This is a genomic window from Nostoc sp., assembly GCF_036917235.1.
In the GTDB taxonomy this organism is placed as follows: Bacteria; Cyanobacteriota; Cyanobacteriia; order Cyanobacteriales; family Nostocaceae; genus Nostoc.
On sequence record NZ_JBALDU010000106.1, the window covers coordinates 1 to 43,177 of the forward strand.

At 40.8% G+C, this 43,177-nt stretch carries 39 protein-coding genes; 14 read left to right on the plus strand and 25 right to left on the minus strand.

Annotation, left to right across the window (positions count from 1 at the left end; all coding sequences use genetic code 11):
• Window positions 1–844: leucine-rich repeat domain-containing protein (locus tag V7K44_RS30710; RefSeq protein WP_334937479.1), on the minus strand; the 844-nt coding region annotated here is incomplete at its 3' end.
• A gap of 218 nt (window positions 845–1,062) precedes the next feature.
• On the opposite strand from V7K44_RS30710, the gene V7K44_RS30715 reads away from it, so the two are divergent.
• Window positions 1,063–1,590 (plus strand): hypothetical protein, encoded by a 528-nt coding sequence (locus V7K44_RS30715; RefSeq protein WP_334937481.1) that lies wholly within the window; start codon window positions 1,063–1,065, stop codon window positions 1,588–1,590.
• A 327-nt stretch (window positions 1,591–1,917) separates the two neighbouring features.
• On the opposite strand, the gene V7K44_RS30720 is transcribed toward V7K44_RS30715, so the two are convergent.
• Window positions 1,918–2,283, minus strand: coding sequence for a hypothetical protein (locus V7K44_RS30720; protein WP_334937483.1), 366 nt, complete (start codon window positions 2,281–2,283; stop codon window positions 1,918–1,920).
• Window positions 2,284–2,529: 246 nt separating this feature from the next.
• On the minus strand, window positions 2,530–3,027 hold the full coding sequence (locus V7K44_RS30725) for a DUF6174 domain-containing protein (RefSeq protein ID WP_334937485.1): 498 nt from the start codon (window positions 3,025–3,027) through the stop codon (window positions 2,530–2,532).
• 321 nt (window positions 3,028–3,348) lie between these two features.
• Between V7K44_RS30725 and V7K44_RS30730 the strand changes: the two genes are divergently transcribed.
• Both V7K44_RS30730 and V7K44_RS30735 read left to right on the plus strand, forming a co-directional pair.
• Complete coding sequence (locus tag V7K44_RS30730; protein ID WP_334937487.1) at window positions 3,349–4,701, plus strand: MATE family efflux transporter; 1,353 nt, start codon at window positions 3,349–3,351, stop codon at window positions 4,699–4,701.
• A 95-nt stretch (window positions 4,702–4,796) separates the two neighbouring features.
• The gene (locus V7K44_RS30735; RefSeq protein ID WP_334937489.1) at window positions 4,797–5,990 is read left to right on the plus strand and encodes an MFS transporter; all 1,194 of its coding nucleotides are present in this window, start codon (window positions 4,797–4,799) and stop codon (window positions 5,988–5,990) included.
• A gap of 145 nt (window positions 5,991–6,135) precedes the next feature.
• Here V7K44_RS30735 and V7K44_RS30740 read toward each other — a convergent pair whose 3' ends face one another.
• Entirely contained in the window at window positions 6,136–7,476 is a 1,341-nt protein-coding gene (locus V7K44_RS30740) for an IS4 family transposase (RefSeq protein WP_334937491.1), read from the minus strand.
• A gap of 200 nt (window positions 7,477–7,676) precedes the next feature.
• Window positions 7,677–8,159 (minus strand): hypothetical protein, encoded by a 483-nt coding sequence (locus V7K44_RS30745; protein ID WP_334937493.1) that lies wholly within the window; start codon window positions 8,157–8,159, stop codon window positions 7,677–7,679.
• Between the two features lie 951 nt (window positions 8,160–9,110).
• Here V7K44_RS30745 and V7K44_RS30750 point away from each other — a divergent pair.
• From V7K44_RS30750 to V7K44_RS30760, 3 genes are all read left to right on the plus strand, one after another.
• Window positions 9,111–11,240 (plus strand): hypothetical protein, encoded by a 2,130-nt coding sequence (locus V7K44_RS30750; RefSeq protein WP_334937495.1) that lies wholly within the window; start codon window positions 9,111–9,113, stop codon window positions 11,238–11,240.
• A gap of 128 nt (window positions 11,241–11,368) precedes the next feature.
• Window positions 11,369–11,557, plus strand: a complete 189-nt coding sequence (locus V7K44_RS30755; protein WP_334937497.1) for a DUF4089 domain-containing protein — start codon at window positions 11,369–11,371, stop codon at window positions 11,555–11,557.
• 99 nt (window positions 11,558–11,656) lie between these two features.
• Window positions 11,657–13,060, plus strand: coding sequence for an AtzE family amidohydrolase (locus tag V7K44_RS30760; protein ID WP_334937499.1), 1,404 nt, complete (start codon window positions 11,657–11,659; stop codon window positions 13,058–13,060).
• Here the strand turns inward: V7K44_RS30760 and V7K44_RS30765 are convergent.
• From V7K44_RS30765 to V7K44_RS30800, 8 genes are all read right to left on the minus strand, one after another.
• Window positions 13,052–14,170: an ABC transporter permease gene (locus V7K44_RS30765; protein ID WP_334937501.1), complete on the minus strand. Its 1,119-nt coding sequence runs from the start codon at window positions 14,168–14,170 to the stop codon at window positions 13,052–13,054. The genes V7K44_RS30760 and V7K44_RS30765 overlap by 9 nt on opposite strands.
• A gap of 289 nt (window positions 14,171–14,459) precedes the next feature.
• A complete protein-coding gene (locus tag V7K44_RS30770) occupies window positions 14,460–15,566 on the minus strand; it encodes an ABC transporter permease (protein WP_334937503.1) in 1,107 nt (368 codons plus the stop codon).
• Between the two features lie 23 nt (window positions 15,567–15,589).
• Window positions 15,590–17,596 (minus strand): ATP-binding cassette domain-containing protein, encoded by a 2,007-nt coding sequence (locus V7K44_RS30775; protein WP_334937505.1) that lies wholly within the window; start codon window positions 17,594–17,596, stop codon window positions 15,590–15,592.
• A gap of 6 nt (window positions 17,597–17,602) precedes the next feature.
• The gene (locus V7K44_RS30780) at window positions 17,603–18,967 is read right to left on the minus strand and encodes an HlyD family secretion protein (protein ID WP_334937507.1); all 1,365 of its coding nucleotides are present in this window, start codon (window positions 18,965–18,967) and stop codon (window positions 17,603–17,605) included.
• A 117-nt stretch (window positions 18,968–19,084) separates the two neighbouring features.
• Window positions 19,085–19,723, minus strand: a complete 639-nt coding sequence (locus tag V7K44_RS30785) for a hypothetical protein (protein WP_334937509.1) — start codon at window positions 19,721–19,723, stop codon at window positions 19,085–19,087.
• Between the two features lie 847 nt (window positions 19,724–20,570).
• Window positions 20,571–20,822, minus strand: coding sequence for a hypothetical protein (locus V7K44_RS30790; RefSeq protein ID WP_334937511.1), 252 nt, complete (start codon window positions 20,820–20,822; stop codon window positions 20,571–20,573).
• A 78-nt stretch (window positions 20,823–20,900) separates the two neighbouring features.
• The gene (locus V7K44_RS30795; RefSeq protein WP_334937513.1) at window positions 20,901–21,164 is read right to left on the minus strand and encodes a hypothetical protein; all 264 of its coding nucleotides are present in this window, start codon (window positions 21,162–21,164) and stop codon (window positions 20,901–20,903) included.
• 818 nt (window positions 21,165–21,982) lie between these two features.
• Window positions 21,983–22,246: a hypothetical protein gene (locus V7K44_RS30800; RefSeq protein WP_334937515.1), complete on the minus strand. Its 264-nt coding sequence runs from the start codon at window positions 22,244–22,246 to the stop codon at window positions 21,983–21,985.
• Between the two features lie 1,069 nt (window positions 22,247–23,315).
• Between V7K44_RS30800 and V7K44_RS30805 the strand changes: the two genes are divergently transcribed.
• On the plus strand, window positions 23,316–23,720 hold the full coding sequence (locus V7K44_RS30805; RefSeq protein WP_334937517.1) for a hypothetical protein: 405 nt from the start codon (window positions 23,316–23,318) through the stop codon (window positions 23,718–23,720).
• A gap of 181 nt (window positions 23,721–23,901) precedes the next feature.
• Here V7K44_RS30805 and V7K44_RS30810 read toward each other — a convergent pair whose 3' ends face one another.
• On the minus strand, window positions 23,902–25,227 hold the full coding sequence (locus V7K44_RS30810; RefSeq protein ID WP_334937520.1) for a DUF58 domain-containing protein: 1,326 nt from the start codon (window positions 25,225–25,227) through the stop codon (window positions 23,902–23,904).
• Window positions 25,228–25,385: 158 nt separating this feature from the next.
• Between V7K44_RS30810 and V7K44_RS30815 the strand changes: the two genes are divergently transcribed.
• Both V7K44_RS30815 and V7K44_RS30820 read left to right on the plus strand, forming a co-directional pair.
• Entirely contained in the window at window positions 25,386–25,574 is a 189-nt protein-coding gene (locus V7K44_RS30815) for a response regulator (protein WP_334937522.1), read from the plus strand.
• A gap of 8 nt (window positions 25,575–25,582) precedes the next feature.
• Entirely contained in the window at window positions 25,583–26,014 is a 432-nt protein-coding gene (locus V7K44_RS30820; RefSeq protein WP_334937524.1) for a PAS domain-containing protein, read from the plus strand.
• Between the two features lie 99 nt (window positions 26,015–26,113).
• Here V7K44_RS30820 and V7K44_RS30825 read toward each other — a convergent pair whose 3' ends face one another.
• A complete protein-coding gene (locus tag V7K44_RS30825) occupies window positions 26,114–26,278 on the minus strand; it encodes a hypothetical protein (protein WP_334937526.1) in 165 nt (54 codons plus the stop codon).
• A gap of 251 nt (window positions 26,279–26,529) precedes the next feature.
• Here V7K44_RS30825 and V7K44_RS30830 point away from each other — a divergent pair, with 251 nt between their 5' ends.
• Window positions 26,530–27,159 (plus strand): hypothetical protein, encoded by a 630-nt coding sequence (locus tag V7K44_RS30830; protein WP_334937528.1) that lies wholly within the window; start codon window positions 26,530–26,532, stop codon window positions 27,157–27,159.
• A gap of 272 nt (window positions 27,160–27,431) precedes the next feature.
• Here V7K44_RS30830 and V7K44_RS30835 read toward each other — a convergent pair whose 3' ends face one another.
• The 3 genes from V7K44_RS30835 to V7K44_RS30845 all read right to left on the minus strand — a co-directional run bounded on the left by V7K44_RS30835 (window position 27,432) and on the right by V7K44_RS30845 (window position 30,564).
• Window positions 27,432–28,133 carry a hypothetical protein gene (locus V7K44_RS30835; RefSeq protein WP_334937530.1) on the minus strand — a complete coding sequence of 234 codons (702 nt, stop codon included), beginning with the start codon at window positions 28,131–28,133 and terminating at the stop codon, window positions 27,432–27,434.
• 386 nt (window positions 28,134–28,519) lie between these two features.
• Window positions 28,520–29,287, minus strand: coding sequence for a phosphatase PAP2 family protein (locus V7K44_RS30840; protein WP_334937531.1), 768 nt, complete (start codon window positions 29,285–29,287; stop codon window positions 28,520–28,522).
• A gap of 35 nt (window positions 29,288–29,322) precedes the next feature.
• Window positions 29,323–30,564 carry a hypothetical protein gene (locus tag V7K44_RS30845; RefSeq protein WP_334937533.1) on the minus strand — a complete coding sequence of 414 codons (1,242 nt, stop codon included), beginning with the start codon at window positions 30,562–30,564 and terminating at the stop codon, window positions 29,323–29,325.
• 94 nt (window positions 30,565–30,658) lie between these two features.
• Here V7K44_RS30845 and V7K44_RS30850 point away from each other — a divergent pair, with 94 nt between their 5' ends.
• Window positions 30,659–30,853, plus strand: a complete 195-nt coding sequence (locus V7K44_RS30850; protein ID WP_334937535.1) for a hypothetical protein — start codon at window positions 30,659–30,661, stop codon at window positions 30,851–30,853.
• Window positions 30,854–31,159: 306 nt separating this feature from the next.
• On the opposite strand, the gene V7K44_RS30855 is transcribed toward V7K44_RS30850, so the two are convergent.
• The 4 genes from V7K44_RS30855 to V7K44_RS30870 form a co-directional block, all read right to left on the minus strand.
• On the minus strand, window positions 31,160–31,894 hold the full coding sequence (locus V7K44_RS30855) for a glutathione peroxidase (RefSeq protein WP_334937537.1): 735 nt from the start codon (window positions 31,892–31,894) through the stop codon (window positions 31,160–31,162).
• Between the two features lie 77 nt (window positions 31,895–31,971).
• Window positions 31,972–32,901 carry an alpha/beta fold hydrolase gene (locus V7K44_RS30860; RefSeq protein WP_334937539.1) on the minus strand — a complete coding sequence of 310 codons (930 nt, stop codon included), beginning with the start codon at window positions 32,899–32,901 and terminating at the stop codon, window positions 31,972–31,974.
• 22 nt (window positions 32,902–32,923) lie between these two features.
• On the minus strand, window positions 32,924–33,748 hold the full coding sequence (locus V7K44_RS30865) for an SDR family oxidoreductase (protein WP_334937541.1): 825 nt from the start codon (window positions 33,746–33,748) through the stop codon (window positions 32,924–32,926).
• Window positions 33,749–33,880: 132 nt separating this feature from the next.
• Window positions 33,881–34,366 (minus strand): glutathione peroxidase, encoded by a 486-nt coding sequence (locus V7K44_RS30870; protein ID WP_334937543.1) that lies wholly within the window; start codon window positions 34,364–34,366, stop codon window positions 33,881–33,883.
• 789 nt (window positions 34,367–35,155) lie between these two features.
• On the opposite strand from V7K44_RS30870, the gene V7K44_RS30875 reads away from it, so the two are divergent.
• Both V7K44_RS30875 and V7K44_RS30880 read left to right on the plus strand, forming a co-directional pair.
• Window positions 35,156–36,709 (plus strand): ammonium transporter, encoded by a 1,554-nt coding sequence (locus V7K44_RS30875; protein WP_334937544.1) that lies wholly within the window; start codon window positions 35,156–35,158, stop codon window positions 36,707–36,709.
• A gap of 302 nt (window positions 36,710–37,011) precedes the next feature.
• Window positions 37,012–37,467: a DUF2141 domain-containing protein gene (locus V7K44_RS30880; RefSeq protein WP_334937546.1), complete on the plus strand. Its 456-nt coding sequence runs from the start codon at window positions 37,012–37,014 to the stop codon at window positions 37,465–37,467.
• Between the two features lie 157 nt (window positions 37,468–37,624).
• On the opposite strand, the gene V7K44_RS30885 is transcribed toward V7K44_RS30880, so the two are convergent.
• Together V7K44_RS30885 and V7K44_RS30890 are read right to left on the minus strand one after the other, a co-directional pair.
• Window positions 37,625–38,794, minus strand: a complete 1,170-nt coding sequence (locus V7K44_RS30885; protein ID WP_334937548.1) for a peptidoglycan-binding protein — start codon at window positions 38,792–38,794, stop codon at window positions 37,625–37,627.
• 240 nt (window positions 38,795–39,034) lie between these two features.
• The gene (locus V7K44_RS30890) at window positions 39,035–40,102 is read right to left on the minus strand and encodes a DMT family transporter (protein WP_334937550.1); all 1,068 of its coding nucleotides are present in this window, start codon (window positions 40,100–40,102) and stop codon (window positions 39,035–39,037) included.
• A 321-nt stretch (window positions 40,103–40,423) separates the two neighbouring features.
• Here V7K44_RS30890 and V7K44_RS30895 point away from each other — a divergent pair, with 321 nt between their 5' ends.
• Entirely contained in the window at window positions 40,424–41,329 is a 906-nt protein-coding gene (locus tag V7K44_RS30895; RefSeq protein ID WP_334937552.1) for an amino acid ABC transporter substrate-binding protein, read from the plus strand.
• A 180-nt stretch (window positions 41,330–41,509) separates the two neighbouring features.
• On the opposite strand, the gene V7K44_RS30900 is transcribed toward V7K44_RS30895, so the two are convergent.
• Window positions 41,510–42,784 (minus strand): bifunctional sterol desaturase/short chain dehydrogenase, encoded by a 1,275-nt coding sequence (locus tag V7K44_RS30900; RefSeq protein ID WP_334937554.1) that lies wholly within the window; start codon window positions 42,782–42,784, stop codon window positions 41,510–41,512.
• Window positions 42,785–43,177: the final 393 nt, after the last annotated feature.

Consider the following 43,177-nt stretch of genomic DNA (forward strand, 5'->3'; position numbering starts at 1 on the left):
CCTCTGGAATCTGGGTTATTTGGTTGTTATAGAGGATAAGCTGCGTCAGATTGGTTAATTTAGCGATCGCCTCTGGAATCTGGGTTATTTGGTTGCTATTGAGGTGAAGCTGCGTCAGATTGGTTAATTTAGCGATCGTCTCTGGAATCTGAGTTATTTGGTTGCCATCGAGGTGAAGCTGCGTCAGATTGGTTAATTTAGCGATCGCCTCTGGAATCTGAGTTATTTGGTTGTTACTGAGGTGAAGCTGCGTCAGATTGGTTAATTTAGCGATCGCCTCTGGAATCTGGGTTATTTTGTTGTTATAGAGGATAAGCTCCCTCAGATTGGTTAATTTAGCGATCGCCTCTGGAATCTGGGTTATTTGGTTGTTATAGAGGATAAGCTGCGTCAGATTGGTTAATTTAGCGATCGCCTCTGGAATCTGGGTTATTTGGTTGTTATAGAGGATAAGCTGCGTCAGATTGGTTAATTTAGCGATCGCATCAGGTATTTCAGTTAACTCTACTCGAATTAAGATAAGTTCCTCTAAATGTAATATTTGCGTTACTACATCGGGAATGCTCTCTAAAGGATTGCCACTAATATCCAACTTACGCAAATTAGGCAAATCCAATAGTTCGAGTGGAAACGTTTTTAAATTGTTGCCTGAAACCTTTTCGAGATAGCGGTTTCCTACGTATTCATAACCTTCAACCTTCTTTCCCAAAATTAAAGACTCAAGCTGCTGCAACTTACCAATTTCCACAGGTAACTCAGTCAACTCCTGTCCCGACAAGTCTAACTCTTGCCAACCCTCAGCCACGGCGCGATCTATCAGTACCAACAACTCATCCTGCGTCATAATTCCAAGGAGAAGGGTAAAAGGAAAGAAGATTGATAATAGATGATCTTAACTGATTAGGGAAAAATGCTAGACCATGATTTTTTGGCGAGTAACAAAACGTTCTAGATCCCCCTAAATCCCCCTTAAAAAGGGGGACTTTGATTCCGGTAAATCCCCAAAGGGGGACTTTGATTCCGGTTCCCCCTTTTTTAAGGGGGGCTAGGGGGGATCAGTTAGTGCCTAACATCACAGCCAACCACTTTTCAAACAACCTCTTACACAGGTTTAGCGTAGGCGTAGCCCGTCGGAGACATCGCGCCTTGAGATGTAGCGATCGCACATATCTAAATTTGGTTTCTAGCTATCTCTGTATACTTGCGATCAATTTTTGGCATTGTTTACAAAGTTGCAATCATGGCAATGCCTACGATGGTAACAGAGCTTTGTCGTACCACTTGCCTACGGCACACTGCGCGCTGCGTTTCGTAAAGAAGTGCTGGCTCTACGCATTTGTTGATTTAGCGTTCGCATTTGCTGATTTAGCGTTCGCATTTGCTGATTTAGCGTTCGCATTTGCTGATTTGGCGTTCGCATTTGCTGATTTGGCGTTCGCATTTGCTGATTTGGCGTTCGCATTTGCTGATTTGGCGTTCGCGTTTGCTGATTTAGCGATCGCATTTGCTGATTTGGCGATCGCATTTGTTGATTTGGCGATCGCATTTGTTGATTTGGCGATCGCATTTGCTGATTTGGCGTGGATATAACGCACCTTACTGGCGGTGATTTATCGCATCTGATAGAACAACATTGACCATGAGTTTATTAACACCATAGATATTCCGCCAACTCGTGATATCATGCCCGCATAATTAGTTATGCTAACCACAGTCAATACACCCCACCCCCAGCCCCTCCCCGCTCTTCGGGAGGGGAGACAAAGCGTAGCTTTGACGGGGGTGGGGTTCTTCGAGTTTAATAAGTAATCAAGCGGACTTGATATGAGATAATTCAAAACCGGGTAAAGTCTTTGGGTTTTGCATTAGGATTTACGCATAAAGATTCTTTAGAAAAATTGACTGTAAAGTTTACTATTAACGCTGCCAATCATACATTAATCGTCCATGACGATCGCGCACAAGTTCCCATTCTCCATGACGATATCCTTGTCCGTGATAACGTATAGAGCGATAGTGTCGTCTATAATAATGTCGTCGATTCCGCTGGCGTTGATAATAATATCTTCCAGTTCGTTGCCGTCTATGATAACGTCGTCGAGTCCGTCGGTGAGCTAACAAAAACTCTTCACTTTGCTCTCCAACTAATTTTGTTTGTGCGTCAATACTCTGCTCATTGAGAACATGATTGAGAGTGTTTTCTTTAGCTTCAACCAAAGTAGGTGGATAAATGAAGGCTAATAACAGGAACGCAATTGAGGATAGCTTTTTGAAACGGTTCACGTCTTGGCTTTTCCTAAACTATTAGTAATCATTTTATTTAATACTTAAGTTTAGTAATTATATAGTTCAAAATTCACAAACTTGAGGAACGCAAATGTAATTGAAAGTACATATAGCAGTTCCCATTCCGGCAAGGTGTAGGGGTACGTCGCGTCAACGAGAACTGCTATATATTAAATGTGAAGATACTTAATATGCTGAATCAATTAATCACTGCTGTAGCAAAAAATGCTTCCCTAGCCATAGTTAATTAGTTTTTTGCAGATTGCTAATTGTCAAAAATATTTCATCATCAGCGATCTGGCTATTATAATCAATGTTAATTTGAGTTGGATAACCAAGTATTGGATCGTATTGTACAGTCAAGTTTGCTGCTTTACGAATCAGCGCATCCCTGATAATATCAAATAGTTTAGGAATTGTATTATATTGTTTAAACAATTCTGCATCAGCTGGCTGTTGAGTTGCTTTAGAAGTAATAGAACTTGTGACTCGATTACGTACTTTAATAATCACTGGTTCTGTAGCTTTAGGTAAACAATAGCAACTTCTAGTGAATTCATAGCGATAGTTAGAGATTTTTTGCCGTCTCCATAATTGGTAATTAATCTTAAATTGTTCCAAAGCTAAACTATTAGGCGCGGGCGTTTTGGCTACCTGTATAGCAGGAGGTTGAGATATTACAGGTGCACTAAAACCTAAAGATGCCAATAAAATAGCACTAATTGCAATTGGTAAGCGCATATAAATCCATTCTTAACTGCAACTGTTTACTTTAACGTAGCTTCAAGATGATTGCCAAAACATTGAAATTATTTGTGACACTCAAAGCTGGCATGGGGATTTTCTAGCTTTATCCTACAAAAGATAGGTGTCGTGTTAGTTTTACCTGGTTACAATTCATCTCCTGTTAAGTCTTTCCTGCGGAACGCTGCACTAACGACTGTGACGGGAATCCTCTGACTCCATTAAGATAGATTCAAGTTCCCAGGAGCAATATCTCCTGAACATGGGTTTGGATTTTGGAAAAACCCTTTGTTCTTCACATCGGGTTATCAGCTGTATATGTTTTCTGAAGTTAAAAAATGTCTCATGTTAGCCGTACCTTTGGCAGCAGCACAACTGGCTCAATCTGCAACTGGTTTTGTCGATACGGTAATGATGGGCTGGTTGGGAAGTCAAACCATTGCATCTGGAGGTTTGGGAACTGTTATCTTTACTTTTTCTCTGTTGATTTTTGCTGGTATCGTTTCTGCTGTCAGTCCCTTAGCTGCCCAAGCATACGGAGCCGGAAATAGAGAAAAAGTTGGCACAATTGTCCGGCTTGGACTAGGAATATCTCTGCTGTTAGGAATACCAATTACATTGCTGCTTTACAATGGAGGTGCTTTACTACTTTTACTAGGACAGGATGCTAAGACAGTAGCACTAGCAGAGATTTATTTAAAGGCGATCGCACTGGGTTTTATTCCTGCTTTGGGCTTTGCAGTACTTAAAAGCTTTCTTTCTGCTCTGTTGCAACCGCAATTAGTGATAGTGACTGTGGTTTTGGGTACTCTGTTCAACATCATAGCTAACTATGTGCTGATGTTTGGCAAACTGGGATTCCCCGCGCTGGGTTTAGCTGGTATCGGTTGGGCAAGCACGCTTTCACTTTGGAGTATGTTTGTGGCTTTGGCAGTTTATATATTTAATCAGCCTCGCTTTACAGTTTACGGTATTTTTCGACCTTCGTCTCACGAAGCCTTTCCTTTAGAACATCGCCGGATCGTTGGTGAGATTTTTCAGGTTGGATTGCCCATCGGGGGTCTAATTATGGTCGAAGCCGGACTGTTCACTGTTGTGACTTTGTTGATTGGACAATTGGGAACAAATGCCTTGGCTGCCCATCAAATTGCTTTACAAACAATTTCGATGTCATTCCAGATGGCACTAGGCATTTCTCTAGCGACAACAGTTCGTGTTGGACAGTTAGCCGGACAGAATGACCTAGTTGGCACTCGTCTAGCTGGATATGTAGGCATTGCCATTGCAGCTTTAGCTATGGGTATAGTAGGCATTGCATTTTGGCTAGTACCAAAGTCGATTATTTCTCTTTATATTGACATCAACAATCAGAACAATGCAGATGTGGTTGCCCTCGCGGTGAAATTGCTAGCAGTCGCGGCAATTTTTCAAATAGTTGACGGCGTGCAAGTTACTGCCGCAGGAGCATTACGCGGACTCAAAGACACTAAAATCCCGATGTTGATTGGCATTTTTGCTTATTGGTGTGTTGGTTTATTCACTGGTTATACATTTGGGATCTCGTTGGGGTCTGGGGCTATTGGTCTTTGGTGGGGATTGGCTATTGGTTTAGCGATGGCTGCAATAATTCTAACTTGGCGGTTTAGCACTAGGAAAACTAATAACTATTGAAGAAGAATTCAGGAGTCAGAATTCTGTTTTGATAAATACAGATGAAGCTAAATAGAAAAGCCCTCAAGCAACTAAATTATAGTGACTTAGGTTGAATGGAAAAACAAATCTCAGGTAACGGATTAACTAAATTTCAAGTACTGATTATGGCGATCGCATCTGGTGTGTGTGTTGCTAACGTTTATTATAATCAGCCAATTCTCAAAGATATTGCATCTTCTTTTCAAGTTAGTGAAAGTGAAGCGGGTAGCATATCTGTGCTTTCGCAAGTTGGTTACGGTTTTGGGCTTTTCTTTCTAATCCCCTTGGGCGATAAAATCAACAAAAAAACATTAATTCTTTCCTTACTTCTATGTTTGTTTTGTTTGTTGATAGCCATGACGTTTTCACAAAATATCGTCCAGGTTTGGATCTTGAGCGTAGCAATTGGAATTACAACAGTTTCCGCTCAGGTTATTCTTCCCTTAGCAGCAAGTATAGATAGAGTAACTACAGGGCAAACTGTAGGCAGTATTTTTACTGGTATATTGATTGGAATTTTAGGAGCAAGGGTTTTTAGTGGATATATTGCTGAATCCTTTGGTTGGCGTTATGTGTATGGATTTTCAGGAGTAATGATTTTAATTGTTACTGTCTTGCTCAAGATTTACTTGCCTAATGTAAATAATGAATATAGTGGTGATTATTTTGATTTACTAAAATCAACGCTTCAACAATTAAAAAGTTTTTCCTTATTGAGAGAAACATCTTTAATTGGGGGATTAATGTTTGGTGTCTTTTGCTCCTTTTGGACAACCTTGACTTTCCATTTAAGCGGAGCGCCTTTTAACTTTAAATCTGACATAATTGGGATGTATGGCTTTGTGGCGATCGCAGGTGCATTAATGGCACCAATTTTTGGTAAATTAGCCGATAGAGGTAATTCCCAGCGTTCCTTAACTATTTCTGTATCTCTGGTAATTGCAAGTTTAGTAATTGCTAAAATTGCTTCTAATTCAGCGTTAGCGATCGCTGTTGCTGTATTGTTACTAGATGTAGGCGTACAGGCAATTCAAGTCACCAATGTCGCCAGGATATACACTCTTGATGCTCAATCAAACAGTCGCATCAACACAGTTTACATGACTACTTATTTTATCGGTGGTGCTGTAGGTACTAGCATTGGTCTATTATGCTGGGATCTTGGTGGCTGGAATTTGGTGACTTGGCAGATGTTAGTTTTTACTTTGCTTACATTTATTGTTATAGTCAGACCCAAAATCACTACGGCAAGCAGAAATAATAAATAATCATGGCGATGCCATAACATCTGCGATTCAACACTAACATTTCATCTTTAGGGAGTTGCATATTTGCGGGATGATTTTACTATTTTTGTGGGATGGGCAACATGAGCGTCCCTTGTATTTCCGGGCGGGCATCTTGCCATTGGTGTCAAGTTAAGGCATCAGCCCAAGTGTCAAGCGAGGTTGCGGCATTGCGTCGGTGTCGCTGACGCACTGCTTTTACCAAACCCATAGAGCGGTGATGCTCAACTAACCAAGGAATAAGTTGAAGTTGTGAGTTTTGCAAGAGTGCGCGATGGAAAAAATATAAACTGCGGAAAACCATTTCCACGGAAATTCGCTCTATTGGTTGTTGCAAAGCGACAGCGACATCAGCACATAAATCATTGAGAACAGCATAAAAAATCCATGTAGCATAAACTTGCATCTGTACACCATTATTGCCACCAACCCAGAGATAGGACAAACCCAACAATCTTTTTGTGAGTAAAAATGCATCTTCGATTTGCCAACGTCGGCGATACAACTCACAAACTGATTGTGGTGAAAGTTGTTGTGGGTCAAGGACATTGGTTAAGTAATGATACCAAGTCTTTCCCCAGAGTACAGATACTTGTCGCATGGGGTAGCGACAAGGATCAGTATGGTGAAGACCCATTTGAATGATTTCGTCTTTGTAATGAGAACCACTAGAAAGTACGCGCACAACTTGATAGCGCACCTTGGCTTTTTGTCTGGTTAAAACATATTTTCCTTGCTGTGTTAGGGTATCAAACCACTCAAATCCATAGAAGCCCATATCTGTTATCAGTAAACCGCCCACTGGTAAGCGTACTTGTAGTTCTTGCCACCACTTGGTTTCGTTACGTTTGGCATCGCCATCGAAAAACGCTGCCACCGGGCGATGGCTGAATGCTTCCACCACCATCAACATCTTCCCACCCAACACTGCGTTTGTTTTTTCTTGGAGTTGTCCTAAATGTTTTTTGACTGCTTCTAGAGTTGATGCATCCGCTATCCATACTGCACTGAACTCTTCAACCACCGATGACCACCGGGGGTCAACTTCTGTACGTTTTTTCTTGGCTGCTAGGCGCTCTATTACTTGCTCAAACAGTCCAACAAACAGCTTCGCTGGCAAGCTCTCAAGGCGTTGAGATAGCGCTTGCCGACTCACAGACATTGCCTCTACCCACAATAATCCTTCAACTTCTAGGCAGCGCAGCACATCTGTTAAATAATTTATTTGTCGATACACCAAACTCAGCACTATTGCTGCCATCACTGGTAGCGTTAGTACCCGCGATGCCAAAGGCGGGCTGCGCCTACGCAAATTCCGCTGTTTGTCTTTTACATCTTTGAGATTGGCAAATATCCCTGGAGTTACTAGTTCAATCAATCGTGATTCTATCTCTTGAGTTGTTGGGGCTGGGCAACTTACCCGATGTCGAAAATCTGGATTCCCTTGTTTTTTACGTGGCTTACTCATGGCTCAAATCAACACCCTTGTGTTGAGTTTAGCCATTAACTTTTACCCACTTGACAAGTCTCCTTTTTTCTTAACTTGACACTAATGGCAGGATGCCCACCCCACAAGAATCATCCCTTAATTCAGCAACGCCATCTTTAGATTGCTGCGTACCCTTGTTTTATCTTCACCACTTTACAGTGTCAAGAAAGGTTGTGATTTTAGTCTACATAATCTGTTGGTATTTCCGAATCAACAGTGTTATTTGAAGCTATTGGGCGGTTACCATCTATCTCTAGGGTATCCTGAACTTGAAAATTACTCTTGGCGATCGGACGTTGACCATCTATGTCAAGAATTTCCTCAACTTCTAAATCACTAGGGTCAATTGGACGCTTACCATCTACAGTTAGCATATCATGTTCTTCAAAATTACTCTTAGCGATCGGGCGTTGACCATCTATATCAATTGTTTGATCGCTATAATTTTTATCTTTTACAATTGGGCGCTGACCATCTATATCAATTGTTTCCTTAATCTCAATGTTACTTGGATCAACTGGACGTTGACCATCTATATTAATTGTTTTAGTTAACTGTTTGGGTTCGTTAGATAATGAATTTATATTAGTCTCATCCTCTTTTTTGTCCCGAGTTAAATTAAAATTATTTTTGTTACTCTCAAGTTTCTTTTTGTCATCCATGTTTTTTATTGTTCTTCTAGACTATTTATCTGCTACCATTTTAAAATTGTTTATCTCTTTAGCTAAAGAGACTCAATTTAAGTAAATAGCAGAAAAATTTGTTTATCTACTAAGATACTGAAGTAGAATCGAAAAATCCTCTACCACAGCACAGAATATATCTCTGACTTTAGAGAGATTTTTCATCTTTCAAAAAATACTTAATTAAATTGTTGGAGGAATGTGAGATTTTCTAAGGCACCTAAATCCGGTGATAGCGATAGGGGCGCAAGGCTTTGCGCCCCTACGACAGGTATAGTTCAAATACATGAAAACTACTGTAAAACTGGTGGGAGTGATTGATTTTGCCTGGTGAGTAAAATGATTTTTCTTCTCACGCAGAGATGCAGTTTGCCGTTAGGCGTTTCTATAGGATAACGTGCAGAATCTGAGATCGAGAGATTGAATTTTCTTCATATTCAGCAACTTACGGCTATTCAATACACCTCTTGCACGAATGTTGAATATTCTGAATAGATAACTGGCAGGAGTCATCTTTTAGGGTCTTTTTTATACCTTTACGCGAACTTCTAAATATTTTTATGCAAGTCGTCTAACTTCATTTTCATCCCAAATTAATGTCGGTGCTGCAACAACCAAGGAAACTTATTCTTGTACGTGTAAAAAACAGGTTTTAGTATTTTTTATGCTAGTAAGTAGCAGTAAAAACCTTTGTACTTAATTTTTTTAGTCTTAAGTAGTTATAACAAATTATACATAAATTTCACAAAAATGTTGACAAAGTATTTTTATTTTGCCAAAACATTTATATCAACAATCAGCTATTAGCAATCATTATGTCCTTTTCTAACTAAAAGGAGAATGCACACCGCATTTTTACTTAATTTTATACTGCTTAGTCTTATTTGCTAAGTATTATCTCTGTCTTCATACCTTTACAAATGAGACTATATGAGCATTCGCTTGTTCCATATTCCTTTAAGGAAAATAATCCGCTTTTCTATGCTCGCTCTAGCTACGACTGTAGCACTTACAACCGTTGAACCTAGTCGCAGTAGTACTACATCTGGGTATCAATGGAATCAAGTCTCTATAGGAGGAGGAGGCTATGTTACCAATATTTATCTGCATCCTTTAGAGAAGAATTTAGCCTACATTAGAACCGATATAGGTGGCTTCTATCGTTGGAATTCGCTAGAGAAGAGATGGATTCCATTAATAGATCACTTTGAGTCTGATAAAAGTAACTACTATGGCGGAGAAGGATTAGCGCTTGACCCTAGCAATCCAAATGTTGTCTATATCGCAGCAGGAAAATATACTAAGGCTGGCTTAGGAACAATCTTCAAATCGACCAATAAAGGTCAAACGTGGAACAAACTGAATATAGATTTGCCAATGGGTGGCAACGAAACTAAGCGATGGACGGGAGAAAGGCTGGGAGTTAATCCATTTAATACTAATATCATCTTCTTTGGTTCACGTTTGGATGGGCTATGGAAGTCGGTAAATGCTGGTCAAACATGGAAGAAAGTAAGTTCTTTCTCTGGAAAACCCAATGCATCCATTGGTATTACAGGAATTTTGTTTAGCAAAAAGAATTCTGGCTTGGTTTATGCAAATGCCTATGGAGACGGGATATATAAGTCTACCGATACAGGTGTTACCTGGAACAGAATAGCCGGAAGCCCATCAAAAGCAAATCGAATGGCGCTTAATAGCAATGGAGTACTGTATGTAACGCACACTTCAGGAGTTAGCAAATATACAAATGGAGCTTGGAGCAATATTACGCCAACTAACATCAAAACTATTTCATTTAATGGGCTTTCTGTAGATCCCAATAACTCTAATCACGTTTTAGTTACTTATGACCAATACCATGAAAGTACTAATTACTCTAGAGTCTTTCAATCTACCGATGGTGGCGCTACATGGCAACAGAAAAGCCATTCATTGAATCCTCAAGTACCTTGGTGGCCAAACTGGTATTTTGCTTCTGCGGCCTCAGCGATTGAATTTGACCCAAATATTACTGGCAAAGTTTGGTTAACAGACTGGTTCGGAACCTGGCAGACAGACAATATCAATGCTAACAAGCCTACCTGGTCTAACTATGAAAAAGGACATGAGGAAACAGTTGCTTTTGAACTCATCTCACCTCCAAAAGGCTCACTATTATTAAGCGGTGTGGCTGATGTAGAAGGCTTTAATCATGGCCAGAAATTAGATACTTACCCATCTACTCAATTGGGTGGTACTAACGGCCCTTGGTATCAAGAAACATACAGCATTGCCTACAGTGAAAAAGATCCCTTACGCATGGTGCGCGTTGGCGGACATCGAGGGTTCAATACTTTTACAGGAGGAACTTCCACAGATGGCGGACATACCTGGAAAAACTTTTCCTCCTTTCCGCAGAACACTATGCCACTACGGATAGCTATGTCTGCAAGTAATCCAAATTTGTTTGTAGCGATCGCCAGCGAGAAACAACCTATACGTACAACTAACGGTGGAGCTTCTTGGAGTGGAGTATCAGGTTTACCCAACGGGCCCAAGGGGCCGTGGTACTGGGGTCAACCATTGGCATCAGACAAAGTAAATGGCAATATTTTTTACTACTACAACGGTGGCAAAGTCTACCGCAGTAAGGATGGAGCTGCATACTTCAGTGTTGTCAACTCAACACTTCCTAGCGAAGATTGGTCTATGCTCAAAACAGTTCCGGGGGTGAGTAACGAAGTTTGGATCAGTCTCAATTCCAATGGGCTTTATCGTTCAACAAACGGTGGTACGAAGTTTGCCAAAATAGCTGGTGTGGAGAAAGCTTATTTATTTGCCTTTGGCAAACCACAAACAGGAAGTACAATTCCAGCACTATATTTATATGGCAAAATCATTGGTATGGGAGGAGGAATTTTCCGTTCTTTGGATCGAGGGCAAACATGGACAAATATCTCTAATCCTCTACATCCCATCGGCAATGTCCCGAACGTGATGGAAGCTAGCAGACAGCAATTTGGGCTAGTCTTCATTGGCACCGACGGTAAAGGAATCTACTATGGAAAACCAAATTAATATAGAGACGTTGCATTCCCTACAAAATTGTATGTCACTACCTGGGTATCGCTGTTGTCGCAAGAAGTTATAAATTTAAGATAAGGTAGAGGCTTTGGCTTGCCGCAGGCTACCGCAAAGGAAGAGAGATGAGAAGAGAAGAGTTTGATGTGGGTGAGTATGTCGATCTGATGGGGTTGTTGTTGGATTTAGAGATCGGAGATGAGTATCGTGATGGTGTGGTGGCAAATTTTGAGAGAATTATAGCGATCGCTAATCTGGTAAATTCTTTCCCTTTACCAGAGGAAATTGAAGTTGCACCAGTTTTTGAACCATAATTGCTTCAATAATAGCTATCTTGATGTTTAGTAAAGCAAAAACTATTGCTGACTGCTATTACTCAAAAAGCTAAACGCGCTATCTCTTAATATTTCAGCATGAATTTTGATTCAGCCGATGCCATAACAATATCAACTGCTGTACGCGAAGGTAAAGTTAGCGCAGTGGAAGTTACGAAAGCTGCGTTAGCACGAATAGCAACGCGAAATCATCTATTCAACTGTTTTACGACTATAACTGCTGAGACAGCTTTAACAGATGCAGCACTGATTGACAGGGAAATTGCCCAAGGTAATAATCCTGGAGTGCTTGCTGGTGTACCTTTTGCAGTGAAAAATCTCTTTGATATCGCTGGTTTTACGACTCTAGCGGGATCGAAAATAAATGCAGAAAACCCAGCAGCTAGCCAAGATGCAACAGGAGTAATGAAGTTGAAACAAGCGGGTGCTGTGCTGATTGGCGCTTTGAATATGGATGAGTATGCTTATGGTTTTGTAACAGAAAACTCCCATTACGGTGCTACTCACAACCCCCATGATTTACAGCGAGTTGCTGGTGGTTCATCGGGTGGTTCGGCGGCGGCGGTTGCGGCTGGGTTAGTACCGCTGACATTGGGTTCTGATACTAATGGTTCAATTCGAGTTCCGGCGGCGTTGTGTGGCGTTTTTGGTTTCAAGCCGACTTATGGAAGGTTATCTCGTGCTGGGGTAGCTTTATTTTCTAGCAGTTTTGACCACATTGGCCCTTTTACGCGTTCGGTGCAGGATATGGCGATGGTGTTTGATGTGCTTCAGGGAGAAGACGATCGCGATCCCATTTGTACAAAGCGTCCACCTGAATTATGTTTACCACAACTCAAACAAGATATTTCTGATATTAGAATTGCCATTGCAGCTGATTATTTTACCAAAGGTGCAGAACCGGCAGCTTTAGCAGCAGTGCAAAAAGTAGCTGATGCAATAGAAGTTACTGAATACGTAATCATACCAGAAGCAGACCGCGCCCGTGCAGCAGCCTTTGTGATTACAGCTAGCGAGGGTGCAAATCTGCATTTGGATAAGTTGCGATCGCATCCTGAAGATTTTGATCCAGCAACACGCGATCGCTTTTTGGCTGGGGCACTAATTCCTAGTAGCTGGTATCTGCAAGCACAACGGTTTAGAAAATGGTATCGCGATCGCGTTCGGGAAGTTTTTCAAAATGTCGATGTTATTCTTGCCCCAACTACACCAATTTCTGCACCATTAATTGGTCAACAAACCATGATTTTAGATGGCGAAGAAATTCTTGTCCGTCCTCATTTAGGGCTATTTACTCAGCCACTATCTTTTATTGGTTTACCAGTTTTATCAGTACCAATTCAGCGCCAAAATGCCTTACCTTTAGGTGTGCAATTAATTGCAGCACCATATAATGAAGCCTTAATTTTACGGGTTGCAGCTGCGTTAGAAGCAAAAGGTGTAGTTTCAGCACCAGTAATTTTCAGACATCCTTTAACTTAATTGATTGCGAAACTTGCTAAGACTAATAGTTAATAACACAACAGCAATACTAAGCAATGCCAGAATATGCATCCATAACACATCTAAACCAACCCCTTTAAGTAAAATTCCTCGAATAATGGCAATGTAATGACGTAAAGGATTCAGTAGAGATAGGACTTGAAACAAGGGGGGCATGGCTTCGATAGGGGCAAGTACCCCAGAAGTCTGCAATATCGGCATATTGACAAAAAATGACATCAGTACCACCTGTTGTTGCGAGCTGGAAAACATCGCCAACATAATACCTATACTGATCCCAACCAGCAGATAGATAATTGACAGCCCAAAAAATAGGAGAAAATTTCCACGCAACGGTAAACCAAAAACCAATTGTCCTAAAGTCAAAGCTAGCAGAATATCTCCCATGAGCAAAAACGCTAAAGGCAAAATTTTGGAAAGCAAAATTTCCCAGTTTGCGGCTGGTGTCATAAGTAATTGCTCCAATGTTCCGCTATCTTTCTCTCGCACAACAGCGACTGATGAAACTAGTGTTCCAACAAGCGTTAACACTAAACCCATGACTCCCGGCACAAAATACCAGCTACTTATTAGTCCTGGATTATACAAAAACACCACTTGGAGTGATACCGGAAAATTCAACTGGGTTTGCCCAAGGTTACGATTATAATTTTGAATAATCTGAGTCATGTAGCCACTAGCAATACCTGCGGCGTTTGCATCTACTCCATCAATGAATACTTGAATCTCAGCTTCTTTTGTTTCCAGCTTTCTAGGGAATTCTGGTGGAATAATCACCCCTATATTGAGTTTGCCTTCTTCTACTTGACGGCTCAAATCTTTCTCAGTTGTTGGTACAGATTCGATGGTAAAAATGCTATTAGAGGTCATTGCCTGAACAAGTTCCCGACTAGCACCTACATTCGCATAATCAATAACACCCAATTTCAAATTATGTACATCGGGATTAAGTGCAAATCCATAAAGTAATAATTGCATCGTTGGTGGTATAATCAGCAGAATAATTAACTGCTTGTCTCGCAAAATTTGGTTGATTTCTTTGCGAAGTAATGCCCAAAAAGAACTATTAAATAGTCGTGAAAAAAACATATTGGTTAGTAGCTAAAGGTTAGAGATTATATCAGCTTCGGTTAAACACTTAATAATATCAAAGTGTAACTTGTCGGTGCAACACCTTAGAAGATGTTTGAAAAGTCTTCTTGTTAGTAGCAAAACGTTCTAGATCCCCCTAAATCCCCCTTAAAAAGGGGGACTTTGATTCCGGTTCCCCCCTTTTTAAGGGGGGTTAGGGGGGATATAAAAGTGCCTCAAGTCACAACGAAACACTTTTTAAACAACCTCTTAGAATAATGAAGAATTAATAATTACAAATAACAGTTTAATAAGGCAATTGCATCCTACCTAAAGCACGACGGGTTATATCAAAAAACACCAATCCAAAAACAATCAGTACGACTAGATCAAACCAAACACCTGTCCATCCAGTACCCCTGACAAATGCATCACGAGTGATATCTATAAAATAGCGGGCGGGAACTATGTTAGGCATAAGTGACAGGGGAAAGGGAATGTTGCTAATAGGATAAATAAAACCAGATAGTAATAGAGAGGTAACAAAACCGATCACAGAGACACTTTGTACAGCGGCATTTTGGTTACTGCTTCGTACCCCAAATAGCAAACCAAACAAAACACTGTCTGTGAGAAAAAGGAGAGTTCCTATTAACAAGGTGATAGAATCGCCTACTAAGCTAACCTGGAAAATTAGCGAACCTAAACCCATGACTATGAATGCTTGAAGGATAGCTATCAGCAGGTAAGCCAGTCCTTTACCAAGTAACAGTTCAGTTGCACTAATACTAGAAGCGTAAAGTTGTAAGATAGTGCCTTTTTCCTTTTCTCTCACCATTGAGATCGCTGTCAGTAAAGACGGAAAAATCCATAAAACCACAGCGTAGACTCCTGGTACAATATACAGAGACTCTAATCTACCGGGGTTAAACCATAAACGAATTCGAGGTGTGACGCTGTTATTAAATGTTATCAGTCCTTGCTCCTGCATAAAAAAATTCGTCACTCTCTGAATACTGTTTTTTATGACACGAGCATTATTGACATCTGTAGCATCAATCAGCACTTGCACTATAGTATTTCTACCAGCTTGCACATCTCGGCTGAATTGAGGAGGGATAATGACTGCTGCCTTAGCAATGCCACGGTCGATCGCATCCCGCACTGGGTCGTTTCCCGACCATTGAGTGGGCATAAACTGATTGGTGGTGTATAGTCGCTCAATATAGCTATTGCTAATGTTTGTGCGGTTAAAATCTTGCACGATTAAGGGAATATTTTTACTTTCTAACCGGATTGCAAACCCAAAAATGAGTAACGTCATAAATGGCAGTATAAATGCCAACCCTAATGTCAGGCGATCGCGCTGAAACTGTACTAGTTCTTTGGTAAACTGAGCAAAAATCCGTTTCATAAATATAAAAAATATAAAAAATGCTAGTTTTGCGATCGCTGTACTATACCGATGAAAGCGTCTTCTAAAGAAAAAGAAATGGGGCGGACACGGGAAATGGTGATTTTAGCAGATTCTATCAGCTTTAGTAGTCGAGGAAGTTCTCGATCGGGGTCGTCAAGGACAATGTGTAAACTATCAGCAAAGATCGAGACACGCCAAGGATCGAGGTGTTGTTTGAGTAAATCGGCAGCAGCTTGGTTTTGGTTGACGATAACCTCCATAAGTTTTCCTGGTTGACTGGCTTTAATTGAACTGGAAGAACCGGAGATGACAGTTTCTCCCGCAACCATAAAACTCATGCGGTTACACTGTTCAGCTTCTTCAAGGTAGTGTGTGGTTACTAAAATAGCTGTGCCGTTGCGGGCAAAGTCATTAATCAGTTTCCAAAACTGGCGGCGTGCAAGCGGATCGACCCCTGATGTTGGCTCATCAAGGAATAAAATATCTGGTTCGTGCATTACCGAAGCACCAAAAGCAACTCGCTGCTTCCAACCACCCGGTAGCTGTCCGGTAAGCATCTTTTCCTGTCCTTCTAACCCACAGATGGCAATCACCCAATCAATTTTTTCCTGGCGCAGTTTGCGAGGTACACCATAAACACCGCAATAAAACTCCAGATTTTCCAAAATCGTTAGGTCATCGTAAAGGGTGAATTTCTGGCTCATATAGCCAATACGCCGCCGCAATTGAGTACTACGGAGGTTGCTGGTTTCGCCCCCAAGAGAAATGACACCACCACTAGCTTTAAGCAATCCACACAACATTTTGATTGTGGTGGTTTTCCCAGATCCATTAGCACCTAAGAGTCCGAAGATTTCGCCGTGGCGCACCTCAAGGTTGACGCTTTTGACTGCTTGAAAATTACCAAAAAAGCGGTTGAGGTTGTGGGCGTATATGGCAATGGATGAGGAACTAGGGTTAATTTCTCTATCGCCTTCTGTTACGGTTAACCTGTAGTTCTCCGCTTTCCATTGCTGGTTTGTTGCCTTAGCTCTCGGAAATGGAAAAAATTGCGTTGCTAACCCCTGTTGCCGTAAATGGGTAACGAAGACGTTTTCTAATGTAGGGCTACTAGACTCAATACTAAAGGATGATAATTGTTGCTGTTGCAGCAGGTCGTGCACCTGTGTACGGCCTAAAGTTATATCCTTGACAAGAACATCAAGGCGATCGCCAAATGTTTGCACATCTACAATATTTGCTTGTGCTGTCTGTAATAATACTTGCTCGCTTAATTGCAGATTTGACGTATGAACTTCTAAGCGATGTAAGCCTAAACTGGAGCGTAAAGAAGCAGGAGTACCAATTTTTTGAATTTGACCTTCATACATCAAAGCTACGCGATCGCAGCGTTCAGCTTCATCTAAGTAAGGTGTAGCAACGACAATAGTCATACCTTCCGCCGATAGTTGCGCTAGCACATCCCAAAACTCTCGCCGTGAAACCGGATCAACACCTGTGGTCGGTTCATCCAGTAACAAGACTTGGGGCTGTGAAATTAAAACACAGCAAAGCGCTAGTTTTTGTTTCATACCGCCTGAGAGTTGTCCAGCCTGCCTCTTGGCAAACTGCTCCAAGTTCATCAAGCGTAGCAAGCGATCGCGACGTATCCCAAACAAATCATCTGGCACTTGTCGCAAACCTGCTGCATAACGTAAATTTTCATTAATGTTGAGATCCAAATACAGAGAAAACTGCTGCGTTAAATACCCCGTTATTGAGCGAGCATCCCGTGCAAGCTGACCAAATATCTGCACTTCTCCTGCGGTGGGTTCCATCACGCCACCTAAAATATGAAAGGTTGTGGTTTTCCCTGCACCATCAGGGCCAATCAGCCCAAACATCTCACCCTGCTGCACTGTCAAATCAATCCCCCGCACTGCGGCTAAACGACCATAGTGCTTGTGCAAGCCTCGAATGTAGATGCTTTGAGTTGAAATTGGGGTTTGAGGTAAAATTTGAGTGCCACTTGTGACTTTGCGATCCATTGCCTATTACTCTGCACCCTTCAATAGAATTTCTGCATCAGCTGGCATCCCAATCTTGGCACAGGGTAAATCTGCACCAGTGTAGGGTTTTTTAGGATTAAAGCAACTCGCAGGGTTTGCAACACTTATGCGAATACCGACAACTTGTCTGACCCGATCCTTCTGAAAATAGATATTCTCAGGTGTAAACGAGGCTTGGGCATCGATGGCAATTACTTTACCTTTGAGGGGTTTATTAGGTGCAGAATCTAAGAAGATTTTCGCTACCTGTCCTTGGCGCACTTTGCCAATATCCCCTTCCGGGATAAAACCCCTCAAATAAATCGTATAGGGGTCGATCACCGTCAGAATGTTCGTTTGACTATCCACCACTGCACCTGGTTCGACACTGCGGGCAGTTACAACACCGTTTAGAGGACTGACAACATTTAGGTCTTTATTGGAATCTTGAATTTGGGTAATGAGTTGTTGTTTTGATGCCAACGCAACTTTGACTTTTGCCTGAGCGGATTTCACTTGCGCCCAAGCAGATTTCATTTGAGCAGATGTTTGAGCGCGCTTTCTTTTTAGGGCTTCTAACTGGGCGTTCCTAATACCGGGGTTGAAGCCGGTTGATTGGGCTTGGGTGAGCGCCGCTTGGGTAGCACTTAACTGCTCAGAAGCTGCATTGACTGCTGCCTCTCGTGCCTGTAAAGTTGCGATCGCAGTGTCGAATGTAGTTTGTGTTTGGTCAGATTGCTGTTGGGTAACTGCTCCATCATTCAGCAATTTAACATAGCGATCGCGATTTATCTTAGCTAGCTTGACTTCTGCTGCTGCCTGTTTGAGTACTGCCTGGGCTTGTACCACTTGCGCCTTAGCTGCTGCGGTGTTAGCTCGTGCTTGATTAACTTGACCGACTGTATCACCTCGCGACTGCTGTAAGTTAAGTTGTGCTTCCAGGATTTGGCTGTTGACTTCTTCTATCTCACCCTGTACCCGCTCTACATCTGAACGAGCCTGTTGTTCGTCAGATAGAGCAGACGTAACCTGTGCGTTTGCAGATTGCAGCTGTCCTTGCAGCAGTTGGTCGTTGCTGTTATCTAATTTAATTAACTTCTGACCCTTTTTAACCGCTGCCCCTTCGCGTACTGCAATCGACTCAATTCGTCCCGAATGCTTGACGCCAATTTCAGTTTCATAACCTTCAATGCGTCCACTTAACTTGAGTATGTCTGCTCTCGGTTGCGGCTGTAAGCTCCAAAATAGATAACCAATACCTGCGATCGTCACCATTGCCAACATCAAAGGAACCGCTTTGGTGCGGTGCTGCTTTGTTGGTTCTACTGGAGCAGGAAGACTTTCTGTGTATTTAGAGACAGTCTGAGCCATGCTATTACCCTTGATTACTAATTTATGGATTGGATTCCCATCTTGCAGCAAGCCTTAAACGAAAGTTTGTACTCTATATATATAAATAGATATAGATAGGCGCGAAATTATCCCTAACTAAGACAATACAATATGTGTTGTCAATAGAGCTAAGATAAACACAAAATCAACTGCCGAACCCACTAAAGAGCCAAAAATCTTTGTAGGTAAAGCATTACCAAACAACATTACCACTGTTCCCACAAACATCCAAGGCCATTGGATTTCACGCCAAATGTAGAATCCTGCCACACCAACTAATAAAGCGATGAAAATTGTCGAAATTGGCGGTTTACTGTTTTTCGGTTTATATCGCAGACTGCCAGCGACGTTTATTGGTGCTAGTTCCAAGTGTTTAAGATTAGTCACCAATCCCAATCCAATCAAACCAAATGTAATCGTCCAGCAACCAGAGAACAAAATCGGTTTACTTGCCCAGAATACACCAGCAGCACTGGCTAGTTTCACAGCCACTACCACTAACAATGGAATCAATAAATCATGTAATAAGAAGCGCAGACGATTAAGTAGTTTTAAGAAACTACCTTCATTAATCAAACGACCCAGCGAAACAATGAGATTGTCATAGGTCATTCCAGCTACCACTAACAGCAGCAACAATATGTTGGCATTGTGTGAGTGTTGCCATAAACTTATGCTCCATGTAGCTAAGACCAAATTAGCTACCGTATAGAGTGGATATAAGATAGCACCCATAATTTAATTCCTAGTATTTTTAGATAACGAAAGCTTAGAGGATGTTTGAAAAGTCATGATTGATGTATCAAATATCTTTTACCCCACCCTAATCCTTCCCGTATGTATTGGGGAGGGAACTGGATTTTTCGGTTTCCCCCCAATACATCGGGGGGATTAAGGGGGGTGATTCAAATCATAGCCAACCACTTTTCAAACAACCTCTTAGAGTACAAAGTTAACTTCTATATATTCTTATTAGGTTCAGCTAATTAACTGAAGCTTTTAAGAAATTAGGTATGAGGTAATGATTGCTTGATTAAAAAGCAATTTTTTATACTTTATCATCACTCTATTTAAAATATTGTAAAGAAATAATTAGTTTTAATTTTTAATTTTTAAATAACTCTGTAAGAAATTTATTCAAATGTTTAAATTGGCATCAAAAAATAGATTAAATACCATTGATTTAACCTTAAATTTTGAGTTTTTTAGGTGAGGGTGAAATTTTACAAGATATGAGTCAGGCTAAGAGGTTGTTTGAAAAATTCTCTTCTCGGTAACAAAACGTTCTAGATCCCCCTAAATCCCCCTTGAAAAGGGGGACTTTAATTCCAGCTCCCCCCTTTTTAAAGGGGGTTGGGGGGGATCAATAAGTGCCTGAAATCACAGCTAACTACTTTTCAAATAAGCTCTAAAGCAAACACATCTAAATAAAATTTCAAAGCCTTGACTGAAATGAACATACATTTGTATCGCGCCATTAGCGACATTACAAGCACGACGTTAAAAAATGAAGGGCTAGAGTCAAACTTTAACTCCAGCCCTAAATATGCAGCTTTAGGTAATGCCTAAAGCTTTAAGTTGTCTAAGTGGGGAAAGTAAAACCCTGGCTTTGTGTTCCAAACTGCACAGTGAAATTTCCTAGTGTACCACTAAGTAAACTCTGACTCACTGTCTGGACAGCGGTTGATCCACCATTAGAAAAACCTACGCCTACTCCTGAGCTTGATCCAACAGCTTGAATACCAGGTGCACCCCCATGAACAGCTTCCAAATCTATAGCTGATACTTCTTCAAGTAAGCTAGATTGTAATTCAGCGATTTTGATATTAGCCATAATTTCCTCTTTGAGTTTTCTTGGTAGTACGTTGACGTATCTTATTTACTATCCTTCTAAAATTGTCCCTAATGATTTTTAAGTAGGGAAAGACTGTGAGAAACCACTAGCAATAAGAGAAGCACTGACAGTTGGCGATCCAGTCCCTGCATTTAAGCTAGCAATTGATGTAGTACCGTTTTGAATCCTTCCGGGCCCAATAGTTACACCTGTGCTAATAGAAGATCCAACTGTAGTAAATTGGAAATCACTACCTCCTCCATTAACTAACCGTAAATCGGCATCAGACACTTTCTCAAATTGGCTTGTCGGCTGCAATTCAGATATTTTTATCGTAGCCATAGATTCTATCTATCCAAAAGAGATTAATTGAAATTTGAACTGCGTTTGTTCAACAAAATAACTATAAACAATTCAGAGAATTTTGCAACACTTTTTTTGCTTAAGTTTTGTAAATTTATCTTTGATATATTTACTAAAAAACAACAATTTAGGTGGAGCAAAACGCCACCCAAATTGTTGTCTTAGTTTTTAATTATCAGAATAATTAATATGCAAATTAGAACTGGTTTGATAATCCACTTTTAGATGAATTATCTGGAACAACAGCACTTTTCATACCATTCTTTATCTAAAAATGCTTAAAGCAAAAGCACTTGAAGCCAAAGTGGTAAACAAGCGAATTGTTGTTTTATTCGACTAAAAAATTAGCCTGACCTTATCCACTTTTTTTAGGAAAGCGAACGCTACCCCTGAGAGGATGTTTGAAAAGTCATGATTGATGTATCAAATATTTTTTAACCCTCCCTAACTCTCCCCGTATGTATTGGGGAGGGTTAAGGATAAGGGGGGACTAAGGAGGCTAACAACGCAATTAAAATCACACCCAATCACTTTTCAAACAACCTCTTAAACCTTCGTGCAAAAGTAATTTTACTTTTTTAACTTCATCAATAATCTGTGAAGTTGAAAAAGTATTTGCCAAAAAGCTAGGGTTTTGCCGGATAAAGCAAACCGAGTTTTTAATTTTGGATAAAGTCTAGTTTAGAGTATGTTTGAATTTGCAAACATACTCTAATGGTCAAAGTACTTGCGTTAAATTCTATTACGAAAATTGAAAAAAGGTATTTGAGCCTAACAAGGCTAACGTCGTGTTCGTGTTATCTTGGCTTGACTGGTCTTACTGTTGCTTGAATTAAAGTTCCAGCCGCTACTGATTTATTACCGAAAGCGTCTGCTGTTATTGAAGCAGAACTAATAGTACTAGCGTCTATCTTAGCTCCTGTGTCGTCGTAAACAGCCACTGTTCCACTTGTCAATACTAAAATCGTAGTACCAGCGCCTCCAATTAAGTTTTCGGCTTTCTCATCATTTAGAGATTCTAAGTAACTCTGCTGGCAGTCTAAATCACGAATTTTAAGCATACTTCTCCCTTGTTAACTTCCTGTTTACCTTTGATTAACTTCCTATTTAGGATTATTGTTTGAGTACAATCTATCGATTGCTTTTTCGCGCCACAAAAGACAATAGCACTATTAGAAATTAATGAATAGTAGTTTTACATAAGTTTTTTTGCTTACGATCATAGAAAACCTCATATATACAGCTACTTACCTTATCTCGGATCTAGAGGCTGTTTGAAAAGTGTTTTGCTGTGACTGACTTTAGGTACTTTTAGATTCTCTCTAGCCCTAGCTCCAGCGCTATTTTATTCCACAAGGTCAAGAAGTTTATCAATATGATTAGAGATAAATCGCTGAGAAGTTGCTATGGAAGCCTTATTATTTCTGGGGATAATTTTGAGTGACTTTTTACAGGATGTTGAGAACAGTAGTGGTTCGCGAATGATATTCGCGAACCGTAAACAGATCAAATGATTTTTTGATTTCAGGTATTAAAAAGCAAGTCTGTTATCATACACCAAAATACTGCCTCTATTCTCCGTTGATATACTTATTGCTGGCAGATATAAGAGTATTACAAAGTCTTGAAATCAGGCTGCAAAGCAGAAAGCGAACGCTTGGTGGAGGTGTCTTTAATGCTATTTTTTTGACTCTGATTGCCCTGTAACTATTAAGAATGACTTATTTGTATCGACGCAACTATTAAGAATGACTTATTTGTACCGAAATTAACTACAAATTCATACATAATGTATGTTAAATAAATTACAGATAAAAATGCTGCTTACTAGTACACATTTAAAGCGAAAAAAGGATGTGGACTTAATGAGTGATTGGACAATACGCGCAATAGTGCGACTAGAAAGATACTTAGAACATAGAAAAATATTGCAATTTGGATACAAGTTTTGTGGAGAGGCTAGTTAGAGTTGGAAATCTTGTGCCAAACTTAGTTGTTATACTGTTTATTACATTTTGTTGTACTGTTTATTACATTTTAAAATTAATGGTTTAATTTTAATTGTTTAAGAGCTTTGTAGAGCCAAAAATGGTTCGTATAAGTTATTCGCGAACCATATATTTTTGTTTTATGCCTAATAACTCAAAATTGTCACACCAAGAAGATTTATATGCACGCATAAATTGCGTAGTTCAAGCTAAAGAGCATCTTGAGAAAGAAATCCAAGCAATAAGTGCTTCGGGGGTAGTAGCTGCATCTTCCTGTTGGATTGTTCGCTATCTCGCTAAAGGGAGGAAGTCAGCATATTGGTATTACAAGCTACAGTCTAATGTAGCAATATTTCCCACAAAGACTGATGGTAAGAGTTCTCGTTATAAACATTTAGGTAAAGCTGGTAGCAAAGCATACTTAGACGCTGTAGAACAAATTTTTCTAAGAGCCAAAATCGAAGCATTAGTTCGTTCAATTGAAATTCTAAACCGGGGTTTGAAAGATTTAATCCAAGAAACTTCTAAATACAACAAAGATGAGTAGTGGGTTCGTGAATAATGTGACTTTGGCTATGACGCCGTGTGCGACTTTCTTTCATATCTAACCCCCAACCCCTTCCCTACTAGCGTTGGGGAGCAAGAATCAAAGCCTCTCGACCTTTCGGGGAGACGAATGGAAGTGGGGTTTTAAGAATAAGTCGCACATTGCGTTATGTGGGTAGTTACTAAAGTTGATTTCGCGCTTTGAGTTGCAGATATCGCTCAACCAACTGATCGGCGATTTGATTTGCTGGCGCATCTAGTACCAATACACCTTTTTGTTTCAGTTGGGCATAAGCTACTTGTCGTTGCATTAATAAATCTAGTGCTACTGCACGGGTATAAGCACCTGCAACATCATCTGTAAAGGTGTGTGCTAGACGATCGACTTGCGGATCTCGCAAAGTAACGCAAAATGGAAGGTAACGGGGTGCTAACTTGGAGAGTGCGGCTAGGAGTTCTGTAGAGGCAGTGACATCAACTAAATCGGTAATCACTACTACAAGCGCCCTCCGAGTTTGTCGCTGCAAAACATTTGTCACTGCTCCCAAATAATCAGATTCAAATAATACTGGTTGAATTGGAGTTAAGCGATCGATTAGCTGATTTAAATGATGTTGACCGCGTTCTGGGGGTATCCACGTATGCATCTGGCGGTCAAAGACACCAACACCGACGCGATCGCCTCGATGTAAACCGGCTAAAGCTAAAGATAAAGTTGCATTCAATCCCCAGTCAAATCGCTGCAAATTCTGCACTTTTGCCGTCATCAACCGTCCGCGATCGAGTAAAATTAGTAACGTTTGTTCCTGTTCTGGTTCTAGAACCCTGACCAGTGGCATGGCATTACCATAAGCCCCAACCCGACGGGCAGTAGCTTTCCAATCAATAAACCGCAAATCATCACCCGTGCGATAGTTTCGTAATTCGGCAAACTCTGTTCCAATACCAGTTTTGCGAGATTGGCGCATCAATCCTGATGATTGCAGTGTCAGACGAATTGTCAGCGATCGCAATCCCACTAAATCAGGATAAACTTTCACTGGCAGACTTTGGGGAATTTGCCAATCATCCCAAGCTAATCCCCAAAGCCCCAGCTGTCGGACTTGAATATTCCCCCAAGGAAACTCTCCCCGCTGTGTCGGGTGGACGGTGTACGTTAATTCCTCAGTGCTGTTACTGGGAACAATGGCGCCCAGTGCAGGTGCAGACACGCCAAATCCTGTTGGGTAATAGTCGCGGATTTCAATTTGGGCGTCGGTATTTTGTGATGTCACCTTTAGCACTACGGGATTATCTCGCCCAATGGATAATCGTGACGGTAATTCGCGGGTAATTTGCACGTGAGAACGCCGCACCCGCAAACCATCTGCAACCATCAGTCCGAGAATGATGGCATTAAATAGCACAGCGATAGCGATGGTTGCTCTAATGCTGAGAAATAAGCATAAGATCGGGGCGATTGCTATACCCAAAACCAACAATAAATAAACTCGTTTGGAAGGAACCATTTTTTAGAGTGAGAAGTTAATAGTTAGGTATAAGGTGAATTCAATGTAACCGAAATAAGAAGACTTGCTAAATTCTTATATTTTTTTCTTGTAGAAAAATAGTCACCTACTGTACTATTTTTTTGGGTAAAGTAGCAAGTTATATTTTGGACGGGTGTATGAGAATCTTGCTAATCGAAGATGAAGAAATTTTAGCAAGTGTCTTGTTGAAGTCTCTGACTAAGCAACACTATGTTGTTGATGTCGTACAAGACGGACAAATGGGTTGGGAATACACGCAAAGTACGAACTATGACTTGTTGTTAATAGATGTCGGATTACCGAAACTGGACGGAATTACATTTTAATATTAAGTATGGTCATCATTTCCGGTAGCTGTACCGGATTGATTAGCGATCGCTGTGCAATACTGGTAATTCGGGATATCACATTGACTCAACGCACTCAAGAATCCTTGCAAGAGATTGAAGAGCGATTGCAGACATTAATTAACGCTACACCCGATATTATCTGTTTAAAAGACGGCAAAGGAAAATGGTTGCTGTCAAACCAGGCTAACCTGGAATTTTTAGAGCTACAAGGCGTTGATTATCAAGGCAAAACAGACTCAGAACTAGCAGAATTTAGTAATTTTTATTACGATGCCTTGCTCAACTGCGACAAAACAGATGAACAAGCTTGGCAATTGGGATGTGTGCATCGGGTAGAAGAAGCTATTCCTCGCTCTGATGGGACAATGAGCAGTTTAGATATGATTAAAGCTCATCGGCGAACAAATAATTGGTAGAGTGTGGAGCTTCCGCGACATCACCCAGCGTCAAAGGGCAGAAGCAGCACTACGAGCGAATTACAATACCGCAGTATTTTTGAAGCGATTAATGATGGACTATTTATTACTGAGATAGAGACTGAAAAAGTCGCCGAAGTTAATCCGGTCCGAAAGTTTAATCAGCAGCATTTCTCGGCAATTTATTGACCAAGATTTAGCAACAGCAATTAATTTTACACTGCGAGCGATCGCTGAATTTATTGATGCTGAACACAGTTGCATCTTTGAATGCTCTCAGGATCAACGTGAATTCAACCTGCGCAGGCGGGGAGGGGTGCAATGATTGTGGAAATCATAACTAATTACCCGGACATAATATTAGAGTTCGCCACAGTAAGCACAACACTCCCCAACAGTAAGTCTGGAAAACTGTTCGATCTACTAATTAAGAAGGTTTGCAAATGTTAACTAGCAAATACACATTTAGGGGATAATATAGTATGTCATTTTCGTTGTCATAACTCAGGAGTTTTATGGCGATTAAATCTTCTAATTCGTTTTTAGCGGTAGCACTGGCGATCGCTTCAGTAAGTTTTCCCGTATCTGTCAAAGCCGATACCGTGAATGCTCGTTGCGATGTGTTCCCAAAAGGAGAAGACCGCGCCACATCCTCTGGACCGTGTACCTTTTCCCAACGGCAGGGTGCGGTTAGCATTCAACTGGAAAATGGTAATAGCTATGACCTGCTCCCTTCGGGTAATCGACCCGGCAATTATCGCGATCAAAATGGTGATGCTGTCTATCGACAAGCTGGACTTGGCGATCGAGGACAGATTTATCGTCTCGCCAATGAGTCGATTTTTGTCTATTGGGATACATCTGCCAATCGACAAGACTCAGGTAACAGAAATACTAGGACTGCTGCTAGGCGTCAGCCTGAAGCGGGTACTACCGTCTCTCGGTTACGCGATCTAGTGGGGGCAAGGGCAGGACAGGCAGAAAACGCAGTGAAAAAACGGGGCTATCGATGGGTCAAGAGTGATGATTCGGGCTACGGCTACTGGCTAGAAGGCAAAACCAACTACTGTGTAACAATCCAAACAGACCAAGGACGCTACCAATCGATTGTTTACACAGGGGGTCCACAGGATTGTCAGAAGTAGTTGCTATCTGGACAAACAATCCATGTCTTAAAAGGTAGCCGAGAAAGCTGAAACCCTTATTCTTTGGTTAAGGCACAATGTCTCAAACGCTGATTGTTTCGTGAATAAGCATCGTCCAGGGGATTGTGCCCTAATGAGTGGATGTTACGTATCGGCTCAATAAACTGGGGTAGCACAGAACATAATGACGATACATTATACAGTTACCGCATCTCTACCGCCATTGGCAAAGGCCAGTATGAACTGGCCTTATTAGACAAAAAGTAGCCAGATTAGAAACGAGTTCTACCACTGCTCCAGTCGCCTGAATCGCAAGTACCACGGAAATGCTCAATCCCATTAATGGCAATCCGTCCACTGCGTCGATCGATCTCAACACGCGGATGATTTAGCCCATTCACCCGGTATTTCCCCGTGATTTGCTCCGGTGTAACACGGAGATCGTTGAGGTTCCACCATCCATCAGTACCGCCGGAATTAATTGGCGGGATGAGTTTTCCGGCCAGATGAATTTTTCCCTGCATATTACGAATCTCGACTTGAACCTCGGAATCGAACTCGTTTGTCGAAGACTCTACACTATTTTGCGGTTCATAGCGATGACGACGTGAGTTCCATTCATAGCTGTTGCGGCTTTCAAGACTTGGTTTGCGACCTTCACCGTAGCAGATTAAGGTCAGTCTTTGCCGCATTGAGTCGTCACTGTTGCGCTCAGGTGCGCCTTGCTCTCGGAGATAGGTATCGATCGCAGTTTGAGCTTTACCAATTTCTCTAGAACTACAGGAACGACCTTTTTGAACTAGCTCCCCTTGAGGGCTAAAAAGGACAGTGCAACCGCTTCCTGGTGTCATCCCCGTCACACTTAAATTACCGTTGTCTATAGTGTCGATCGCCGCTTGAGCATTCACAGAACTCGCGACCGTAAGCGTGAGTAAACCCAGTGCGATCGGCGTTAAAGCCCGCAATATTTTCATTGTTATGTTGATTGTTGTTTTGAATAGATATGAATTATTGGATAACTCTATCACCAAGAGGTTGAATGGTAAAGTCAGTAGACCGAAAAATATCGCAATTAGCAGCAGGAGAATTTTATTATTTCTGCGCTTTTTGTTTTTCAACGTCAACTATAAATGTTTGACAATCTATTTTGGACGGTAAATCGTCTGACTGAGTTAAACCAAAAGTAGCAATCACTTGTTTCGTCATCTCCTGGATAACTTTTTTGCTTTGCTCTGGTTTTAATAATCATCTTGCACAAATACAAAATTTGCCCTCAACCCCTTCTCCCAAAATTGCGAGAAGGAGAGCCAATTTCAAAGTCCCTCTCCATTGGGAGAGGGATTTATGGTGAGGGCTGAAATTACTCCTCATTTATCAACTTTATTTCTTCTGGTAGTAAGGTAGTTTCATCTTTAGGACGTTCGCCATCTAAGGATTTGGCTATAGTTCTATACGGTTTGATAATCAGACTGACACCAATTGTCCAACCTAATGCAACCATCCAACCTGCGAGAATATCGCTAGGAAAATGAACCCCTAGATAGAGACGACACCACGCAATTGCGATGATGTATAAGCTGCCGGATATGAGAACCAACCAGCGCCAAGAGGTAGCCCAAGTTAAGAACAGCAAAATTGCTACCAGTGTTACACTCGTCATCGCATGAGCGCTGGGAAATGCAAAACTAGACTCAGGCGCAATGGACTGCCACAATTGTGGACGCACTCGATGCATTAATTGCTTTGCGGTGCGGTTGATGATGACGCTTCCTGCTGAGGCGGTGAGTAAATAAGCTAGCGATCGCCAGCGTTTTTGAAGTAGTAATATTAGTGCGATCGCACCCAAAATCAGTATCGCCGTCCAAGGCAACCCAATTGTAGCTAGGGTGACAGCTAAAACATCTAACTGTGGGTTTGTGGTAGAATGAACTGCTAACAGAATCGGCACATCCCACGGAAAGCCCGCTTGATTCTCCCATATCCTCACTGTCAGGATTTCAAAAATCTGCAAAGGTAAATAGACTCCGATCAAAAGGAGTAAGAGCGATCGCCAACGAGCAATCAACAGGTTTTTGAGAAAATCAAGGGGCGATTGACTCTCTTTATTGATTTGTTTCTCTTTTTCCATATCTAAATTTAAAAGGCGATCGACGACTTCACTGATTACAAATTACTGGAAACTTGAGAAGTTCCACAATGTTTACAGTACGACAAATGCTTATAAGTAAGATTATGACAGTTATGGCATTCAATATACTGATAATAACCGCAATGTGGACAGTAAGTATCAAGATGTCGAATGTTCTTGGCACAATTGACACATCTTGATTTTTGAACTCTGCTAGCTGCTTGGACTTTAACGTTAAAGACAAATTTTTGAAAAAACTGGATGATTCCAAAACCAATAACTGGAATCAGCAAGATATAAACATAATTTATCAGGAAAAGTAAACCGCCAAAAATTGCACTGACTATATCAAATAAAAATTTAAATATTGCACCTACTTGGAGAAACTCAAATATTTTAACGATTAATGGGATAAAAAAGATAACTAGCAAATGCCAGCTAATTAGCGAAACTAGTCCATATCCTCTTCTTTGGGCAAATTTATGAACTAATAAAGCAATGAAAATCAGTGGTAAAAGGAAGAGAGACTGAAAACCAAGCTGAATACTTGGATACCAAAACGATGCCTGATGATAGCCTTTATCGACTTCTTGAAATCGATTGTCATCTTTAAGAAATTTTATAAAACTAATGTTTTCTGGTTTGGAAAGTAGTTCATTTTTAAGAGTAGAAGTGTTTTCTTTAAGAGTAGAAATTTGGCGATTATTTTCTTCTAATGCCTGTTTAGCTTTTTCTGCACTGACTTGATTAATTGATTGTTCGCGGCTCTGTCCGGCAATTTTTTCTAATAGCGTTGAGTCATACTGAGATTTAATAGTGCTATTGGCTTGTTCAAGTCTACTAATTTTTGCTTGTTCTTCATCAATAGTTTTGATAATTTGCTGCTTTTCAGAATTCTTAATCTTATCTTTGTAATCGGCATATTGCAAACACGTTTGAGAAACCTTACCCAGATGTCCTGCTTCGGCTTGTTGATAGTTTCCCCGAAAACTAAATTGATTGTTCGTATAAGATGACAATGAAAGTCTAACAATTTCATAGTCTTTATCTTTAGTAGTTTTTGTCCGGTAATTTTGCCACTCTGAATAACATGGATAAGCCTCAGTCGGACTGATATGCCATCTGCTAATATCATCGAGTCCGGTAAAAACATTAATTAAGATAAAAATATCAATTATAATAATGACAATTAAACTGATTTTATTCAGTGGTTCGTTGTTGATTGTTCTTGTTTTGCTAAAAAATTGGCTCAAAAGACGACGAATTCTGCTAAACATATTGTATTTTAAATAAATGTAACTTCAATCCGAATCAATTTTATCCGATCGATAGTGAATAGCTGGGCAAAAATACATCTACCCATCTGAAGATTTGTTAACTACTGACGAAAAACAAAATCCCCGACAACTTTTACGAAGTCGGGGATCTGTGGTTTTCAATTCTGACAAATCAGGCTACGGTCAAAAATATCATGGCTTTCACCTGAAATTGACACACTTGATGGCTGTGCAACTCTACTTAATACCTCTCGGTTTAAGAATATTCGTAGGTTGGGTTGAGCAATAGCGAAACCCAACAAACCACACCAAATATTGGGTTTTGTTCCTCAACTAACCTACAATTTTCTATTTTTTAGGCAAAACCTACGCAGTATTGCAACCCGACTCAGAGGATGTCTGAAAAGTTTTTTTGTATACACCTAATCCTTGGAGATCCCCCTAAATCCACGCCACTTGCTCCATTTGGGGAGACCCCAAGACCGCAGTGGCTCCCCTTAAAAAAGGGGACTTTAAGACTCTTATTCCCCCCTTTTTTAAGGGGGGTTAGGGGGGATCAACAAATATTTGATACTTCTCAGACATCCTCTCAACCCTATTTAGCAGCGAAGTAGGCTTCTAATGCCTCAGAACCACCAATTAATTTACCATCGATAAATACTTGAGGAACTGTTGTCGCACCTGCAACTGCTTTTAGCGATCGCGTAGTGATATCCTTACCCAAGGTAATTTCTTCGTAGTTGATGCCATGTTCCTTAAGCATTGCCTTAGCACGGGCACAGAAGGGACAACCCACTTTCGCAAACAGGGAAACTACTTCGGGCTTAACTGCTTGGGGGTTGATATATCTGAGTATTGTCTCAGCATCCGACACCTTAAAGGGATCTCCAGGCTCTTCTGGTTCAATAAACATCTGGTTAATTACACCATCTCTAACCAGCATAGAATAGCGCCACGATCGCTTCCCAAACCCCAGGTCTGATTTATCTACCAATAAACCCATACCTTCAGTAAATTCACCATTACCATCAGGAATTAGCGTGATATTTTCTGCCTCTTGATCCTTTGCCCATTCGTTCATCACAAAGGCATCATTGACAGAAATACAGATAATCTCATCGACACCATTTTGTTTGAAAACCGGAGCTAATTCGTTGTAGCCAGGGAGATGAGTGGATGAACAAGTCGGAGTATAAGCACCCGGTAAAGAGAAGACAACTACTGTCTTATTAGCAAATAGCTGATCGGTTGTCACATCCACCCACTGGTTGTCTTTGCGAGTATGAAAAGTGACATTGGGTACTCTTTGTCCTCGATGATTGGGTAACATAGTTTTGCTTGCCTTTAGTAATCAACTCCAGTCATAACCTATCATGGGAGAACTGGTACAATGTAACTATCAATCAGCTAAAAGACTTTATTAATGAATGGAGCGATCGCTGCTACAAATTCAGTGGTTGATTCATAGGGTAAAACATTACGCCCGTTTATTTTTATACCTCGACTTTTAGGCAAACAAGCAAGATAGTGAGCCAAGCGTTCATCTGGCGTTTCTTTTTTATTGTCTTGGCTAATACTCGATGTAGTTTCCCCCATAACCGCTAATGTTGGTTGCCCAATAGAGGCAATAAAACTAGTATAATCATCTCGCCAAAACCCTGCTAAAAAAGAAAACACTGCATGGCGGCTAGCAAGATTTTCTGCACCTGCAAGCAATGTATTTAACCACTCTGCATCCACAGCATTTTCAGAAGCAAATAGTTGACGAATCGAAAAAGAACGTAAAAATTTTGGAGTGCGTGCATAGCGATAAAAAGCACTGCCAAAAGGCGAATCTAACACATTCCATAGGAATTTCTCCTGCCATTCTGGTGGTTTATTTGTCATCAAAGCCCACGGTGGTGGCCCAGAAAGTACCAGTCCGGCAATTAAATTTGATTCCTTTTGGACTAATTGGATAGCAACTGGCAATAAAGCACCTTGCACTACTAAAATAACAGGTTTTTGGACTACTTTTTGTAAAAAGGATTGCAACTGTTCTGCCCAATCACTAGGAGTGTAAGCTATACGGGGCATTTCACTTTCACCACATCCTAGTAAATCAGGGTTGTAAATTAAATTACGCTGACCTGTACTATACCACTCGCGACAAAATCGCTGCCAAAATCGCCGCGACAATCCCACGCCAATTGGATGAATTAATAGTAAGGGAATGCCCTCAGATGTTGTATTAATTGGTTGATGAACTTCGTAGGCACAACGATAATTCTGCCAACTGTAAAACTGGCTAGGAGATGCTGTCAAATTGGTTGTGTTAGCTACAGCAGATGGTTGCATAATTCCTAGTTTTTAATACTTGCTAAAAAATCATCTGTGGATGAATCAACTCGTATCCAGCTTCTTTGAGCTTTTCATTCGATACCCAAGCATTATATGGGCGAGTACTCTTAATAGATGTATCCCATTTAACTTTGGGTAAATTATGTTTTTCAAATAAGCTATCTAGCAAGTCTCGGCTGGTGAGATGTGCATCATCTACCAGATTGTAAATTCCTTGCAAACGACGGTGACGGGCAAATTCTATCGCACCAACAATATCATCTAGATGAACCCAATTTGTGATATCCTCACCATTGCCTGGACGGGTTGTACCAGAATATCTACCAAATATTTTCAACAGTTCTCTACCAGTTCCATAAATCCCTCCTAAGCGGAAGATACAAACGCGGAGATTTTCGCTAGATGCTGATAGCAACACCTCTTCGGTCTTTCGGAGAATTTGGGCATTTAAATTAGGAGGTGCAAGGGGTGTTTCTTCATCTACCCATACACCATTTCTGTCACCATATACGGCATAACTACCTGTGTATATTAATTGTTTTACATTCTTAATCTGTTGTAAGCACGAAACTAAAGTTTGGGCAGTTTGTAGGTAAGCTTCTTCATAAACTTCGCTATTTTTTGCCCCAACACTCAAAAGTACAACATCTTGATTATGCAAAACTGATTTTAGACTATCTATGTCATTACCACAGGTAACTACAACTCTTTGAGATACTGATTCTAGGGCAGGGACACGCTCAGACGAAGTTGTGGTTACACTGACAACAAAATTCATATCTTGCTGCCAATATTGAGCAATTTTATAACCAACATAACCACAACCAATGATTGCAACGTTCATGACAAATTAGACACAAATAAATTAAACTACTCATTGAGACGGTTTTCTCAATTAATTGTCTGGAAGTAAATAATTTTAACAGTCCAGAGCTAACAGTCAATCATTAATAGTATAGAACTTTTTACCTAATGACTATTTCGCTAATTCTTTCTCAATTATGGCAATTATCTCTGGTGAATTTGGCTGGACACTACTATTAAATCGAGCTACCACTTCACCTTGCTTGTTAACTAAAAATTTTTCAAAGTTCCAAGCAACAGTTCCCGTTGGCTCAACAGCTTTAGTAAGTCGCTCATAAAGTGGATGCTGCTGTGAACCTTTGGCATGAACTTTATCGAATAGTTCAAAGGTAACACCATATTTACTTGTGCAGAATTGCACAATTTCTTCATTGCTTCCTGGTTCTTGCGCTCCAAAATCGTTACAAGGAAACCCCAAAATACGTAAACCTGCTTCTCCATACTTTTGGTTCAACTTTTCTAACCCCTCGTATTGAGAAGTATAACCGCAGAAGGAAGCCACATTTACAATTAAGAGTACCTTATCGGTGTAGTCGTTTAATTGCTTATCTTCACCGTTGATGGTCTTGACTGCAATATCCGAAATTGTGTTATTCATCTGAAATCTGATTGATAGGGAATATTGCCAAGTCTCCCATATTACAGGTACTGTAAACTCGGTTTCTTTAAGGAAATTAGGTTTGTTAGACTTGTTGTAACAATTCTATGTGAGTCGTGTAGTTGCAAAAGACTGTATCTTGGATAAATAGCTCGGCCAAGCTGCTATCTCAGCATAAGTACGAAAAATTTTCGTTATTTTTAATACAAAACTTTGGGTGCAGTGATGAATTAATATTCGTTGAAAGTCACAAACAATTAACTCTTTGTATCAAAAGTTAACAACATCCTGAATTCTCCAATTTATGATTTTGGAAAATAGGTAGCTAGAAAGAATATAGTTACTTTTTTGTTGCATCATGAATTATATTTCATCACAAAAACTAAAAAAATGTGTTTTATGATACAGTTTTTTAGTGTTGATAGTGGATAGAGCTAAAAATTACATTTTTAGCTTAAAAGAGCCATTTTAGGGTAGTTCTTTCTACCTGATTTTTTATTGACCTTATTCAAGACAATTTTTTTCAAAGATTAAAGATTAAGTGAAGAAGACTTGACTATTTCAGAAAATACGTCATAAATTTCTTACGAAGAACTATAAAAAATATTTACAGATGTGCCAATAGTTTCTTAAACTCCTACTAAGGTTATTTGAGTTTATGGTTTTTCAACAAGTTGTCTAAAGGAAAAATATCAAAATCCACTGGATCTAATTTCGGACGGCAATTTTTTCTGTTTAACGTGTTTTTTCCCTTTTTTAAGGATGGTTTAGAGGATAATGCTCAAATTCATGTACAAACAAAAATCGAAACCAAAAAAGAGGCATTTGTCTGCAAGAAATTACGTTATCAATTCACAACCTAACTCTCAAGTCAAGCTATTTAATCTGATTAAGCGACTTTCTCCCAGTTGGCAAGCTTGTTTACCTATCGCTTGTCTGATTGTGTTGGGTTGGGGTTATGCCGCAGTTGCCCAAACTCCAGGCGCAGCGCCAACGACAGCAGAACTAAAAATTGCTATTGACACCCTGTGGGTAGCGATCGCAGCCTTTTTAGTGTTCTTCATGAACGCTGGTTTTTGTATGTTAGAAACTGGCTTCTGTCGCCAGAAAAACGCTGTCAATGTTCTTTCCAAAAACTTGATTGTATTTGCTCTGTCTACCGTTGCCTTTTGGTCAATCGGTTTTGCCTTAATGTTCGGTGATGGCAATGACTTCATTGGATTGAATGGGTTTTTCTTAAAAGGAGTAGATAACAGTCCCGCCACAGCAGACGCTTATAAAGGTATTTTCAGTGCCATTAATTGGGCTGGTGTACCTTTAGCAGCCAAGTTTTTATTCCAGCTAGTGTTTGCTGGGACGGCTGCAACAATCGTTTCTGGTGCAGTAGCCGAACGGATTAAGTTTGTTGACTTCCTAATTTTCAGCCTCTTACTTGTAGGCATTGCCTATCCCATTACCGGACATTGGATTTGGGGTGGTGGTTGGCTAGCAGACAAAGGCTTTTGGGATTTTGCCGGTTCTACGGTGGTTCACTCTGTAGGTGGCTGGGCAGCTTTGATGGGAGCAGCATTTCTTGGCCCCCGCCTTGGTAAATATCAAGACAAGCAAGTTGTAGCAATGCCCGGCCACAACATGAGTATTGCTACGTTGGGCTGTTTGATTCTGTGGTTGGGCTGGTTTGGTTTCAACCCCGGTTCTGTAATGGCTGCCGATCCTGGTGCGATCAGTCATATTGCTCTAACCACTAACATGGCTGCTGCTGCCGGTGGAATTGCCGCCACCATCACAGCTTGGTTGTACTTAGGTAAACCAGACCTGTCAATGATTATCAATGGTATTTTGGCTGGCTTAGTTGGGATTACAGCATCTTGTGCTTACGTAGGTGTCGTTAGTTCTTTAGTAATTGGCTTCATTGCTGGAGTACTCGTAGTTTTCTCTGTAACATTCTTTGACAAACTTGGCATTGATGACCCAGTGGGAGCTACCTCAGTTCACTTAGTTTGTGGTATCTGGGGAACTCTAGCAGTTGGTCTATGGTCTGTTGGCCCTGGTGTTTTTACTTGGTATACACTTGGTCCAGAAAAAGGTTTATTTTCAGGTGGTGGCTTTGGACAGTTTGGTGTTCAATTGCTGGGCGTTGTCTCAGTAGGTGGCTTCACTGTTTTACTCAGTAGTATTTTTTGGTTGGCACTAAAAGCGACTTTAGGTATTAGAGTATCCAAAGAAGAGGAATTAGAAGGTTTGGATATCGGCGAACACGGTATGGAAGCCTACAGTGGATTTCTTAAAGAAGGTGATGCAACGGTATTTTCTGATGAACAAAGCTCAATTGGGAGAGTTTAGGGTAAATATTTCTTTGGTTCATTCTTTGGCATATTCTTAATATGAGCTATCAAGATACCATTAGTCGATTGAACTGATTCCGCAATATTCTCTATCCAAGCGGGGAAAAGTAGGGGGTATAGAACCTCCTACTTTTTGTCTGATTAGTGCTTTATCAAGAAAGGCAGGAGGCAGGAGGAATAATTGCCCGACGCTCTTCGGTAGCGTCTCCCCTTAAGAGAATAAGAAGGCTTTACGCTGCACTATCCTGCCCCTGCCTCCTTCAATAATTTAGCGATCGCATTTTACCTTGTGAAAATTTTATGCTTAAAGGTTTAAGAGTTAGTATGCTGCTATTGGCAGTCATGGGAAATTTGGCATGGTCATTTAGTGCCAAAGCAAATTTTAACGGCAAACTCACCGTGGAAATTGATGGCTTGAAGAATGAACAAGGACAAGTCTGTGCCAGTATATTTGCTAGCAGTGAAGGATTTCCTAGCGATCGCGATCGCGTCTTACAAAAGCAGTGTACCAAGATTACTGAAAATCCCTTACCACTTACCTTTGATAACTTGAAAGCAGGTAGTTACGCCGTTGCTGTCTTCCACGATCAAAATAATGACCGCACTCTCAATACCAATCTTTTTGGTATACCAAGGGAAGGTTTTGGATTTTCCAGCAACCCAGAAATTCGCACAAGAGCGCCCAAATTTAGCGAAGCAGCATTTTTAGTGGCAGGGCCAGATACTAATATCCACATCCAGTTGAAATACTTTTAAGCTGATAGCAGATTCAGCTTGGTACAGTGCCAATACTTTTCGGGTTTTGGGGAAAAGGGGAAGAAAAAACCTTTAACCCAAACCCAGTAACCTTTTCCAAAACCCAATTCCTAATTAAAAATGCACAAACGAGAAGTATTGAGTACACTACCAATCTCTATTGTTGTGAATCATTATCAGAATCTTCTTGTAGACTCTGTTGCTCTGGCAAGTCACGTATTCGTATTCGATTCATCTGAGTTAAAGCATATCGTGCTGTTGCTTGCACATCGGCATCTGGGTCTTCTAGCGCATGGTGCAACATCTGAGTCATTTGACCCATCATGTCATAAACGCGCGTCAGGTCACGGATCGCATTTTGCCGCACTTGTGGACTTTCATCTTGAATTGAAATTGCTAAAGCACGGTTCATTGGTTTGAGTGTGCGGATGCCAATTTCTGACAAAGCTGCCAAAATTAAGCTACTTTCTTGAGAGTCAGCATCAATTATCAGGTCAACCAGATGCTGAATTGCCCGCGAATCTCCCTGCTGACCTAAATCCCAAATAGCCTTGCGCCGCTTCGTTGGGTCAGAACTGCGTAAATCTTGAATTAATTCCTCAACGATATTGAGTTTAGCAAGACGGGAAGTTTTTTCTGGTAGCAGTAATTGTGTGGAAAATGGTGGTGGTGGAGGTGTTTGTAGACTAGTGACAGTCTCCACTAATGATGTAATCGGTTCTTTGTTAGCTTCACTCAAACTTTTAGGCTCTGATATTTCGGACTTTTGCACTTGCTTGACTTTCTGAAACGACCTCAGCAGATAAAAAAGTGCGCTAGTACATCCTAAAACTCCAATGGCAAATAGTAACCACCAGATAAAACCTCTCTCAGATGCTTTGGGATTTGCAGAAGTCGGAGCAACAGAGGTAACTATTGGGGAGGTAACTATTGGAGAGGTAACTTTTGGAGAGGTGACAAACTGCTTTTTAGCCTCTATTGCTGTTTGCAGTTTCACCTGAGTCGCCGGGCCAGCAATCCCATCTAATTTTAAACCCTTTACTTTCTGGAATTTAGCTACAGCGATTTCCGTACTGGCGTTATACTGTCCATCTATTACACCCCTGTAGTACCCCAACTGCTTTAATTGGGTTTGTAGTCTCTGCACATCTGATTTTCGACTACCATATCTCAAAACAGCCGGACTAGCAGTAACTGTCGAACTAGCTTGTGCAAGTTCTAAAATTTCAGGTGCTAGGTTAGGTGTAGCTGCACTTGAGCGATTTGGGTAAAAACCCACGCAATAAAAACAGGTAAATATCAGAATTGAGGAACGGCATAGCCTCATATTGCAAGTTCCAGCCTGAACGTGCTTTTCAAATCTTCGATACCACAATAGCTTCTAGACCACCAAATGTTAACTGTCATTTTTAATTGCGAATTGGGAAAAAGGAGGCAGGAGGCAGTGTTTCGACTACGCTCAACAACTAGGCAGAAGTTCTTTAATTTTAAATTTTAAATTTTTAATTTTTAATTGATTTCTCCCTCATCTCCTACTTAATTACTAATTAAGAATTATTTTAACAACTTAGGGTAATATTTCTGGTTCAGATTCTCTAACTGCTAGGCTTATTGGGTTCAATTTTTTAGCAGATGCTTCTAAAACTGGTTGCTGTATATTAGCTATCTCGCCGACAGTAACTGTGTCGTTTTGTCCTCCTAAAGTATCACGTTGGTTAATGAGATAGATGCTGATTAAAGTGAGAAATACTCCTACCCACTGCAACGGACTGAGGACTTCTGAGAGGAAAAGATTGCCGAATAGTAGGGCAAAGACGGGTGTCAGGAAGGTGAGAGAACTAAGACTCGTAAGACTGCCACTAGAGGCAAAGTAGAAGAATAACCCATAAGCGATCGCACTGCCAAATACGGTAGCATAACTCAAGGCGATGAAATCAGATCCTCCCAGATTTTCCCACTGCTGGGATTCAACAACTGATGAAATTCCCCATAGTGGCAATCCGCCCAAAATCATGTGCCATCCTGTAGCGCTTACAGGGTCAGCATATCGGCATACAAACCGAATCAACACTGTTCCCACTGCCATTGATAGTGCTGCTAACAGCATTAACCACTCGCCACTAGCAAATAAATCTTGCCAGTTGCCGATTGTCATATTTGCGCCTGAGTCGAAAAAATGTAAAATCCACTCATCAGGTAAGCCAATTAAACTAATGCCTGTGACTCCCAAGCCTAGCCCCAGCCATCCCCAAAAACCAATGTGTTCTTGGAATAGCCACAACGACAGCAAAGCAACAGCCAAGGGTTGCGAGTCAATCATCACAGACCCTAACCCTGCACTAGTTCTGACTAATCCCTCTGCCAAAAAGCCTTGAAACAGCGTCCCATCTACTAGGGCAAATAAGGCAATCCACAGCCATGCAGCCCAACCCTTCGGCTGGGGTTTACCCATAAATGCTGCTGCAATCAGAATTAACATCCCTGCTGGTATCAGACGCACACCTGCCATGAATAGCGGTGTGGTATGGGGTATGACTCCTTTCATAGCTACCATTGCCGTCCCCCATAGGAAAAAGGGGGCGATTAACAACAGGGGGGCGAAGGGAAGTCGAGATGCACTGAGTTTCAGTTGCATGGGTTTGCTGATACCTTTGTTTAACAAGCGCAAAAATTGCTTTACCCAATTTTACCGAATTATGTAGTTTTGCGATCGCCTTTGGCGGGTGCTTTGCACCATCGCATAGCGTCTTGGAGATGGTGAAACTCTCCAGCCTGAGCCTAGTGCGATCGCTTGTAACTCGAATTGAGAAATTGTCAGGTTACTAAGTGATGAAAGAATACTGATGTAAAGAATAGTTGCTAGATAACCTTATTATGTACTTGATAGTGATAACTTCTTGAGCTTGATATACAAATCAGATTTGATTTTTGAAAAAATTACCTACTCTTAAAGCTGATGTATGAAAAAATTGCTATTCCTATTTTAAGTCTGATCTTTGCAACGCTCATGTCTAATGTGGTAGCTGCTGAAACTGTGATGAAAAAAGTCGCCAGAACAGGAGTATTAACAGCTGGTACTAGTAGAGATGCGCTACCTTTTGCCTATGTGGATAGTCAAGGAAAGTTAAATGGCTATTCTGTAGATATGCTGATTCTGATTAAAGAGCAATTAGAAAAAGAAACAGGAAAAAAAATTAAACTGCAATTAGTTGGTCTTAGCCCCTCTGAGCGGATTCCTAAAATAGTTAATCAAGAAGTTGATATTGTATGTGATGCTAGTAGTTTTACATGGAAGCGAGATAAAAAAGTAGATTTTTCGGTCAGCTACGGTGCAACTGGAACCCAATTATTAGTTAAGAAAGGGAGTAATCTAGGTTCTTCTAAATCACTTATTGGTAAGCGAATTGGTGTGCTGGCAGGAACCACAAATGAGCAGGCGATCGCTCGTGTACAACCCCAGGTTAAGCTAGTATATTTTAAAACTAGGGCAGAGGGATATACCGCTTTGCAAGAAAATACTATTGATGCTTTCTCATCCGATAGCATTCTTTTAGAGGGATGGCTGCAACAGCAAAAAAATCCAGATGCTTTTGCGATCGTACCCGATCGCCCCTATTCACGAGAAGGTATCGCTTGCATGGTGCCAGAAAATAACTCCAAATTCTTGGATACAGTCAACTATTCTCTGGTTAAGTTCATGCAAGGATTCGTCAATGGAAATCAGCGATATGTCACTATTTTTGACCGTTGGTTTGGGTCTCAAGGCTCGGTAGCGCTCAATCGAGATTTACGCGATTTGGTAGTGGAAACTATGCAATTGGTCATAGAATTTCGTGAGGAAATTCCTAAAAGTGACCTGTGATATCATGTCCGGTTAAAGACTTATCATTAAGACCATTCATGAATTGCCTCTACTACTTTGTTAAGATAGTTTTGAGGGTTTGTTTGTAGTAAGCACTTTAGTGCTTAGAAAATAAAGGAATAAAGTCCTTACTACAAACTTTTTTACCTATCAATTTAAACTTGAAAAACTACCTGAAAATCATTCTTTTCGACTATTGTTTGCGTCAGTCCTTTTCGCTGTCCGGCTGAAGACTCGATAGTATAGTGACGTACTAGTTTCCTTTAAGGGAAACAGCAGATAGGTGAGAGGATTTATTGCCACAATAATATTTCGGAAGTCACGCCGTGCCAAAAATAAGATCGCACGAGCAACTTGCTGTGCAGACATCACTCCATAAGGATTCAGTTGACTCTTAAATGGGCCAAGAATTAACTTGCGAATTACACAATCCCCATCCAAACGCTTGAGCGTAACAATATCTCCTAACGCTCTTTTGCTGAGTTCATAAAGTGGACTCAGTGCTGGAGAAACCTCAGCCTCAGAAGTGTTTACCCAGATTTCTTTGGTTGCTTTTGCTTGTGGGCCTGTTACAGTTGTCGAAAATATATCTATCAACCGCAATGCTGAAAAGGTATTCACCTCATAAGAAGAGTTGATAGCCTCCGGTGTGCGGCTGGCGTAGACATTGATTCCGTGGTTGATAATTAAAATATCTACTTTCTCTAAACTATCCTTCAGATTGGCTTCGTTGCCCAACTGCCAGGAAACCACCTTTACCCCAACTTGCTCTACTAATTTTTCTGGATTAGTGGTTAATGCCACGACTTTAGCATTATTCTTGACAAGTTCAGCCGCCAACGCTTGCCCCAACGCTCCTGATGCTCCGGTTAAAGCGATGGTTTTACCTTTAAGAGACAGTCCTGTACCCAGAATTTTATCCACTAGGGGAAAGACACCACTGTAGTAGGCATTAACATCATCAAAATGATGCCGCCAATGGTAAGACCGATTCACCCACCAAATGGATGGAATTGTCTCTAAAGGGCCGGGTAGGTGGTTGTAATCTGTATCAATTTTTCCTTGAAAATATCGCACAGACGCGCCATACAAAAAGGTACAAGCGTAAGCTACGCCCAGCCATAACCCCATTTGCTGGACAATTAAGGCAACGACTACCAACACCACCAGCAGTAGACTCGATTCTAAAATGTCGTGATAAAGCTGGGATTCTTGGTAAATTTTCAGGGAAACTATCGATAAATCGCGGCGATAGGCCATGTGGTGCTTGTTGTGCCATTTAGCAAGCCAACTGACTTGGTGACACAAAGCATGGTAGCTGTCTCTCAATATCTCAGCAAGTAAAAGTGAGAAGAGTGTCCAACTAGCAAACTGTAAGCTGGCATTTAGCCAAACCCAATTAATTTCTAAGCTTGTCTCAATTCCCATCAAGTTTTCAGCTAGCATTTTTATCATGTTTGTCTATACTCGTTTTTCTTAATTATTCTTCATGATCTGATAAAGGTGCGTTCAGGTCGAGTTTAGAGCAAATTAAAATTAAAGGGAATGGGGGATGAGGAGCGGGGAGTGGGGGACAACGGGACATAAGCAATGCCCAATTACGAATTACAAATTGGTTAAGATATCCCAGTTGACTTTCACATAGCTAGATTCAATGTAAACTTAAGCAAGTTAAAAATTAACTTCTGCTTTCACGTTTCAGTGTTTTGCGCAGTCTGTAGCAGCTTCTGCCTTCCCTGTAAGAACTTCTGCCTTCACGTTTCAGTGTTTTGCGCAGTCTGTAGCAGCTTCTGCCTTCCCTGTAAGAACTTCTGCCTTCACGTTTCAGTGTTTTGCGCAGTCTGTAGC

Coding starts and splice junctions, on each gene's coding strand:
- V7K44_RS30885 (WP_334937548.1), bottom strand. CDS start 38,794: ATGAGGCTATGCCGTTCCTCAATTCTGATATTTACCTGTTTTTATTGC.
- V7K44_RS30780 (WP_334937507.1), bottom strand. CDS start 18,967: ATGGCTCAGACTGTCTCTAAATACACAGAAAGTCTTCCTGCTCCAGTA.
- V7K44_RS30775 (WP_334937505.1), bottom strand. CDS start 17,596: ATGGATCGCAAAGTCACAAGTGGCACTCAAATTTTACCTCAAACCCCA.
- V7K44_RS30755 (WP_334937497.1), top strand. CDS start 11,369: ATGAGAAGAGAAGAGTTTGATGTGGGTGAGTATGTCGATCTGATGGGG.
- V7K44_RS30895 (WP_334937552.1), top strand. CDS start 40,424: ATGTATGAAAAAATTGCTATTCCTATTTTAAGTCTGATCTTTGCAACG.
- V7K44_RS30840 (WP_334937531.1), bottom strand. CDS start 29,287: ATGGAAAAAGAGAAACAAATCAATAAAGAGAGTCAATCGCCCCTTGAT.
- V7K44_RS30845 (WP_334937533.1), bottom strand. CDS start 30,564: ATGTTTAGCAGAATTCGTCGTCTTTTGAGCCAATTTTTTAGCAAAACA.
- V7K44_RS30890 (WP_334937550.1), bottom strand. CDS start 40,102: ATGCAACTGAAACTCAGTGCATCTCGACTTCCCTTCGCCCCCCTGTTG.
- V7K44_RS30820 (WP_334937524.1), top strand. CDS start 25,583: ATGGTCATCATTTCCGGTAGCTGTACCGGATTGATTAGCGATCGCTGT.
- V7K44_RS30760 (WP_334937499.1), top strand. CDS start 11,657: ATGAATTTTGATTCAGCCGATGCCATAACAATATCAACTGCTGTACGC.
- V7K44_RS30835 (WP_334937530.1), bottom strand. CDS start 28,133: ATGAAAATATTGCGGGCTTTAACGCCGATCGCACTGGGTTTACTCACG.
- V7K44_RS30855 (WP_334937537.1), bottom strand. CDS start 31,894: ATGTTACCCAATCATCGAGGACAAAGAGTACCCAATGTCACTTTTCAT.
- V7K44_RS30830 (WP_334937528.1), top strand. CDS start 26,530: ATGGCGATTAAATCTTCTAATTCGTTTTTAGCGGTAGCACTGGCGATC.
- V7K44_RS30790 (WP_334937511.1), bottom strand. CDS start 20,822: ATGGCTAATATCAAAATCGCTGAATTACAATCTAGCTTACTTGAAGAA.
- V7K44_RS30880 (WP_334937546.1), top strand. CDS start 37,012: ATGCTTAAAGGTTTAAGAGTTAGTATGCTGCTATTGGCAGTCATGGGA.
- V7K44_RS30825 (WP_334937526.1), bottom strand. CDS start 26,278: ATGCAACTGTGTTCAGCATCAATAAATTCAGCGATCGCTCGCAGTGTA.
- V7K44_RS30795 (WP_334937513.1), bottom strand. CDS start 21,164: ATGGCTACGATAAAAATATCTGAATTGCAGCCGACAAGCCAATTTGAG.
- V7K44_RS30875 (WP_334937544.1), top strand. CDS start 35,156: ATGTACAAACAAAAATCGAAACCAAAAAAGAGGCATTTGTCTGCAAGA.
- V7K44_RS30750 (WP_334937495.1), top strand. CDS start 9,111: ATGAGCATTCGCTTGTTCCATATTCCTTTAAGGAAAATAATCCGCTTT.
- V7K44_RS30785 (WP_334937509.1), bottom strand. CDS start 19,723: ATGGGTGCTATCTTATATCCACTCTATACGGTAGCTAATTTGGTCTTA.
- V7K44_RS30735 (WP_334937489.1), top strand. CDS start 4,797: ATGGAAAAACAAATCTCAGGTAACGGATTAACTAAATTTCAAGTACTG.
- V7K44_RS30800 (WP_334937515.1), bottom strand. CDS start 22,246: ATGCTTAAAATTCGTGATTTAGACTGCCAGCAGAGTTACTTAGAATCT.
- V7K44_RS30815 (WP_334937522.1), top strand. CDS start 25,386: ATGAGAATCTTGCTAATCGAAGATGAAGAAATTTTAGCAAGTGTCTTG.
- V7K44_RS30870 (WP_334937543.1), bottom strand. CDS start 34,366: ATGAATAACACAATTTCGGATATTGCAGTCAAGACCATCAACGGTGAA.
- V7K44_RS30770 (WP_334937503.1), bottom strand. CDS start 15,566: ATGAAACGGATTTTTGCTCAGTTTACCAAAGAACTAGTACAGTTTCAG.
- V7K44_RS30805 (WP_334937517.1), top strand. CDS start 23,316: ATGCCTAATAACTCAAAATTGTCACACCAAGAAGATTTATATGCACGC.
- V7K44_RS30900 (WP_334937554.1), bottom strand. CDS start 42,784: ATGATAAAAATGCTAGCTGAAAACTTGATGGGAATTGAGACAAGCTTA.
- V7K44_RS30730 (WP_334937487.1), top strand. CDS start 3,349: ATGTTTTCTGAAGTTAAAAAATGTCTCATGTTAGCCGTACCTTTGGCA.
- V7K44_RS30745 (WP_334937493.1), bottom strand. CDS start 8,159: ATGGATGACAAAAAGAAACTTGAGAGTAACAAAAATAATTTTAATTTA.
- V7K44_RS30865 (WP_334937541.1), bottom strand. CDS start 33,748: ATGAACGTTGCAATCATTGGTTGTGGTTATGTTGGTTATAAAATTGCT.
- V7K44_RS30810 (WP_334937520.1), bottom strand. CDS start 25,227: ATGGTTCCTTCCAAACGAGTTTATTTATTGTTGGTTTTGGGTATAGCA.
- V7K44_RS30765 (WP_334937501.1), bottom strand. CDS start 14,170: ATGTTTTTTTCACGACTATTTAATAGTTCTTTTTGGGCATTACTTCGC.
- V7K44_RS30725 (WP_334937485.1), bottom strand. CDS start 3,027: ATGCGCTTACCAATTGCAATTAGTGCTATTTTATTGGCATCTTTAGGT.
- V7K44_RS30740 (WP_334937491.1), bottom strand. CDS start 7,476: ATGAGTAAGCCACGTAAAAAACAAGGGAATCCAGATTTTCGACATCGG.
- V7K44_RS30860 (WP_334937539.1), bottom strand. CDS start 32,901: ATGCAACCATCTGCTGTAGCTAACACAACCAATTTGACAGCATCTCCT.